Genomic DNA, 54,746 nt, shown 5'->3' with positions numbered 1-54,746 from the left:
CAGCGGGAATCGGCCGCATGGGATGCTCGCTATGGCGAGCGTTACGGCGCTTCTCAGCCGGGCTGGGTCGCGGTCCAGGCTGCTCGCCAATCTGGCAATTTCGGATCAACCCCGCCGCCCTCTGGCTTCGTGGCTGATCCGGGAACCAGCGGCAATGCGCAGGTGCCGATTGTGCCGGTGGACGAGGGCGTAGTCTCTCAACCAGTGACGCAGCCGATCCCGGATGCGGACCCAGCAGCGGCAGATCCCGGGACATAGCGCAGAGCTAGCGCTCCTCACTCCTCACCGTCGCAGGCATTGTCTTTGCGTGCCATAGCCACCCGCGCCCTCCACCCTTCCACCCGGAGCCTACCGGGATACCATCCGGGTGGACGGGTGGAGGGCGTGGGCGGCGCGGATGTCTGAGAGCTCAACGCGCTTGCGCCCCTTACAAAAGCTGACTAATCGCAATTCCACGCATTGGTAACGGGAATGCGGTGCAGGGCCTTTGGTCCTAAAGCCGCGGCTGTCCCTGCAACTGTAAGCGGTGAGTGATTGACCTCGCGCGGGCTCTGATACGAGCGCGTAGCCACTGGGAAGGCCGTGAATGGCCGCTTGGGAAGGTGAGAGGCAAGAGCGACGACCCGTGAGCCAGGAGACCGACCAGCGCGTGTCGCTTGTTGCCTGGTTCAGGGATTGATCCGGCGCGAAAGAATTTTCGTCTCGAGCGACGATTAACGGGGCTGCGTGGGGGTTTGACGCCGCGCGGTCCGTCGCTTTGGACGGAAGGAAATATCTTGAGAAATCTATTGTTGAGCAGTGTGGCTGCTGTGTTTGCGCTTAGTTTGAGCGGCCAAGCGGCTGCGCAGGATGAGGACGCGGCGGGTCAGTCCGGCGCACAGTCCGCCGATGATGATGGAGCGGATCCTGAATCTCTCTATCTCTCGGCCACTGTGCCGAACATTCTGGTCAGCGCCAGCAGGTCGCGGGACTCTGATGTCACCAAATACACCGGCTCTGCGACCGTCTTGACGCGCGATGATATCGCCGTGCGCCAGGTCCGCGATATTGCCGAGGTGCTGCGCGATGTACCGGGTGTGGCCGTCAGCGAAACCGCTGGGCAGACCCAAATTCGCCTGCGCGGCAGCGAGGCTAATCATGTCCTCGTGCTGGTCGATGGCATTGAAGTCTCCGATCCCTTCGCTGGTGAATTCGACATCAGCACTTTGCAGGCCGAAATCGGCTCGAGCCTAGAGGTGCTGCGCGGCGCGCAATCAGCGCTCTATGGCTCTGACGCGGTCGGCGGCGTAGTCGCTTACAACACCGCCAGTGGGAGCGATTTGGAAGGCTTCGCCGCGCGGGTAGAGGGCGGCACGCAGGACACGATCAACGCAGCGGCGCGTTATGGCGCATCGGGCAGCAATTGGAACGCCGCGCTTAGCGCCAATCTGGTCAGCACCGATGGTCAGCCCAACGCGCGCGGCGGCATTCGCGATATTGGCCGCGACAGCTATACGGTGTCGGGCAAAGGCGCGGTCGAGCTGAGCGAGAATTTCGAACTGCGCGCGGTGGCCCGCTACGTCCAGACCGAGGGTCAGTTCAACAATTCTGAGTTTGATACGACCAGCCCAAACTTCGGCTTGATCGTCGATTCCCCGGACACCCGCTTTGAAACCGAGGCGTTTTACGCGCTGGTTGGCGCGCGGCTAGAATTGCTCGATGGCGATTGGACCCACGACCTGTCCGGCCAGATTGCCGATGTCAGCCGCGACACCTTTGGCGCGTTTGGCCGCGCATCAGGCAGCGAGGGCGAGCGGCTGAAGGCCTCCTACGTCTCTGGCATTCAATTCGGCGGCGGCCCGGTCCTGCATCAGGTCACATTCGCGGCGGATTGGGAGCGTGAAAGCTTCCGCAACACCGATCCATCCGGCTTCGCCTTCACCGGAGAGCGGGACACCGAAAACACCGGCCTGGTCGGCGAATATCGCCTGTCAGTCCTACAGTTTGAGCTTAACGCCGCGCTGCGCCACGATATCAATGACCGGTTCGCCGATGCGACCACTTTACGCATCGGTGCGGGCTATGACTTCCTGCAGGGCACGCGCATTCGCGCCGCCGCTGGATCAGGCATCAAGAACCCCGGCTTTTTTGAGCTGTTCGGATTTGTCGATGGCCAGTTCATCGGCAATCCGGATCTTGAGCCTGAACAATCCACCGGCTGGGAAGTGGGCGTGGACCAGGATATTGCGGACGGCGCTGTCCGCTTGTCGGCAACCTATTTCGAAAGCGAGCTGGAGAACGAGATCTTTACAGCGTTCCCGCCGCCTAGCTTCACCGCCACGCCGGGCAACCGCGAAACCGACAGCGAACGTCAAGGGATTGAGCTGTCCGCGCGAGCACGCTTGGGGCCGCAGTTCGCGCTCGACGCGGCGTATACGTATCTCGATTCTGAGGAAGACGGGGTCGAGGAAGTGCGCCGGCCTGGCAATATCGCCTCTGCCGCGCTGACATGGACCGCGCCGAATGACGCCGCCTCTGCCACACTGATCGTGCGCCACAATGGCAGCACTGATGATGTGGCCTTCACCGACCCCAGCTTCGTGCCGGTCCGGGTGCGGCTGGATGATTACACGCTCGTCAATCTGGCGGGCGAGGTGAAGCTGTCGGAGAATATCCGCGCCTTTGGCCGGATCGAGAACCTGCTGGGCGACCGCTATGAGCAGGTGTTCAGCTTTGTCAGCCCGGGCCGCTCAGCTTTGATCGGAGTAGAAGCGAGGTTCTAAACTCTCGCTTTCTGATGAGGAAATGCATAGGAGCGCTCTATGCATTTCCTTGATCAAGCCAAGATATACCTAAAGTCGGGCGGCGGCGGGCCGGGAGCGGTCAGCTTTCGGCGCGAAAAGTACATCCAGTATGGCGGCCCGGACGGCGGCAAAGGCGGCAAAGGCGGCGATATCATCTTTGAGGCTGTTGGCGGCCTCAACACGCTGATTGACTTCCGCTATTCGCAGCATTTCAAGGCTCCGCGCGGCGGGCACGGCATGGGCCGTGACCGCACAGGGGCTGGTGCAAAAGACTTGGTCGTCAAAGTCCCGGTCGGCACACAGGTGCTGTCCGAGGACAAGGAAGAGGTGCTCGCTGATTTCACCGAAGTCGGTCAGCGGATCGTCTTTATGGAAGGCGGGCAGGGCGGACGCGGCAATGCCTCGTACAAAAGCTCCACCAATCGCGCCCCGCGCCAGCATCAGCCGGGCGAACCGGGCGAAGAGGCGTGGGTGTGGTTGCGGCTGAAATTGCTCGCTGATGTTGGTCTGGTTGGCCTGCCCAATGCGGGCAAATCGACCTTTATTAATGCGGTGTCCAACGCTCAGGCGAAGGTCGGGCATTACGCCTTTACTACCTTGGTGCCGAAGCTGGGCGTGGTTCGCCATAAGGCCCGCGAATTTGTGATCGCTGATATTCCCGGGCTGATTGCGGGCGCCGCTGAAGGCGCGGGGATCGGTGACCGGTTCCTGGGGCATATCGAGCGCTGCCGCGTGCTGATCCACCTGATCGATATTTCCGGCGATGATCCGGCGGAGGCGATGCGCGTGGTCGCCGAGGAACTCGAAGCCTACGGCGCCGCGCTGGAAGACAAGCCGCAGCCGATCGTGCTCAACAAGGTCGATCTGGCCGATGATGAGCTGGCCGAGGGTTTTACCGAGGAGCTGAAAGCTGCGGGCGCGGACGAGGTGTTTGTGATTTCTGGTGCGAGCGGGGCAGGAATTGAGCCATTGCTCGACGCGGTGCTCGGCTATCTGCCGGATCGCACCTCGACCGAGACGAAGGCCGCAGAGGTCGAAGAGCTTCCCGAAAGCGAGGATGGGGATGCAGGCGAATGGTCGCCGATTTAAGCGCATTTGCTGATCCTGCCGCTTGCCCGCGTTTAGTGGTCAAGATCGGCTCGGCCTTGCTGGTCCAAGACGGCGCGCCGCGCCGCGAATGGCTTGCGACACTGATCGCTGATGTGGCGCGGCTGCGTGCGAATGGCCAGCAGGTGATCTTGGTCAGCTCCGGTGCGATTGCACTGGGTGCGGCCCGGCTTGGCCTGCCCAAAGGCGGCCGGGCGAGCCTTGCCGATGCGCAGGCGGCGGCGAGTGTTGGCCAAGTCGCGCTGGCGCAGCTGTGGGCAGAGGCGCTGGGCGCGCATGATATTACAGCGGCGCAAATGCTGGTGACGATTGGCGATCTGGAGGACCGGCGGCGTTATCTCAATGCCTCCGCGACGCTCGAACGCTTACTGGAGGCGGGCGCGGTCCCGGTCGTCAATGAAAATGACAGCGTGGCGACCGAAGAAATTCGTTTTGGCGATAATGACCGGCTCGCCGCGCGCGTGGCGCAGGCGGCGGATGCGGATGCGGTGCTGCTGCTCTCCGATGTTGACGGGCTGTACGATAAGCCCCCTGGAGAAGACGGTGCGCGCCTGATTGAACGGGTCGACAGCGTCACGCCCGACGTGATCGCTATGGCCAGCGATGCCTCCTCATCGGGACTGGGGTCGGGCGGCATGACCGCCAAATTGCAGGCCGCGCAGATTGCCGAGCGCGCCGGGATTGCACTGGCGATTATCAATGGCACGCATGATGCGCCGATCACGCGGTTGCAGGATAAGGGCATTGGCACTTTGTTCGCGGCCAAGGATGTTGGCGATGCGCGCAAGACATGGCTCGGCGGGCGCTTGGCACCAAAGGGCAGCATCACGGTTGATGCAGGCTGCAAAAAGGCTCTGACCAAGGACGGGGCCAGCGTGCTTGCGGTCGGTATCACTGCGGTCGAAGGATCGTTTCAGCGCGGTGATTTGATCACTGTGTGCGCGGCAAACGGCACTGTGCTGGCTCAGGGCCTTTCAGAGTATGACGCCGTCAGTTGCCGCAGGATAGCGGGCCTGCGCCACGATCATCAGGCCAAAGTGCTCGGCTATGCCCCGCGTGCGGCGGTGGTTCACCGCGATCATCTGGTGCTGCTGTGAAGCTGGCCATCACCGGGTCCACCGGCTTTGTCGGCCAGGCGTTTTTGGACGCCACGACGGCAGCGGGCGAGCACGAAGTCCGCGCTCTGACCCGGCGCGAACAGGAACCTCGCGAGGGCGTCACCTGGGTTCAGGGCACGTTGAGCGATGTCGAAGCCCTTGCCAAACTGATCGAGGGCGCTGACGCAGTGGTCCATATTGCAGGGCTCACCAACACGCCTGATCTCACAGAATTCGAAGTCGCCAATGTGCTTGGCACCCAAAACATGATCGCGGCGACAAAGGCGGCCGGAGTAAAGCGGTTCGTGTTCGTCTCCTCGCTCTCCGCGCGCGAGCCGGATTTGTCGGCGTATGGCGCATCAAAAGCGCGGGCGGAGACCTTGGTGGAGGCCAGCGGCCTGGATTGGACGACGGTGCGCCCGCCTGCGGTTTATGGCCCGCGCGACACGGATATGTTTGAACTGTTCCGCAGCGCGAAATGGGGCCTCGTGCCGCTGCCGCCGCGCGGGGCAACCTCGATCATCCATGTGCAGGATTTGGCCGAGCTGCTGCTTGCGCTGACCGGGCCGGTCGCCCCCAGCCGCGTGCTGTTTGAGCCGGACGATGGCCGCGAGGGTGGCTGGAGCCATAAAGAGCTCGCCCATGCGATTGGCGCGGCGATAGGGCGCAAGGTGCTTGCCCCGAACCTGCCCGCCAGCGTGTTGAGCGCGGCGGCGCGCGCGGACAAGATTTTGCGCGGGGACAAGGCCAAGCTAACCGCCGACCGGGTCGGCTATATGTGCCACCCCAATTGGGTCGCGCGCTCGCTAAAAGCGGTGCCTGACCGGATTTGGAAACCCAAGATATCCGGCGAGGAAGGCCTCGCTCAGACGGCCAAATGGTACCGCGATAAAGGCTGGTTTTAAGGAATCGCGAATCCCCGCGAAGGCGGGGACCTCAATCAGGACAATGCGATACGGACAAAGGTTCCAGCCTTCGCGGGGACCCGCGCTAGCTTAGAGGAACGGTTCCTCGCCCGGCTTGTGGATGCCGCATTCGGTCTTGTCCCAGCCCTTCCAACGACCAGAGCGCGCATCTTCGCCTTCGGCAACCTTGTGCGTGCACGGTGCGCAGCCGATCGAAGGATAACCCTCCGCCACCAGCGGGTGACGCGGCAGATCATGTTCTTCAAAATAGGCTTTGATATCGTCAGCTGACCAATCGATCAGCGGATTGATTTTCAGCCGGCCTTGGGCATCGGAAGTGTCGACTTCGAAGCGCGGCAGGTTTGCCCGCGTGCTCGATTGGAACGCTTTGCGCCCGGTAAAGCTCGCATCGTAATTCGCCAAAGCTTTGGCCAACGGGATCACTTTGCGGATTTCGCAGCAGCCATCGGGATCGTATGACCAGCGCAGTCCAGTCTCATCCTTCTTGGCAAGCTCCGCCTCGTCCGGGGTCAGCACGATCAGATTGGTGAGGCCGATCTTCGCCGCCACCTCGTCGCGGTAGGCAATCGTCTCTTCAAAATGCTTGCCAGTGTCGAGAAACAGCACCGGGACGCTCGGATCAACTTGCGCGATCAAGTGCAGCAAAACCGCGCTTTCCGCGCCAAAGCTGGATACGGTGGCAACGTCGCCTGCGAGGCTGCCCTTGAGCACGCCTTCGAGCATTTCCAGCGTGCTGGAGCCGCGAAACATGCGGTTGAGGCGCACGGCATCGTGCTCGGTAAAGCGCGGTCCGGTCTCTAACCGGTCGACTGCGCGCTCGTGCGCTTCGCCAGTCGTGAGCGGGGCTTCGGGCTTACTCATGGCGCAGCTCCGCAATTGTGCGGCGCGCATCGGCCGCGCTTTGATAGACATTGCCGAAGCCTTCAAAGGCGCGGCGCGCATCGTCCTCGTCAAGCGGTTTGTCCGGCGCAAAGGCGTCAAACCCGCAGCGTCGCATGTGCGAAAGCTGATCGATCAGCACATCGCCAACCGCGCGAAGTTCGCCTTCATATCCAGCCTCACGGAGGATCCGGGCAGCGGAATAGCCGCGTCCATCGCCAAAGCTTGGAAAGTTCACCTCCACCAGCGCAAGCCGGTCCAAGACGGGCAGAAGCACGCGCGCATCATCGCCCGGTTCGATCCGAACGGCGGTGGCGTTGGTTTGATCGCAGCACGCATCGACGGTGACTGTGCCGTGGTCCGCGACTTCATCATCGCGAAAACGGAATTGCACGTCGTCCGGGCTGGTTCCAAGATCGGTCTTATCCATAGAGCGCCTCCTTAAACGGGGTCATGCCGATGCGGCGGTAGGTGTCGAGGAAGCGTTCGCCATCCTCGCGCGTCTCAAGATAGACATCAGTGACGGTCTCAACCGCTTTGATCACGCCGTCCTCGTCAAAGCCGGGGCCGGTGATTTTGGCGAGGCTCACGTCTTCCGCTTCACTGCCGCCGAGGGACAGTTGGTAGTTTTCAGTGCCCTTCTTATCGACGCCGAGAATGCCGATATGGCCCGCATGGTGATGCCCGCAGGCATTGATGCAGCCAGAGATTTTGAGCTTCAGTTGGCCAAGCTCTTCGGTCCGGCCATTCTTCGCAAAATTCTCCGAAATCCGCTGAGCCAGTGGGATCGAGCGGGCATTGGCGAGCGCGCAGTAATCTAGGCCGGGGCAAGCGATGATGTCCTCAATCGTGTCGAGGTTTGGCGCGCCGAGATCTGCCGCTTCCAGCTCGGTCCAAAGCGCATGCAAATCGGCGATTTTGACATGCGGCAGGACGATATTCTGCGTGTGCATCACGCGCAGCTCGTCAAAGCTGTATTGCTTCGCGAGCTTCGCCATCAGACGCATCTGATCGCCGGTCGCATCGCCGGGAATACCGCCAACCGGCTTCAGGCTGATGACTGCGCTCACATAGCTGTCGTGCTTGTGACGCACGGTGTTGCGGTCGACCCATAGCGCAAAGTCGGGGTCAGAGCGGTCAACGCTCTTGGGTCCGTCTTCAAACGCGGGATCGGCAAAGAACGGCTTGATCCGCTCCAGCTCGGCTAGAGGCGGCTCAACGCCTTGTTCCAGCAGATGCGCGAACTCTTCTTCGACCTGGCGGGTGTATTCCTCTGCGCCCATTTCATGGACTAGGATCTTGATGCGCGCCTTGTACTTATTGTCGCGGCGGCCATAGCGATTGTAGACTCGCAGGCACGCCTCGGCATAGGTAACCAGCTGATCCAGCGGCACAAATTCACGGATTTGCGGCGCGATCATCGGGGTGCGGCCCATGCCGCCGCCGGCATAGAAGCTAGCGCCGACCTCGCCCGCGTCGTTCTTCACAATCTGAATGCCAATGTCGTGCAGGCGCATGGCCGCACGGTCAGTCTCCGCCGCGATGACGGCGATTTTGAACTTGCGCGGCAGATAGGTGAATTCCGGGTGGAAGCTCGACCATTGGCGCAGCAGCTCCGCATAGGGGCGCGGATCGATCAGCTCGTCGTGAGCCGCGCCCGCAAAGTGATCGGAGCTGATGTTGCGGATGCAATTGCCGCTGGTCTGGATCGCGTGCATCTCAACCTTGGACAGGTCGGCGAGAATGTCGGCGGCATCCTCCAGCTTGATCCAATTGTATTGCAGGTTTTGCCGTGTGGTGAAATGGCCATAACCCCGGTCATATTTGTCCGCGATATCGCCCAGCGCGGCCATCTGCTGCGAATTGAGCGTGCCATAGGGGATTGCGACCCGCAGCATGTAGGCATGGAGTTGCAGGTACAGACCGTTCATCAGCCGCAGCGGCTTGAACTGGTCTTCGGTCAGCTTGCCGTTGAGCCGGCGCTGAGCTTGATCGCGGAATTCCTCAACGCGGGCGTCGACCATCGCTTGGTCATATGAATCGTATTTATACATGTCAGATTACCCAATCCAGAGCTTCAGGGTCTTTGGGTTTGAGGGTGAGGTCCGGGCGGACCGTCGGCCCCAGAGCGCGAATGCGGTCTTTGATATGCGCTGGGCGAACCGAGCCGCCTTCTTCGCGGGTGGCATCGATTATGTAAGGCACGTTGACGCGCCGGGCGGCTTCCTCGGCGGCAAGGATTTGCTCGGCTTGATCGCCCGTATCAGCGGCATCATCGACATGGATTGACCAGCCTTGGCCGGTCCACCAGACGACATCGCCGCTTTTCAGATCATTGCCTGTAAGGATTTTCATGTGCGTGCCTCCACCGCGAGTTTCGAGAGGGTTATGTCGTCCCGCGCGGTCACATCGCCGATCACGATGAGTGCGGGGCTTTTGACTTTGTGGCCTGTTACGAGCTGCGGCAGACCCGCGAGCAATCCGCGCACAACCCGCATTTCCGGGCGCGCGGCGTTCTCAATCACGGCGACGGGGACATCGGGCGCAAGGCCGTCTGCCATCAATTTTTCCGCGATCTGCGGGGCGGTTTTGACGCCCATATAGATCACCAAAGTACGCCCTTTACCCGCAAGGCCAGACCAGTTCTGATCCGACAGACCTTTGCATTGGCCAGCGACAAAGCTGACAATGCTGGAGGCGTCGCGGTGGGTTAGGGCGATTTGCGCCGCTGCGGCTGCGCCATTGGCGGCGCTGATGCCGGGCACGATCACGACGGGGACACCGGCGGCGCGGGCGTCTTCGGCCTCTTCACCGCCGCGTCCGAACACCAGCGGATCGCCGCCCTTAAGGCGGATCACATCGCGGCCCTTCTTCGCCTCGCGGATCAGCAGAGCGTTGATATCATCCTGAGGCAGCGTGTGCCGCGCGCGCTGTTTCGCAACCGAGATAAACTCCGCCGCGGCGGGAGCCAGTGCGAGTATTTCCCGGCTCACCAGCCCGTCATGCACCACCAGCTCAGCCGCCTCGAGCAGCCGCGCCGCGCGCAAGGTCAGCAGATCGGGATCACCCGGGCCTGCGCCAACCAGATAGATTGTGCCTGTCTTTTCCATGAGGGCGAAATGGGCCGCTCGCCGCGATCACGCCAGTGAGAATGGATTTGCGCACCTTTAGCAAAGCTATTGCGCGCTCGTTGTAACCCCAGACCACCGGGGTTTAGACGGAGTTTTTGGCCGACATCACCTCGATCAAGCGGTCCATTTGCTTACTGGAGCGAAGGTGCAAATCGCGCTGAGGGAACGGGATTTCGATGTCGTTTTCTTTGAAGAGTTGCCAGATGCGCTTGTAGACATCAGAGCGGATGTTCGCGAGGCCCTCTTCCGGGTCTTGGATCCAGAAACGGATTTCAAAGTCGACTGAGTTGTCGCCAAAGCCCATGATGTTCACGCGCGGCTTTGGCGCGGGCAAAATCCGTTTCGTTTCGCTAACGGCTTGATAGAGCAGCTTTGAAACGAGATCCAAATCGCTGCCATAGGACACGCCAACCGGGGCTTTAACCCGCACATCGCGCGAGCTGTAAGACCAGTTCACCACCTGATTGACCATCAGGTTTTCGTTCGGGATCAAGTGCTCAGTTTGATCGCGGGTGATGACAGAAATTGCGCGGATGCCGATCTTGCGAATTTGGCCGATCGCTTCGTTTCCAGCCTGATCGGTGACGGAGATCACGTCGCCCGGTTTGATCGACTTATCCATCAGCAGCAAAATGCCAGATATCAGGTTGCCGAAGGTTTTTTGCAGACCGAAACCGATTGCGAGACCGAATGCGCCGCCGAAAAATGCGAGCGCTGTGAGGTCAATGCCGAGCATGTCGATCCCGATCAGGAACGCCAGCGCCCAGATCAGCACCGTGCTGAGCTTTTCAGCGAGCAGTTTTTGTGTGCTGTCGAACTTAGTGATGCGGCCGATCAGATTGCGGCTCATCCGGGTCGCAACCCACGCCAATGTGATCACAAACAGGATGACGCCAATCACCAGCAGCACATCAAGCAGGGAAATCCTGAAATTGCCCAGTTGGATCGCTGCGTCCTGAAGTGTTTGCAGCAAGGCGCCCGCCGTTTCGCTTTTCTCGCCGACGCCTTCGACAATGTTCTGTGATGCCTCAATCGCCTCTACTGGTTCTTCCGGCGTCGGCTCTGGCGTTGGAGCAGCTTCAGCGCCTTCTTCAACCGCTTCGCCGGTTTCGTTTTCCGGGCTGCTTCCTTCACCTTCTGCAGAAGGATCGGTGGTTTCGGTCACATCAACTGGTAGTGCGGCAGGTGCGGTCATAAATCTCTCATCACGGCAAAGCCTGTCTCAAGGTCTGCGATTAAGTCTGCTGGGTCTTCGAGACCAATCGATAGGCGGATACTCATAGCAGCGCTAGCGCTGTCATCGCCGTTCATCGCGGCTCCAGGCACAGCCATCTCGTCACGAATTGGCGCGGCGTCATAGGGCAGGGCGAGGCTCTCATATCCGCCCCAGGAATAGCCGATACCGAACAGTCTGAGATTGTCGACCAAGGCGGCGCGGCTTTCCGGAGTTGCATCGGCCAAAGTGAAGCTGAACAGGCCGCAGCCGCCGGTAAAATCGCGGCTCCACAATTCATAACCCGCATCGCCTTCCAGCACGGGGCAATGCACGGCGGCAACTTCTGGCCGCTCGCGCAGCCAAGCGGCGATCACGCGCGCGCTTTGAACGCCGCGATCCAGTCTGATCTCCATGGTGCGCAGACCGCGCATAGCCAGCGCAGCGTCATCGGGTGAGACGACATTGCCCATTTGCTGGCTTGTCTGTCGCAGACGGCGATAATAGCGCTCGCCCGCGCTCGCTGCGCCCATCATGAGGTCAGAATGCCCGCCGACATGCTTGGTCAAGCTCATCACGGAAATATCGCATCCGCGCTCAAGCGCTGGAAAACCAATCGCGCTCGCCCAGGTGTTGTCGATCAGGCTCACCGCGCCCCCCTCCCGTGCGATCCGGGTCAGCTCGGGCACATCGCAGACTTCCATCGTCAGGCTGCCCGGGCTTTCGAGCCACACGGCCTTGGTCCGTTCGCAAAACAGCGCCTGATAAGCGGCAATATCAAGCGGGTCGAAAAACCGCGCCTCCACCCCCCAACGCTTAAGAAAGCCCATCGCCATGATGCGTGAGGGCTCATAAGAATTGTCGCTGATCAGCAGGACATCGCCGGGTTTCAGGACGCTCAGCAGCGCGCCATTGATGGCTGCGACGCCGCTGGGATAGAGCATAGTGCCCGCCGCACCCGGCTCCAACTGGGTCAGCGCCTCGGCCAGCGCCCATTGCGTTGGTGCGCCCTGCCGGCCGTAGTAAAACTTGCCGTCTTTGGGTTGCGATCCGCCAGCTTTGCGGTCTGCTTCGCTGGCGTAAAGATGCGTGCTACCGCGCCAGACCGGCGGATTGACGACCGGGCCGGTCCATTCTTTTCGCCGCCCCGCGCCGACGATTTTCGTGCCGGTCTTCTTGCCTGATAGGTCGCCTGCCATGCCTAGTCCCTTGGCCCGGTGGACTTCGGCGTGGCCGGATCGCTGCCCCAATCGGACCGGCTGCCATCGTACAGCGCCCAGTCGGTCTTGCCGATCTGCGCCAGCGCAAGCAGCAAGACGCTGGCGGTGACGCCGCTGCCGCAGCTTGTGGTGATCGGCTTGTCCAGATCAATTCCGGTGTTCTTAAAGGCACTGCGCAATTCGTCAGCCGGTTTGAAGGTGCCGTCTTCATTAAAAAGCTCGCTAAACGGCAGGTTGTAAGAGCCGGGAATACGACCACCTTCTACGCCATGCACGGGGTCTGCGCCTGCGCCCTCGAACCGGTCGGTGCTGCGCGCGTCCAATACTTGCTCTACCTGTGTTTCCAGGTTGGCGAGCATATCAGCCTTTATCCGCAAGCGTTTTGGCTGGCTCAGCTCAGGCATGCCGCTGGCTTCGGCATCCGTCTCTCCAGCCTCGAGCGGGCGGCCTTCCGCGCGCCATTTGGCAAGGCCGCCATCAAGCACCGCGACCGGCGCGATCCATAAGGATGTGAGCAGATACCAAGCGCGCGCGGAGGTTTTCACCGCGCTGTCGTCATAGATCACAATGCGATTGCCCAGCTGAATGCCCAGCTCTGCAATGCGCGTCGCCAATTGCTCTGGTCGAGGCAGGGCAGAGGGCACGTCGCTGGTCTGATCGACCAGGCTGGCCAGATCGAGGAACCGCGCGCCGGGAATATGCGCGGCGGCGAATTCAGCGCGGGCGTCGCGGCCCGCCGCTGGCAGGTGGAGCGAGGCGTCGAGAACCACCAAATCCTGATCGCTGAGTGCGTCAGCCAGCCACTCGGTGCTGACGAGATTTTCGGTCATTTGGTCCATGCGGCAAAGCGGTAGCGCGCTGGGCCGCCGCCGCCAAGTGCCCGCTTATGCCGGTTGAATATCCAGTTCCCGCACCCGCAGGCCAGGAATGCCGCCCGGCGGTGTGTTAAGCGGGATCGGCTGGAGCCGCGCGGCGCTCGCTGTGCTGGGCTGGCCGACGACATAATGGCGCGTCACCGGTTCGCCATTGCCCTGTGTGACAGTGATCTGCAGCAGCGGCACGAACAGCGGGACATTGCCCTGACGCATCACCTGCAATTTGCTGGTCGGCAATTGCACCTGCCCGCTCTCGGAATGAGTCTTGTTTGGGCCGATGCGTGGGATAACCACCGGCGCTGGGCGGTCAAAGCCCAGGGCGGCGCTGCCCGGCGCAGCTCCGCTTTGAGCGCTGGTGAGGATTGCGGAGATGGACACGTCGCGCACCGCATTGGGGGTGCGATTGGCGAGGTTCAGGCGGTAGTCGAGCGTGAAGTTCATGACGCTGCGGGTTGCGCGCACGATCTCAATATCAATGTCGATCCGCGCGGGCGCGCTGGGAATTGGCGCGGCCTCCTCTGTTGGCTCGCTGGCCATGGCCATGGCCGTAGCGGGAGCGGGGATTGTGCTTGCTGTTACATTATTGCTGGCGGTTGCGGGTGCTGGCTCGCTTGGAGCAGGATTAAGCTCTGGCTCGTGGCGCCCCGCTACCTTTGGTCGCTCGATTTCGGGAACAGCGACGGCGGCTGTTCCGCGCCTGAGGAACAAGGCCCCACCGATCATCAAGGCGAGCAATGTCAGCCCGCCAGCAATCCATGCCCATAGCGGTATCGTGCCGCTCGCTTCTTCGGCTGCGGTGCCTGTTGCTTCCGTATCTGGGATCGAAGCATCGGGCAGCGGGACGTTGGTGTCAAAACCGGGGGTTGTCGAACCGGGGGTTCCCGCATCCGTCGGTGCTGTCACTGAAGGCGATGCGGCGCCGGGAACGGTAGTGCCCGCATTGCCCGGTGTGCCTTCCGGCCCTGTCGCCGGACGCCTCGTTGGAATGGCTGAACTCGGGGCCGAACCTGCCGCTCCGGTTGCCTCGGGAGACACAGTGTCGCTTGGGCTGAGGACCGGCGTTATTGTTGGCGTAGGGGTCGGTAGGGCGCTAGGCGGCGCGGCCTGCGTTGGCGTAGGCGCTGGCGTATCCGTTGGAATGACGCGCGGCGGCAAAGCGGCTGGACCGGTGTCATCTGCTGGGCCTTCCACCTCTGGCCGGGGCGTGGGCGTGCTGGTCGGCAGGGTGAAGCCGCCCGGTGAGGACTGGGCCACGGTCGGCGCAGCCGCAGCAAGGCCCAGCACAACTAGGGCGCATATCATCGCCGCTTTGTGCGCGGACAAAATCCGAAAAGAAGAAACAGCAAGCATGATCTTTGGCGTAGCGGGTCTTTTCAAAATGGCTGTGTGCACGGGCGCACTGGCCATAGCACTTTGTAGGGGCGGCCGGGCAGCGCGATGACAACATATCAGCGCAGCACTGCCACCGCATGTCTGACATAGATATTAACGCCGCTCCGTCCAGCTTGTCGCTTGCATGGAGCGCGCTTTCGCGGCAACAGCGCGGCATGGAAACCACACCTAACGATCCCGCTGCGCCTGCATTTTTGGGCAAAGACACGCCGCTGCCGACCTCTCCAGAAGAGGCGGTGCTCGATTATGTGCCGAACCCGCGCAAGGGATCGCTGTTTCTGGTGCGCTTTGCGGCGCCAGAGTTCACGTCGCTATGCCCGGTCACCGATCAGCCCGATTTTGCGCATTTGGTGATCGATTATGCGCCGGGCGACACGATTGTGGAGTCCAAAAGCCTCAAGCTGTTTCTGGGCAGTTTTCGCAATCACAACGGCTTTCACGAGGATGTGACGGTCGGCATTGGCCAGCGGCTGGTCGAGGAAATGAAGCCCCAATGGCTGCGCATTGGCGGCTATTGGTATCCGCGCGGCGGCATTCCGATTGATGTGTTCTGGCAAACAGGCGCCGCGCCAGAGGGCCTGTGGGTGCCCGATCAAGGCGTTCAGCCCTATCGCGGGCGGGGGTAGGCAAAGTCGATCTGTTGCATCGCGTGACATGTCGACTTTGTACAATAATTGTCTTTAGGAACCAGCTAAACTCATTCGGGGAATACTTTGGGGCGGGTGAAGTTTGCCAATTTCAACGGCTTGGCTCAATGGGCTCAACTTGCCTGTAATGGCCGCCGTTAATTCTCGGATCGCATTTAGCCGCCCCTTTCACTGTGTTGGAAGGGAAATACGCATGAAAAATACGCTTTTGGTCTCGACGATTTTGTCGCTCGGCTGCGCGGCCGCATTAGTCCTGGCTCCGCAGGAGGTCCTTGCAGAGGCGTGTCTGCTGGACACAAATGAAGACGGTAATGCCGACTCCAACGTTGATACAACGGGCGGCGCGATTTCTGATGACGGTAATAATGAGCTGGCTTGCGGAGTGGGATCAGATGCCTCTGGCGCCAGCAGTACGGCCATTGGCGGGAACTCGGCTGCTACCGGCGCGAACACTTTAGCTGCCGGATCTCGATGCAAACTCAGAGGGTGACAACAGCACCGCAATTGGCGTCGATGCTGGCGCGACCGATATCAGCGCGACCGCTTTGGGGTATCAGTCCCTGGCTGGGAATGGCGATACAACGGCAATTGGCCGATCCGCTCAGGCGCTGGGAATAGGCACCACCGCGCTCGGGCGCAGCTCGTCTGCTGGCGGAGCGAACTCTATCGCGATTGGTACGGATGCAGGCGATGCTGATAGTTTGGGGGCTAACTCGAGCGGGGATTCCTCGATCGCAATTGGTGCGGATACGGCTGCAGGTGGTCCATCCGCTATTGCGATTGGTGGGCGCAGCAATGCTACGCAGACAGGAACAATTGCCATCGGCGGTGATGGCAATGATTTCGGCACCATGGGTGCGCAGGCAACAGGTGTTTTGGCAATAGCTATTGGCGCTGATGCAACGGCAAGCAGCAATGGCAGCATGGCTTTGGGCGTTGATGCTAGTGCAAGTGGCTTTAGCAGCACAGCCTTAGGTGTATTGTCAAACGCCACAATGACCGGCGCGATCGCTGTAGGTGGTGATGTGGATGGAGACTTTTTCGGCGCGCAGGCGTCCGGCATTGCGGCCATTGCGTTAGGAGCGGATGCGAATGCTCAGCAGGATAACGGGATTGCAATTGGTGCAGGCGCGAGTGCGACGCGGGTGAGCGCTTTGGCTGTGGGTGCAGACGCTTTGGCTGAATCGGCTCGGGCAACCGCGCTTGGCGAGGATGCTGTGGCCCGCGGTGATGATGCCTTTGCATTGGGGAACAGAACCTTTGCTCGCGGTGCGAATGCAACCGCGATTGGCGGCTCGGCCCGTGCAACGATTGCCGGCGCGACAGCGATTGGCGCTGGCGCACGCGGGCAGGCCGCGAATGCTCTGGCGCTGGGTAACGGCGCGCTGGTCAATCAAGAAGGCTCGACCGCGATTGGGGCTGGCGCTGCAACCACGGCAGCCAATCAGGTAACGCTGGGCGGGACAGGTTCATCGGTGCGGATTGGCGATATCGATGCGAGCACGGCGGCTCAGGTTGGCCCTGTTGATGCGGTGACAGTGGATGCCAATGGCACTTTGGGCCGACAGAGCGTGGCCACAGCCGCCTCGGTCGACAATGTGCGGGTGGCGCTTAATGCGGTCGCGCAGGTCTCCACCGCGCAGTTCGATGCGCTCAGCGGGCGGGTGCAGGCCATCGATTTCCAGCCGGATCAACTCGACAATGATGTCCGCAGCGGTGTGGCGGCGGCGATGGCGCTGACTGATGCGCCAATGCCGTCACGTCCTGGTGGAACGAGCTATATCGGGAAGGGCGCGACGTTTCGGGGTGAGTTTGGCTTTAGCTTGGGCCTGACCCACCGGCTCAGCAGCGATCAGCCGTTCGCGATTTCGGCCAGCGTCAGCCACGCGGGCGGCAACAACACCGGGGCAAGCGTCGCGTTTTCTGGTGAGTTTTGAGGAGAGGCGCAGCCTGCCAGCTCGATCGTTGCCCGAGCCAACGCTTGCCGCGCCATCAATGCTGAAAAAGTGGGAAGTGGTGCCGGCTGCAAGATTCGAACTCGCGGCCCCCTGATTACAAATCAGGTGCTCTACCAACTGAGCTAAGCCGGCCCATTGCCATCCGCTTCTTGAGCGGAAACGCCCGCTAGCCGCAAAACACCCTCAATGTCTAGACCTTCATTGCTGCGAGTTTGCAGAACAGGCTTTGCAGTTCGTAGAAAAAACGGCCTGAATAGGTCATTCCTCCCTTGTCTTACGCTTTGCTAAGATACATCGTAGGTGGGCATAAGAGGACTGAATGGTGGATCACGAGCAGCATATAGATGAGGCGTTTGAGGCCAATAGCAAATCGGTATTGGCCGCGTATTTGCTATGGTTCTTTTTCGGAATGTTCAACGTTCACCGCTTCTACGCGGGCAAGACCAAATCTGCTGTTATCCGCCTGATTATGGCCTGCACCGTCATTCTGTTGCCCATAGTGGCGCTGTTATGGGTCATCGATCTGTTTCTGATCCCCTCGATGATCGGTGAGCAAAATCTCAAAACGATCAATTTGATCAAAGCCGGCGCAGGTGGGGCAGCTCCAGATCGGAATAATAGGGATAAGCCTCGCCCTGTTCTGACCGAAGCGGACAAGCGCCGAGAGGCGATGATCGAAGATCTGCGCGCCACCGGATACCGCAAAGAGCGGCGCGATATTTTCAGCCCTTATAACTAGGCTGGTCAACAGGGCCTAGAACGCGCCGAAGGTCCAGCCTTCGACGCGGGCGATCTCTGCCGTCAGTGTGCGCGGCTCCCAGCGCTCAGGCTCCTTATGCACTTTGCGCAGCCAGGCCGCGGTCAGCAAAGCGTCAGAGGAATGGTCATCAATCTCGCCAATTTGCGCAACCGGCGGGCTGTCCAATCCCTCCAGCGCCGCGTTTAGATCGGCATAGGTCAGCAATTTGGTGCGCCCGCCGCGCCCGCCCATGCTGGCGGCGGCCTCTTTGGCGGCAAGCCCGGTGTAAATCTCCACCAGCATCGACCCGCGCGTCGGGTGCTTGGGCGGGATAGGCTGCACTGGCCAGACCGGCAGATGCCCTTTGAGGTGATGCAGCATACGCATGCCGGTCAGCGAGCTTTTGCCAACTTGCGCCGCGCCGACGAGGTTGAAATTGCTGACCGGGCGGCATTTTTGCGCGCGCTGAGCGGTCTCTGCCTGCCGAAAGCGGCCCTCGCGAGAAATGGCATCGGGCAGATGAAAGCGGTCGCCGACATTGTCCTTGCTGTGCCGAAAATAGCGCGCGGCCTCTGGGTGGCTGAGGAAGCTGTGCGCGCCCAAATGCGGGTCATTGGCGCAGATCCGGTCGATCAATTCCCACAGGCCATTGGCGTGGCGCGGGCTTTCTTTCCAGCCCGGAAAATACGCGCCCGCATCCACAAACGGCAGGCTGATGCCAAGATCAATCCCGACGAGCGTGTTGGAAGGCAGCTCGTCGCGCAGCAATGAAAGCACTTCGGTGCGCGCCCAGCCGCGCGGTGGGGCTTCAACCAGCACGGGTGGGCCGCCTTTGGCATCGGCGAGCGCTAAGGCAATGCCCTTGTGCCGCTCTCCCTTCGCGCCCGACCAATCGATCGCCAGAAAGTGATCAAAATCGCGCATCAATAGCTGGGGCAGATGTCGCCCAGCGTCAGCGCCCAGCCGCCAGCCGCGCCTGCGACATAGCGGTCGCGCTTGTATTTTGAGAGATCGTTCCAGCCAGTCACACGTTCGATCGGAATGGCTGATAGGTGCAGGCAATCCTCGCCCTCCCAGCGGTCAATCCGCCAATCGGCGAGGAAAGGCGTGTTGGTTTCGACCCGCAGCGGCGTCCAGCCAGCGGGATAGATGCGCCACACGGCAAAGCCTTCAAACCCGCCCCATCCGGTTTCGCTGTGTTGCATCACGGCGAAGCTGCTGTTTGAAGGTGAGAAATTGGGCTTGGTTCCGATCTCCATGGATTGCCCGGCGCCAGCGGTATCAATCAAGACGTACCCCCAGGCCTCATATCCCTGCCAATCAAAGCCGAGGAAGCGATCATTAAAGCGTTGGTAGTTGTCAGCGACATAGAACCAAGCGGTCTCAACGCAGTGAACCGCGCCCATTTGGGTTCGAACTGCAATCCAATTCATGGATGAACTGGCGTGTTTGGCCCAATCACTTGGGAGCTTTAGCGGCGCTTCGCGGCTAGGATAGTCGCCTTCCAAGATGGGTTTGGCGGGGCATTGCTTTTGCGCATCGGGCGGCGATGCGGCGGCGGCGTTTGATTGCGCTGAGGCGGGAGCGGCGCAGGTGAGGGCCGCCAGCGCTGCGCCCATTATTCCCCGCGCAATTCGGCCCGTCTGTTTGCCCACCATTCCATTCGCTCCTTCACCTTGCGCTCAAACCCGCGTTCGACCGGCGCGTAATAGTCCTGAGGCTCCATCCCCTCCGGCCAGTAATTGTCGCCGGAAAAGCCATCTTCTGCATTGTGATCGTAGGCGTAGCCTTTGCCATAGCCAATGTCTTTCATCAGCTTAGTCGGCGCGTTTAAGATGTTTTGTGGCGGCATCAGACTGCCCGTTTCGCGCGCGGATTTGAACGCGGCCTTTTGCGCCCCGTAGGCAGCGTTCGATTTGGGCGCAGTGGCGAGATAGAGGCAGGCCTGAACAATCGCGAGCTCACCTTCCGGGCTGCCGAGAAACTCATAGGCGTCCTTGGCCGCCAGACATTGGGTGAGCGCATTTGGGTCAGCCAGGCCAATGTCTTCGCTAGCAAAGCGGACCAGGCGGCGCAGGACATACATCGGCTCTTCACCGGCCGTCAGCATCCGCGCCATGTAATAGAGTGCCGCCTGCGGATCGGAGCCGCGCAAGCTCTTGTGCAGCGCGCTGATGAGGTTGTAATGCCCCTCGCGGTCCTTGTCATAGACCGCGACGCGCCGCTGCAGGAATTGGCCGAGGGCGGCGGGATCGAGCGGTTCGGATAGCGCTGCGTTGTAGAGCGTTTCCGCTTGACCCAGCAGGAACCGGCCATCGCCATCCGCGCTTGCGATGAGCGCCGCACGCGCATCCTCAGAGAGGGGAGGGGGCCTTCGAGCGCCTCTGCGCGGGCCAGCAATGCCTCCAGTGCTTCATGGCTGAGACGCTCCAGGATCAGCACTTGGCTGCGGCTGAGCAGCGCGGCGTTGAGTTCAAAGCTGGGGTTCTCAGTGGTCGCGCCAACGAGCGTCACCGTCCCGCGCTCTACGAACGGCAGAAAGCCGTCCTGCTGCGCGCGGTTGAAGCGGTGGATCTCGTCCACGAACAGCAGCGTGCGCTGGCCCGCACCGGCCATTTTATCGGCCTCTGCAAAGGCTTTCTTGAGGTCCGCCACGCCGGAAAACACCGCGCTGATTGAGACGAAGCGCATGCCCACACTGTCGGCCAGCAGGCGCGCTATGCTGGTCTTGCCCGTGCCCGGCGGCCCCCACAGGATCATGCTGGAAAGCTTACCCGCCGCGACCATTCGCCCAATCGCGCCGGTCGGCCCGGTCAGGTGTTCTTGGCCGATAATTTCGCCAAGATCGCGCGGGCGCAGCCGGTCGGCCAGCGGCGCGTCATCACGCGGCTGGTCAGGCCCTCCAGACGGCCCCGAGGCAGGCGGCGGCGCATCATTTCCAAACAAGTCAGTCATTCGTCTGGTCTGATAAGGCGCTGGTCGGAAAATGCCATCCACCTCTTGTATTGATAGCTCTGCGATATATCTTAAGCCTATCAAGAGTTATCGAATTGAATTTAGGAGAGTGAATATGACTTGGCAGAAAAGACGCCGCGGCAATTGGAATGGCGGCTGGAATAACCTCGGCCCGTTGGTCGCGATGATGGCGTCCTCTGCGGGCGATTGGGAAGAGATCGGCGAGAAAATGCGGGGTGGCGGTTCGTGGCAAGACGGCCCCAAACGGCGCAAGCGGCGTGGGCGTATGTTTGGTCAAGGCGAACTGCGCCTCGCACTGCTGGCGCTGATCAATGAAGAACCGCGCCACGGCTATGAGCTGATTAAGGCGATCGAAGACATGACGGCGGGCGGCTATGCGCCGAGCCCGGGCGCGGTCTATCCGACGCTGCAAATGCTCGAGGAAGAGGGCAAGATCAAACCGGCGAAGTCCAAAGCGAAGGCAGAAGATGGCGAAACGAGCGGCAAGAAGCCGTTCAAGGCGACCAAAACTGGCAAGGCAGAGCTGAAAGAGCGCGCTGAAGAGGTCGATCAGCTGATGGGCCGGATTAACGAGCACGGCGACCGGGCCGAAAAGGTCAAAGAACGCTCGCCCGATCTGTTCCGCGCGATGGGCAATCTCGGCTCTGTGTTGAAAAACCGGGCCCGCGCCGGAAAGCTCGATCAAAACGCGATGAATGAAATTGTCGACATTATCGATGAGGTCGCCAAGCGTATTGAGAGAATGTGAAATTAGGAACAGCGCGGGCAATCAACCCCCGGTTTGCCCGCTCTGCGCCTTTGATATAACCTCACCCTTCTGAGACTGGGTCGCGTCCATTCTTGGGAGGGAACACAATGGAACAATCTGTCAAAACGCCTTGGCACCTGTGGGTCGTCGGGGTTCTAACGCTGCTGTGGAATTCGGTTGGCGGCTTTAGCTACACGATGACTCGGCTGGGCAAGCTCGCCGATCTAGGCATGGGCGCTGAGGAGATCGCCTATTTCGCTAGCCACCCGGTGTGGGCCAACACCTTTTGGGCGCTCGGCGTTTGGGGCGCGATAGCGGGATCGCTGCTGATCTTGCTAAGATCACGCCACGCAGTGATCGCAATCCTCATCGCGATTGTCGGCCTTATCGGCTCGAACATCTACCAATATACAATGTCGGAAATTCCAGAGAGCCTGCAAAGCCCGATGCTTACAGGTCTAATCTGGGTGACCACTTTGTTTATGCTGTGGTACGCGCTCCGCATGAAGTCGGCGGGTGTGCTGAGATAAAGGAATGGGCGCGGGCGGCTAAAGGCGGCCAGCCCACTAAGCCACCGCTTGCTCCACGCTTTCCTTCGCGATCAGTGCTGCGCGCTCTTCAACCAGGCGCACATACAAGTCGGCGACCACGCGGTTGATCGCCTCCCAGCTGTATTCGCGAGAATTCATCTCGCCCGCGGCGCCGTGGCGCGCGCGCAGGTCGTGATTGGTGCAATAGGGTGCCAGCGCGTCGGCATAGGCCTTGGTATCGCCTGGGGGCACCAGCCGGCCAGTTTCCCAATCATCGACCAGGCTGGATGCGCCGGTGGCTCCGGCTGCCACCACTGGCAGACCGCTCGCCATCGCCTCCAGCGTCACATTGCCGAACGTCTCAGTGATGGACGGGTTGAAAAAGATATCGCCGCTGGCCAGCGCCTTGCCCAGATCAGCGCCGGTTTGAAAGCCTGCGAAAATCCCGCCGGGTAGGGCATCTTCGAACCAGCCGCGTGCGGGGCCATCGCCGATCACCAGCACCTTGTGCGGGGCCTGAAGTTTGCGCAGTTCGATAATGCTGTCGGCAAAGACGTCGAGGCCTTTCTCCATGACCAACCGGCCCAGGAAGACGATCGCGATGTCGTCATCCGCCAGGCCCAGGCTGCGGCGCCATTCCATATCACGCTTTGATGGATCGAAGACGGTGCGATCCACGCCGCGCGTCCACAAGCCAATGTCATCATGCATGCCCTGCGCGATCAGCTCGTCAATCATGCTTTGCGATGGCGCGACTAGCGCATCGCAGCGATTGTAAAACCGCCGCAGCATCCAAAGCACGGCAGGCTCTAAAAAGCCCATTTTGTAATAGCGCGGATAGGTCTCAAACCGGGTGTGAACCGAGGACAGCACCGGAATATCGTGTTCCTGCGCCCATTTCAGCGCCGCATGGCCCGATGGGTCGGGCGAGGACAGATGCACAATATTGGGCTGGAACTTCTCAAGATCGCGCCGGACCTTGGTATTAAAGCCGGTTGGCAGGCGATACTCGCTCCTTCCCTTCACCGGCATGCGCCAGCCGGGCAGGCTCACCAAATCGCCGGTTGGCTCAAAATCGGGCTCTTCCACCGTGGGCGAATAGACCCGCACCGCCGCGCCCAGACCCAGCAGCGAACCGACGAGGCGATTGAGCGCCTGGTTCGCGCCGTCGCGGGTGTAGTTATAATTGCCGCTAAACAGGGCGATGCGAAGATCGGAAATTTCCATGTTGAGCGCGGCATAGAATGTTGCGCGAGGATTTGCGAGTTTGTTTTGCGCATCGCATCGGCGCCGCGATATGTTGGATTTTTGTGTACGCCCTCAAACGCCGGGCGGCGGACATCCGTCCGCCTTGGCTTTCCTCGCATAAGCTCGGGCGGCCGGTCGGCCTTGCGACGCCTTCGGCGCCGAACCATTCCAAGCCAGCCGCTTTACGCCAAGGTTTTTGGGGCCAAGACACCGAATGAGCGCCAAGACGCTTGGTCCCACATCGATGGCCTGAAATGGCTCGGCGAGCGTCTAGCGAGCCGCAAGGCCCTTGCGGCCGCCCGCAGCGATGCGACCGTCAGGTCGCGTGAGCGAGGAGATCGCGTGCCGGATGGCATGCGTAAAACATAGACTCCTTCGTTGACATGCGGCGAGACGCCACTACACGCGGCTCCGGGCCACGCGGTCCCAACGCCGCGCGAGCTCTCTGTAAGGAGAGAATACATGACTGAACTACCTGCCGAGCCGGTGCTGAAGCCTGCTCGTCCGCAATTTTCATCCGGTCCGACCGTTAAGTTTCCCGGATGGTCCCTCGACAAATTGAAAACCGAATCGCTCGGGCGCTCGCATCGCTCGGCCGTCGGAAAGTCGCGTCTTAAATACGCGATTGATCTATCAAAAGAGATGCTGGGCGTGCCCGAGGATTACCTCGTTGGCATCATGCCCGCCTCTGACACTGGCGCGCTGGAATGCGCGATGTGGACCATGCTGGGCCAAGGTCCAGCGACCGTTGCGGCTTGGGAAAGCTTCGGCAATGTCTGGATCCAGGATGCAGTGAAGCAGCCGAAACTGCCGAACCTGCAAGTGCTAGATGCCGATTATGGCGAGATCCCTGATCTTCACTCGATCCCGCAAGACAACGACGTTGTCTTCACCTGGAACGGCACGACCTCGGGCGCGAAGATCCCCAACACGGATTGGCTGGAGCCAGGCCGTAAGGGCGTGACCATCAACGATGCCACCAGCGCGATCTTCGCCCAGGAAATGGACTGGGCGAAGCTCGATGCGACGACCTATTCCTGGCAGAAGGTGATGGGATCAGAGGCGCAGCACGGCATGCTGATCCTCTCGCCCAAAGCAATTGAGCGGATCGAGAGCTATGATCCTGAATGGCCGCTGCCCAAGCTTTTCCGCCTGAAGAAGGGCGACAAGATCAATCGCGGCATTTTTGAAGGCGCGACGATCAACACGCCATCTTTGCTGGCGGCCGAGGATTACATCGCGGCGCTCGAATGGGCGCAGGCGCTGGGTGGGCGCAAGGCGATGTTTGAACGCGCCGATGCCAATGCGAAAATCGTGGGTGATTGGATTGAGGCGACGCCTTGGCTGAAAAACATGGTCAGCGATCCGGCCAAACGCACCAACACTGGCGTGTGCATGAAGTTCACCGGCGATTGGTACGAAAACCTATCCGCCGAAGATCAGGCCGCCGTGCCGAAGAAGATCGTCAAAATGCTGGAAGAACAGCATGTTGGCTATGACTTCAACGGCTATCGCGACGCCCCGCCGAGCTTGCGCATCTGGTGCGGCGGCACGGTTGAGCAAGAGGATCTGAAACGCCTTTTGCCGTGGATCGAGTGGGCCTACGCGCACGTCAAAGCTGGCTGATTTCGAGCCAACAATTCCACCGTTCGTGCTGAGCTTGTCGAAGCACTGTTTTTCTTGAAGCAATGGGCGCACTCTCAACAGAAGTGCAGCCCTCGGGCAGGCTCAGGGCGAACGGATTTCTGCAGATTCTGGAGTAAATTCCAATGACCAAACCTAAAGTACTCATCTCTGACAAGATGGATCCGAATGCAGCGCGTATCTTTGAAGAGCGCGGCTGCGATGTTGATGTGATCACGGGTGAAACCCCGGAAGAGCTGATCGCGCGGATCGGCGATTATGATGGCCTCGCAATCCGGTCTTCCACCACGGTCACCCCCGCCGTTCTCGACGCCGCGACCAATCTGAAGGTCATCGGCCGCGCGGGCATTGGCGTCGACAATGTCGATATCCCCTATGCCAGCGGCAAGGGCGTGGTCGTGATGAACACCCCGTTCGGCAATTCGATCACCACCGCAGAGCACGCGATCGCGATGATCATGGCGCTCGCCCGGCAAATCCCGGCGGCAAACACTCGCACGCAAGCGGGCGAGTGGCCGAAGAAGGACTTCATGGGCGTCGAGGTGACTGGCAAGACGCTCGGCCTGATCGGTGCGGGCAATATTGGCGGGATCGTCGCCAGCCGCGCGCTTGGCCTGAAGATGAAAGTGATCGCTTACGATCCCTTCTTGACTGAAGAACGCGCCGTCGAAATGGGCGCGGAGAAGGTCGATCTGGACACGCTACTGAGCCGCGCAGACTTTGTCTCGCTGCATACGCCGCTGACCGATCAGACGCGCAATATCCTCAGCCGCGAACGGCTGGAAAATGCGAAGCCCGGCATCCGCATCGTCAATTGCGCCCGCGGCGGATTGATTGACGAGGCCGCGTTGAAAGATTGCCTTGAAAGCGGGCAAGTGGCCGCGGCCGCGCTCGATGTGTTTGCGGAGGAGCCAGCTAAGGAAAACCCGCTGTTCGGCGCGCCAAACTTCATCTGCACACCGCACCTTGGCGCCTCCACCACCGAGGCTCAGGTCAATGTTGCGCTGCAAGTGGCCGAGCAAATGGCCGATTATCTGGTCAATGGCGGCGTTACGAACGCGCTCAACATGCCATCGCTGTCGGCTGAAGAGGCGCCGAAGCTGAAACCGTACATGGCGCTGGCTGAGAAGCTCGGCAGCCTTGTGGGTCAGCTGGCCCACGGTAATCTCACCAAGATCAGCATTGAGCGTGAAGGTGCAGCCGCCGCGCTCAATGGAAAGCCGATCAGCGGCGCTGTTCTGGCCGGTCTGATGCGCCGCTATTCCGACACGGTGAACATGGTCAACGCGCCGTACCTCGCCAAGGAACGCGGTCTCAACGTCAGCGAAGTGCGCCACGAGCGCGAAGGCGCGTATAACACGCTCGTCCGCGTCACGGTGGAGACAGAACAAGGCCCGCGCTCCGTCGCAGGCACTTTGTTTGGCAACACCGCGCCGCGTCTGGTGGAGATTTTCGGGATCGGTATCGAAGCCGATCTGGATGGTCACATGATGTATGTCGTCAACGAGGACGCGCCGGGCTTTATTGGCCGCATCGGTACGCTGCTGGGCAATCACGGCGTCAACATTGGCACCTTCCACCTGGGCCGGCGCGATGCGGGCGGCGAGGCGGTGCTGCTGCTCTCGCTCGATCAGCCGGTGACGGCCGAAGTCATCGCCGATGCTGAAAAGGTCGAAGGCGTGAAGCTGGTCAAAGCGCTGGAATTCTAAGATTTTCTCTCTCACGGCAATCCGGCCCGCTATTCAGCGGGCCGGTGCCTCCGAGGGGCGGCCTAACCGGCCGGCGGGCAGTCGCCCTTGCGGTTCGCAGTGCGAACCGATGCAATATTCCGTTCGCCCTGAGCTTGTCGAAGGGCTGCTCTTATTCTAGCGCGCACCTGTATGACCAATACCGACAATCTCCTGCCCGTTGGGCTGGCCGACCGTTTGCCCGCCATGGCAAGCCGCATCACCCGCGCCATGCGCGCCAGTCTGGATGCGCTGCAAGCCCACGGTTATGACCGGGTGCGCCCGCCGCTGCTCGAATTTGAGCAATCCCTGGCCGCGCGCATGGAGGGGGTGAAGACCCGCAATGCGTTTCGCTTTGTCGACCCGGACAGTCTGCGCACGCTTGCCCTGCGCAGCGACATTACCCCGCAAATCGGGCGCATCGCGGCGACCAGCATGGCCGATAGCCCGCGTCCGCTGCGCCTCGCCTATTGCGGTGACACGGCGCTGATCCAGGCGGACCAGCTCGATCCAGCACGCGAACGCCTGCAATTGGGCGCGGAACTGATCGGGGCAGATACGGCGGAGGCAGCAGGCGAGATCGTTGCGCTGGCGGTGGAGGCCCTGCGCGCAGCGGGTCTCACCGGGATTTCGGTTGATTTCACTCTGCCTGATTTGGTCGATACTCTCGCAGAGAAGGCCATGCCGCTGACCGCTGAGCAAGCCGAAGATGTCCGGCGCGAGCTTGATACCAAGGATGCTGGCGGGCTGAAGCAGGCGGGCGGCGAGGCCTATTTGCCGCTGCTCTATGCAACCGGCGATTTTGCCGAGGCGCGCGATAAGCTCCGCGCGATTGACGCAGGCGGCGCCTTGTCCAGCCGGATTAAGGGGCTGGAGGCGATTGCCGCGCGGGTGGGAGATGCAGCGCGCATCACGCTCGACCCGACCGAACGCCACGGTTTTGAATACCAAAGCTGGTTCGGCTTCACGATCTATGCAGATGGCGTGCGCGGGGCCGCCGGGCGCGGCGGCACATACCGCATTGGCGGCAGCGACGAGGCCGCAACCGGCTTCACGCTCTATGTCGACGCCGTGGCCGAGGCGGCACCAGAGGCGGAGGCGGCAAGCACGCTCTACCTGCCCAAGGGTTATGACGAAGACGCGGCCGCGCGCCTACGCGCAATTGGCTGGCGCACGATTGCGCAACTCGGCGAAGACGAAGACGCCAAGGCTCTTGGTTGCACACATATCGTTCATGGAGACGACATCACCGCGCTTTAGAAACCTATACGATCACGGCCTGAATTGGTGGAAGGGGTAGCAATGTTAAAGCTTATAGTCGCCGCAGCCAGCTTGGCGTTCGCAAGTCCAGTTGCCGCGCAATGGAATTATGAAATCAATGAAGGCGGCCATTACGCCTGGATCACCGATGGCGGCTTTGTCGAGAATTCCTACGATAACGGCATGCACGTGGTTTGCCCCGATGCGGCTCCGTCCGACTTCGACCCATCCGACACCCGGCCCCGCCAAGTGCTCTGCACATTCCGCGTCGCGCTTGACGGCGAGTATCCACGCCCGCCTGCTGTTGTGACCTTCACCTTCGACGACGGCACGGTGATATCGCGCTTGTCGGAACGTGTGGGCGGCAAACCCCAAATCGGGCTGGAAGGGGACTTGCTGCGGGCGATGGTGTCAAAGTCGAGCGTCACGGTCTCGACAGCCAACGGAGCGAGCCACACATTCTCGCTGACCGGATCGGCTGCCGCCTTGCGCAGCGCGATGGGGCTGTCTTCCTGAGCGCTTAGCCCAAAACCCGTTCCAAAAACGCATCGACCATTGCGGTCGCCGGATCCCCGCTGGCCCCCAATTCCCGATTGATCCGCCGGTGATTGGTGTTTTGCACGGGCAGTGCGGCGCTATCGGCTCCGGCGGCGGCCAATTTGCTGCTGAGCATTTGTGATTGCTCGGCTGATTCTGCGCGCGTCGCAACGTGCAGGATCAGCCAATTGGGCGCATCTGGTCCGCCGACATGGGCGGCCGGTGACAAGGCGCTTTGCCGCGCGGCATCGATGCCGAACACTTTGGTGTAAAGCGCCTTTTCCCGCGTACCTGCGCCCGCAATGCTGGCGGCAATGTCATAGCCTGCGCCATCAAGCAGAACTGCGCCTTTGATCGCCCCGAACGCATCGCCTGCATATTGCGGATCGGTGCTGACCAATGCGGCCAGATGCGCCCCGGCGCTGTGCCCCATCATTATGATCGTGTTGGGGTCAAAGCCCAATTCGCCGCCTTGCGCACGCAAAGCATTGATCGCGCTGGCGATATCCATTGCCTGCTCTTCAACCGTCGCATCCGGGACCAAGCGATAGCCGGTCGAGGCAAAGGCATAGCCAGCGCCGGTGAAATGCGCGGCCTTTTGCCCGATGGAGTTCTTGCGATCGCCAATCGTCCAGCCGCCGCCATGCACAAACAGGATCAACGGCGGAAGATCATTCCAGCGATCCGTTTGCGGCCCATCTTTGGGGGCATAGAAATCCGCTGCTTGGTTTGGATGCGCGCCATAAAAGACCGCAGCATCCACCTTCATCCCTGCCTGAGCCGCCGCGCGGCGCTCCCTCTTTCCCCGCGCCTTTCTCCGCGCTCGCCCCCACGGCGGCCACCGCGTTCGCCGCGCTCACCGCGGCGTTGCTGGGCGCGTTCGCGGAATTCTGCCGTGCATGTGCTGCTGAATTCGGACAGGTTGTCGCGCAGGCAAGCCCTGATCTCGGAGCGGTCACGGCCGCACAGCTGGACGACTTCTTGACGGCATTCGCTCGAGACGCGGCTACTTTGTTGGGCGAGAATTGGTACAGCGATCATTGCTGTCGCCAGTGTGCCAAGGGGGAGAGCGTAGCGTAATTTCATGCCGGGTTCCTGTGTTTCAACTGAGGCCGCATGGTTTGCGCAAATGCACAGCTGAGGTTCAAGTCGCGAATTGTCGCAGAGTGTCGCGCTGCCGATTAATGCTGGCTGGATGGTGGCGAACTGGCGCTGCTTTTTGGGCGGGTGTGCGGGGCTGGTTGGGACGCGTTGGTCGTGAGGCTGACCTTGGTTGGGCGTTGGCTTATAGCGCCACCGTTATCCTGAACTAGGTTGGCCTGTGGCCGGCTGCGCTTCCAGGATAACCGTCACAATGAGCGCGAGACCTAGGGGGTTATCCCGGATCAGGTCTGCTTTGCAGAGCTACGCTTCCGGAATGACGAATAAGCTGAGCCTCGACGACCGAGAAACCCCGCTTCTTTCAACCACGTCACCCTGAACTCGTTTGACCTTCGGCCAGCTACGCTTCCAGGGTCCATGCCTTGGCGCGACATACTTGGGTTTGAACTGGCGATGGATGTTGGAAGCGAAGCTGTGCACGGCACAACTGAATTCAGCATGACGAGCCTTGTCTCGGCCACCGTCACCCCAGCGTAGGCTGGGGTCTAGGGCCGCTCAGCACGCGACCACACCGATTGAGATTCCAGCCCTTCGACAGGCTCAGGAGAATGCCTTTCGCTGGGATGACGGTGGGTGTTGAAGCGCCCCAACGAAACAGTAAGGAAGCGGGGTTACTGCGTTTTGCAACGTAGCGCTGCGTTTGGCGTTGGCGCCATGTTGAGGAAGAATTGATGGCTTGGTGGATCAAAAAAGACATGTCCTATGCTGGACCGGATTTTGATTGGGTTGATCCTGATGCCGTCGAAGAGAAGCGTGGTCTTGTCGGCAGCGGGCTCTCTTTGAGCAGGCCGCTCAGCGAAAGAAACCTGCCCAAAGCCGCGCACAGTCGCAGGGTGGCGAAGGCTCCGCCCAAGCAGGATGTCTTTATTGTCGATTATGCGGTTGCTTGCAATCGGCGTTTCAAAGACCTGGTTGAACAGTTTGAGCCGGGATTGCACCTATTTGCGCCGATTGAGCTGCAATACCACGATGGCAAAGTGATGGAAGGCGAATTCTACTTCTTCAATTGCAATGCCGATGTCGATTGTTTGCTAACCGACAACAAGGAAGAGTGGTTTTACAAGAACCGCAGGGGCGAAATCTCGCCTATGTTGAAGCACATTGTAAAGCTCACCCCGCTCGAAATCTCGCTTTCCAAACCGCAGATCGAAGGTCGGCATCTTTGGACCGGCGGGCCGCTGGGTTGGGACCAATTGTTCGTCTCGGACGAATTCTGCGCAGCGCTGCGAAAAGGGCGCTTCAGGGCGTTGCAAATCTGGCGCGAATGCCACGAAGTGGACCGCGAATGGGTCGCTGAGGAGCATATGGGGCCGCTGCTGGATAGATGGCGCGAATACGTTGCTGCTGACCGAAATTGCGAAGTGGGGTATATCTAATGGCCACAGAAAACAGCGTGCGGTAATTCTCACGTCTGTATGCCAATTTGAAGCTTTAAAGCGTGAACGGATTTAGCACAGCGACGCGGCGCTCACTGAGGTTCACCAGTTTTCCTACATAGCACTGACCCGCTAAGGATGGCGCATGCTTTTGTTCCCTGTCCTCCAGCTTCCCACTAATCGACTAAATCGATCAATCGGCGCATCTGTGATCGATTGGTCTTTTTGGCCCTGCACTGTGTTCCAGCCGCTCCAAGCGTGCTTCAGTAGCGATGAGTGGAGTGGGGTGGGAAGAGGAGTCGTTTGTGGTTCCGCACGCTATCCAGCGTGCGATGTCCTCGGTTGGCTTGTTGGGCCTCAAGCGCCGGCGTTCGCATCCGCTCACTTGGCTATCCTCGCTCATGCGATCTGGCGATCGCGTCGCTGCGGGCGGGCGTGCGCCCTTGCGAGACCTCCGGTCTCGAGCCATTCCAAGCCAGCGACCCAGCACCAAGCGTCTTGGAGCTTTGCATCTGGCTTGGTCGCGGAGCACGGTCGGCGTCCAGCCTACCGCAAGGCCCTTGTGGCCGCACGCAGGCCCGACAGGGCCGAGGAGATCGCACACCGGATGGTGTGCGAAACACAAACACCACCTTGCTCTTGCCCGCGCGACGCCCTAGGCCCGCGCGGTTTGTCGGGTCACACCTTCCCTACCGAATCAGCATGAAAGTAGAGCATGGCTAACGTCACCGTAATCGGCGCCCAGTGGGGCGATGAAGGCAAAGGCAAGATCGTCGATTGGCTCGCCAGCCGCGCCGACGCCGTTGTCCGCTTCCAGGGCGGGCATAATGCCGGCCATACGCTGGTGATCGATGGCGAGGTCTATAAGCTCAGCCTGCTGCCATCGGGCATCGTCAGCGGCACGATGAGCATGATCGGCAATGGCGTGGTGCTGGACCCGTGGGCTTTGCGGGAGGAAGTGCAGAAGCTGGAAGGCCAGGGCGTTGCGATCAATGACGACAATCTGGCGATTGCGGACAATTGCCCGCTGATCCTGTCGGTGCACCGCGATCTTGACGCGCTGCGCGAGACCGCGGCGGGCAAGGGCAAGATCGGCACGACCGGGCGCGGCATTGGCCCGGCCTATGAAGACAAGGTCGGACGCCGCGCGATCCGCGTGTGCGATCTGGCGCATCTCGACCGGCTGGAGCCGCAGCTCGACCGGCTGTGCGCGCACCATGACGCGCTGCGCGCGGGCTTTGACCAGCCGCCTGTCGATCGTGAGGCGATCCTGGCGGAGCTGGCCGATGTTGCCGACTTCGTCCTGCGCTTTGCTCAGCCTGTGTGGAAGCGCCTCAAGAAGGTGCGAAAGGCGGGCGCGAAGATCCTGTTCGAGGGCGCGCAGGGCGTGCTGCTCGATGTCGATCACGGCACCTATCCCTTCGTCACCAGCTCCAACACCGTCAGCGGCACGGCCGCCAGCGGCAGTGGGCTGGGCCCGAATGCCACCGGCTTTGTGCTGGGCATTGTGAAGGCGTACACGACGCGGGTTGGCAGCGGCCCGTTCCCCACAGAGCTTGATGATGAGATCGGCCAGGGCATTGGCGAACGCGGACATGAGTTCGGCACCGTCACCGGGCGCCAGCGGCGCGTCGGCTGGTTCGATGCGGTGCTGGTGCGGCAAACCTGCGCGATCAGCGGTGTGACCGGGATTGCGCTCACCAAGATCGACGTGCTCGACGGGCTGGAAACGGTTAGGATCTGCACCGGATACCGGCTGCGCGGCAATGTGCTCGACTACTTCCCGAGCCATTCGGCGGATCAGGCCGAGGTGGAGCCGATCTATGAGGAGATGGAGGGGTGGAGCGAGAGCACCGTGGGTGCGCGCTCCTATGCCGACCTGCCAGCGAATGCGATCAAGTACATCCAGCGCGTGCAGGAGCTGATCGAGACGCCGGTGTCGCTGGTGTCGACCAGCCCAGAGCGCGACGATACGATCCTGATGAAGGACCCGTTTGAGGACTATGGTTAGGGCTGCGTAAGTCCCTGCTTGGGACATAGGGGCCGATGCGCAATTGCGCGTGCGCCGACCTCGCGTTAGTTTGAAGCTATATGAAGCGCCTGTTTGCCTTGATTGCTCTGCTCTTGACTGCGTCCTGCGTGGGTCCGGGCAGCGAGACCATTGTGGATGCGGCGCCGGATGCTCGGGTGCATACCGGCGCCTATCCGGTGCCGCCTGCGGGCGCATCGCGCAGTGTGCCAAGGCGCGGCGCGCGCTTGGCCGACTACCTGATCGTCGACAAGTCAAAGCGCATGCTGGTCGCTTACAACAACGGCCGCCCGATCCGCGCTTACTATGGCTTGCAGTTCGGCGATGCGCCGATGGGGCACAAGCGCTTTGAGGGCGATGAGCGCACGCCGGAGGGCCTTTACACCATCGACACGCGCAACCCGCAAAGCAGCTATCACCTGAGCCTGCGGATCAACTACCCGAATGTGAACGACCGCCGCTTTGCAGCGCAATATGGCCGTTCGGCGGGCGGTGACATCTTCATCCATGGTCAGCCCAATGGTGCGGGACGGCGAATGCGCGGGGACTGGACCGATGGGTGCATCGCGCTCTCTAATGCAGAGATTGAGGAGCTGTGGCGCCTCGTGCCCGATGGCACCCCGATCGAGATCCGTCCCTAAACGGCATTAGCTCTCGCGCTCTTCAGACAGCAGCGCGACCTGCACCTGCAGTTTCTTCACTTCGCGCAGGATTGTCAGCATGTTCATGCGAGCAAACATCCACTCCTTCGCAAACCCAATCACCACCAGCAATGCAACACCGGCTATCGCCCATAGCGCGTGGATCATGGGGTGATCTGTGGAGTGAGCGACCTGCCAGATCACGAACAGGAACAGCACGCCCAGCGCGGCTGTGAAGGCGAAGATCAGCTTCGCCCATCCGCCAAGCGGCCCCTTCCAGCTGTCGCCAATCTGCTGGAACAGCCCGCGGTCGCCTTCCAGGTCTTTGAGGAATTCAAAATCGTCATCATCGAGCGCGTCTTTGATGCGGTCATCAGTGCTGGTCATCATATGTCTCCTTCAGTGTGTTCAGATAAGGCCGCCTTCAATTTGCGGCGTGCGTGAAACAGGCGGCTTTTGGCCGTGCCTGCCGGGATCGATTGCACCGCAGCGATTTCGTTGAGCGTAAGCCCCTCGGCAAAGTGCAAATGCGCCGCGAGGCGCTGATCAGGCGGTAGGCTGGCAAAGGCCTGCTGCAATGCGAGTGCATCGTCCTGCGCGGGTGCTTGCGCTTCTTCTGCCTCCGCCTTCGCAGCTTTACCTCGCTCGCGAATGCGCTTGCTCAGATGCGTCGCCCCGCGCCGGTGCAGGATCGCAAAGGCAAAGCTGCGAAACCGTGCCGGATCGCGCAGACTACCAATGCCCTTCCAAATCCCGATCCAGCATTCTTGCGCCAGATCTCGCGCCAATTCGCGGTCGCCGGTGTAGCGATAGGCCGCACGGATCAGCCGAGCATCCCAGCGCTTATGCAGTCGTACGAGCGCTTTTTGGTCGCCTTGCTGCACCATCACGACGAGCAATTCGTCGAACAGAACGCCGGGGTTCGGCGGGGCAGGGCAGGTTTGCTTGGTCATTACTGGAGTAGTCGCGCATTCCGCGCAAAAGGTTCAATGCCTTCGGTAAAATTGCCTTAGATTTACACGAATTCTTGACTTGAACACGTTTTGTTCTACTTGTGTTTCATTCTATCAAGGGGGCGATTCGATGGCTCAAGTAGATTTTTCGTACGATGTGGCGTGTGATCCGGCCGGAGAACCTGCTAGTATTGCGGTGTTTGCTGATCGGCCCGCAATGCGCGGCCAGATTGCCGAGGATTTGGTCGGCGCTGGGTTTCGCGCGGCTGATGGCGGCCCGATCGCTGACCTGCTGGAGGGGCCCGTCCGGGTGCTGGGCGATGTTGTCTTAATCGATTGCCCATCGGTAGACGCGCAGACATTGGCGGCGCTCTCGCGGCTCGATATGCGGGTCGCGCGCTCGGGTTCGCAATTGATCGTTTCCACCTCGCTCGATGCGCTGGATGATGTGTTTGCCGCCATGGATCAGTCTGATCCTCAGTTTCTGGTTAACCCCACGCGGGCGGATCGTATTGTCGCTGCGGGCCGAGTGATCGCCAGCGTTTCCAATTCGCGCGTGTGCGAAATGACCGAGGAAGATCGGCTCACCTTGCTAAGGCTGTCTCAGCAGGTTGATGCCATCGCTAGCAAGCTGGAGGGGCTGTCCGACACACCGCTTAAGCCTCAGGGCTCAGGCCAGGTGGCTGCGGGCGATTTTACGGCCAAGCAGACCGCAAGAAACGCCTCGGACCGGACTGATGCGGCTTTGGGCGATAGCAGCCCGACGCCGCTGCACACTGCACGCCCGCCTTTGCCCGATCCCCGGTTGGTGCGTCAGATTATCGCCAATCGTCAGACCAGGGCGAGGTTCTTTGACGCGGAGCTGTTTGCTGATCCGGCCTGGGATATGCTGCTCGATCTGACGGCGGCTCATGCTGAGCACCGCCGTGTCTCAGTCACCTCGCTGTGTATTGCGGCCGGGGTTCCGGCAACAACGGCGCTGCGTTGGGTGCGGCAGATGGTTGATAGCGGCATTTTTGTGCGGATCGCCGATTCCACTGACAAACGCCGGGCCTTCGTCGCGCTGAGCGAGGCGAGCGCCGATGGCATGGCGAGCTATTTTGCGGCGATTGATGCACCGCTCAACCTGGCGGCTTAAGCTGGCTGGCTAGTCGGCGCTTTGCCAGCGCAGGATCACGGTAAGAGTGTTGTGGCTCTCACTGAGCGCAAACTGGTCAGTAGCGAGCGGACAGTGAGGGGGAGAGCTATCACCGTCGCTGCCAGCGTTACCTCGCTGCGCATTGGGGCAAGTGCTCACATCGCAGCCAATGCGAATGGCATCGGCCCGTGCTCGGGCTAGGATGGCGGCGGGAATATTGCCAATCGCGCAAACTGCATCGGCTTCGCCCAGCATGCGTGACTGCCGGACGGTCAAGTCTTCCGGATCTGCGCTGGAAATGACGAATTCTGCCGTTTCGCTGCTTTGCGCCTCAAGCGCGCTGTCGAGCCATTCACCCACGCGCTCAGGCGATTCGGCGACCAGGGCGTCCAATGCACCGCCCTCTCGCAAGGCCTCATCCAAGGCTCGCCGTCTGTCGCCGCCATCGGGAAACTGCTCGCGCAGCTTGGCGCGCGCCGCGAACAGGGCCTCGGCCAATTTCCCGAGGCCCTGCGGCAAGGTCCGCTCCAGTCTCAGCCTGATGTGTTTTGCAAGACCCGCGGATGCGCCGCCGGTTCCGACCGCAATCAAGACCGGGTTGCGGTCGAGTATGCTCGGCGTGGTGAAATCGCACAGATCAGGCTTGTCGACCACATTCACGATCATCCCGGCACAGCGCAGGTTGATGGCGGCCACTTCGCACGCCTTCGCATCATCGTACGCGACAAAGGCGATACGCACGCCTTCATCCACCGCTTGGGCCATATCATCAATGATGATCCCGCCTGCCCGTTCGACCAGGCGGCGCTTGGGCTCCGCCGCATCGCCTTCGCCCAGAACCAACACCTTTTGTCCGGCAATGCGGTGAAATAGGGGAAGGCTCTGAAGTTCGCTCATCGGGCTTGGCTACTCAAGCAAGCCAGTCGGGAACGCGCTCGGCATCCATAATCGCGCCCGCATCGATCCGGTCGGCGACGACGGCGAACTTGTCGCCATCGACCAAAACCTCAGCCACAAAGCCGCGCGAATTGTAGCTTGAGGCCATGGTTGCGCCATAGGCACCGGCTGTGCGGAACACAGCGAGTTCGCCGCTTGCCATTTCATCGCACTCGCGGCCCATGGCAAAGGTGTCGCCGGTTTCGCAGATCGGGCCAACGATATTGGCGGTCATTTGTGATCCGCCCGGCTCAACCGCTTCGAAGTGGTGATATGCACCGTATAGCGCAGGGCGCGCGAGGTCATTCATCGCCGCATCGACGATGACGAACGGATTGTTGAGCCCGCGCTTCACGCGCACCACTCGGGTCAGCAAGACGCCTGCATTGCCCGCGATCACACGGCCCGGTTCAAAGATCAGCTTCACGCCCCAGTCCTTCGTCACCCTGGCAACCATTGCGCCATATTCGGCAGGAGGGGGCAGTTCTTCACCCTTTCGGTATGGCACGCCCAGGCCGCCGCCGAGGTCGACATGGGTGATGTTGTGGCCCGCACCGCGCAGCGCTTTGACCAGCTCGCCCAGCTTCTCAAAGGCGCGCTCCAGCGGGGCGATATCTGCTAGCTGGCTGCCAATGTGGACGGCAACACTGCGCATGTTCACGCCGGGCGAATGGGCAAGTTTGCCAAAGATTTGGCCAGCCTGATCGATCGGCACGCCAAATTTGTTATCCGCTTTGCCGGTGGAGATCTTGTCATGCGTACCGGCATCGACATCCGGGTTGATGCGCAGCGCGCAATCGGCCGTCATCCCCATGCTTTCAGCGACTTCGGCGAGCTCGACGCCTTCTTCTTCGCTTTCAATGTTGAACTGGCCAATGCCCAGTTTGAGCCCAGCAGCCAGCTCGGCGCGGGTCTTTCCTACTCCTGAGAAGACGATCATCTCGGGCGCCATACCGGCGGCAAGTGCGCGCCGGACCTCGCCAATCGAAACACAATCCGCGCCGTAGCCCTGACGCTGCAACACTTTGAGCACGGCAAGGTTGGGATTGGCTTTGACCGCGAAGGCGATCAGCTTGTCTGGTACGCCGCCTAGCGCCTCGCGAAAGACGCGGGCATGGCGCTCTAACGTAGCGCGTGAATAGACATAGACGGGTGTGCCAACCTCATCCGCGATCCGCGGCAAGGGTACGTCTTCGGCATGCATCACGCCGTCTTTGAGGGCAAAATGGTCCATATTTCGTGTGCTTTATTCAGGGGGAGATCAAACGGGTCGTCTTCGCGCTCTTCCGAGCGGCGGCGCAGCTCCACGCTGCGTTCTGGCGCAGCGAGGGCATCGCGTTCCAGCAATTCTTCTGCGTTCGGCGGGGTTTCAGCGCCGCGCGGGGCAACCGGTAGGCTCGCACCTTGCGGAGGGTTCAGGTCTCCGCGGGCGCCGCATGCACCGAGCGCGATCAGCAATGGGATCATGATCAATTTTTGCATTATTCATCCATCCCTAGCTCGGCGCGGGCGCGTTTCACTTGCGTTCTTACCTGCTCTGGCGCGGTCCCGCCATAGGAAGCGCGCGCTGCAACCGATGCGTCTACCGAGAGGGCCGTAAACACGCGCTCATCGATCCGCGTATCGATTTCGCGCAGATCCTCTAGGGGCAATTCATCAAGCGCGCAGCCGCGCGTCTCCGCCAGCTTTACGGCTGCGCCGGTGATATGATGCGCCTCGCGGAACGGAATGTCGGCCTCTGTCACCAGCCAGTCTGCCAGATCGGTCGCCGTGGCATAGCCAAGCTCTGCGGCCTGGCGCATGCGCTCCGTCTTGAACGTGCTGCCCGCGACCATGCCGGTCATCGCCGCGATGCTGAGCGCCATCAGGCTGGCGGCCTCGAACACGGGCGGTTTGTCGTCCTGCATATCCTTGGAATAGGCAAGCGGTAGGCCCTTCATCGTCACCATCAGGGCCGTGGTGCAGCCGATCACACGGCCTGCATGGCCGCGCACCAGCTCTGCGGCATCGGGGTTCTTCTTCTGCGGCATGATCGAGCTGCCCGTGGATAGCGCATCGGCCATGGTGACGAAGCCAAAGGGCTGGCTCGCCCACAGTATAAACTCCTCGGCGAGGCGCGAGAGATGCACTGCGCAGGTTGATGCAGCGAACAGGAAATCCATCGCAAAATCCCGGTCCGACACGGCATCAAGGGAATTCGCGGTTGGACGGTCAAAGCCCAGCGCATTCGCGGTCATATCGCGGTCGAGCGGAAAGCCTGTTCCCGCCAGTGCGGCCGAGCCAAGCGGGCTTTCATTGAGGCGCACACGGGCATCCGCGAGGCGCGAGCGATCGCGCCGCAGCATCTCGTAATAGGCCATCAGATGGTGGCCAAGCGTCACAGGCTGCGCGGTTTGCAGATGGGTAAAGCCGGGCATCACACTGCCTGCGTGCTCATCAGCGCGGTTCACCAGAGCGCGCTGCAACTCCGCGAGCCCTGCGTCCATTTGGTCAAACGCCTCACGCACCCACAGTTTGAAATCGGTCGCGACCTGATCATTGCGGCTGCGCGCGGTGTGGAGGCGGCCGGCGACTGGCCCGATCAGCTCGGTCAGGCGCGCCTCCACCGTCATGTGGATGTCTTCTAGGCTCCAGTCTTCCGGAACCCCGTCGCGCTCATATTCCGCTGCGATGGTTTGGAGGCCGCCGTCAATGGCCTCTGCGTCTTCGGCGCTCACGATCCCCTGCGCCGCTAGCATGGCGACATGGGCGCGGCTGCCAGCAATATCTTGCCGCCACAGCGCTTTGTCGAACGGGATCGAGGCATTGATTTCGCGCATGATCGCACTAGGTCCATCTGAGAACCTGCCGCCCCACATCGTGTTGGATTTGCTCATGTCGCTTCGTTCGCCGTTCTTTGCTTTGGCTGCACTGATGCCTTTGGTGCTGCCTCTTGCCGCCTGCGATAGTGCGCAGAGCGATGGCGCGCAACAACAGGGTGAATTGACGGGTGAAAAGCAGAGCTTGCCCGACGGTGAAGTAGGCGAGATTGACCGTACGCAAGCGGGCACTCAGCCGCCCGCTTTGTCGTTCAGCGATGCGGAGGGGAACACGCTCGATCTCGGCGCGCTCGATGGTCAGCCGGTGATTGTGAACCTGTGGGCAACGTGGTGCGCCCCGTGCGTCACCGAAATGCCCTCGCTCGACAATCTGGCGAGCGAGGTGGGCGATGACTTGCGGGTGATCACGATCAGCCAGGATATACGCGGGGCCGATTTGGTAACGCCGTTCTTCGCCAAATATGACTTCGCCAATCTGGAGCCTTGGCTGGATACGCAGGGCACGCTGGACCGTGCGCTCGATAATGGCGGGGTCTTGCCGCTAACGATTCTGTTTGACGGAGAGGGACGCGAAATATTGCGCGTGAAGGGCGGCTATCATTGGGACAGCGAAGATGCGCTGGCGCTGATCTCTGAGGAAATTGCCGAGTAATCGGGCGCGGAGAGGCCAAGCGAGGCCAGTGGCCAGCCAAACAGTCCCGACATCAGCAGTGATTGGATACGCGAGATCGGCCAAATCTGAGAAATCGGCGCAAGCACCCGGTCCCGCAGCAGCGGCTTATACTTGCCATCCGATTGATAAAGCGGGGTGAAGAAGGCTGTGACCCATTGATAGAGGTCAACATGATCCCGCCGCCATGACACGGCAAGCCGCAGTTTTTCATCAAGCGTGCGGCCCTCGGCCAGCCCGCGTTTAAGCGACCAGGCATCGAGCAGCGCCATATTCGCGCCTTGGCCCAATTGCGGGCTAGCGGAATGCCATGCATCGCCAATCATGATCATGCGCTCACCAACCGGACGCTTGGCCGTGCGATGGGCGTAGCGCGCAAAGGTCAGCTGATCGCGCGAGGTAATGCGGGCAAGCAGCGCCTTTGTTTCGGGCCAAAGCGCGCGCACCTCGGCCTTCCATTCGTCCAGCGGAGTCTCGCGCCATTTCGGGTAATCAGAGACCTTGAGCGACCAGAAAAAGGCCGCCTCTGGCGAGGTATCGGCGCTGCGCGCGCCAATCGGGAGTACGCCAACCATTTGCGCCGCCCGGCGATAGCGCTGCTCGAGTAGGCCCATATCAAACGGATCACCCGGCTCCAGCGGCAGGCTCGCCCATAGAGCACCAAACTCTAGGATATTCTTGAGAGCTGGATCAAACACGCTCGACCAACCGCTGGCATCGACGACAAGATCAAATTCTTCCGATTCGCTGCCATCGTCAAAGGTCAGGCGCCGCCCGCTATTGCTAAGCGTGCTGCCAGTGATTGCGCGGCCGGTTTTGATTGCGATGCCATCACTCTGGACGGCGCGGTAAAGCACATCGAACAGGCTAGCGCGGTGAATCCCAATGCCAAAGGCACCGGGAAGGCCCAATTGATCGTAATGCGCATCGAGCGCGGTGCGGCCATGCTCTACCAGACCCTTCAGTGCATGAATCCGCGAGCCGCGCGCCGCGACTTGGCCGGCCAGTCCTAGCTGCGACAGCACGGCCAGCCCCGTGGGTTGGATCATCAGGCCAGAGCCAACCGGGCCGGGCTCGTCAAATTGATCAAACAGGCAGACGCGGTGCCCGTCGCGGTGCAGCATCAGCGCAGCTGCCAGGCCCGCCGGTCCGCATCCCGCAATAGCAATTGTGTGCCCCATCATGGGAACACGCCTTGCCGCTAATCGGCGTTCACGTCGAGAATTTTTGGCGTGAGAATTTTGGATGGGTCCGCATCATTTTGAGCCGCAAAATGATGGTGGGCGATGACAGGCTCGAACTGCCGACCCTCTCGGTGTAAACGAGATGCTCTACCAACTGAGCTAATCGCCCGTTCCGTTGAACGGAAGAGGCGCTTCTAGCGGGCATTTCTTGAAAATCAATTGCTATGTGGTGTGAAAATGCATTGAGCGCTATTTGCCCTCGGTATGAGCACCCCAAATATCACTGTTTTGGCCACCGGCGGCACGATCGCTGGCGAGGCAGATAGCGCGACTCGGCACGATTATCGTCCCGGTCAGATCGGAATCGGCGATTTTCTGGCCCGAGTCGAAACTTTGGGCATTGATGCGCATCTGACCGGCCAGCAGGTCGCCAATATCGGCTCTGAGGATATGAGCCCGGCGATCTGGGCGCAGCTGCATAATGCATGTGTGGCCGCGATGGACGATCCTGATTGCACCGGAGTGATCATCACCCATGGCACCGACACGGTCGAGGAAACCGCCTTTCTGCTCGACCTGACATTGCCGACGCATAAACCGGTGGTTCTGGTCGGCGCGATGCGGCCTGCCAATGCGGTCGGTTATGACGGCCTGCGCAATTTCGCCAATGCGATGCGGGTGGCGGCCGATCTTGATGCGGCTGGGCGCGGTGTCCTGGTGGTGATGGGCGACCGAGTGTTTGCCGCGCGTGATATCCGCAAGAGCCGTACGCGCGGCACCGACGCGTTTCAGGGCTTTCCGCGCGGATCGATTGCGCTCGTCACTCCAAGTGCGCTTGATTGGTTTGGCGCGCCTTGGCGCGTGGGTGCGAACGCTCGCTTTGTGTTCACCACCGATCTGCCGGATGTGCCAATCCTGTTTGTCCATGCTGCCATGACGCCGGATTATGTCGAGCGATTGGTGACCGCCGAAACGCGCGGCTTGGTCGTGGCTGGGCTGGGTGAGGGCAATATGCCGGATGCGGTGCGCAGCGCTTTGGTCGATCTTGCAGCGAGAGGCATGCCGATCGTCCGCGCGAGCCGTCTGGATGAAGGTCTCGTCGACCGCGAGCCAGAAGATGATGAGAACAAATTTATCGCTGCGCGCGCGCTCAATCCGCAAAAGGCGCGGATCCTGCTGCAAATGCTAATCGCGGCAGGAACGACTGAACCCGCCGCGATTCAAGCTGAGTACGATAATCCCTAACAATCCCGTTCGCCCTGAGCCGGCCTAAGGGCTGCACTTCTTTCTCTGAGCAGTTACCCGAAGAAAATGCAGTGCTTCGACAAGCTCAGCGCAAACGACTCTTTGATTTGGTTCCTACCCCTGCGGCGTAACCAGATACTTCTCGCCAGTTTTCATCTGGCGATAATCAAGGATCGCGTCCTTGGTCAGCATCTCTTCCAAAGACACTTTTTCCTTATAGTGGCTGGAGAAAGTCGTGGTGAGGTTCTGCAAAACGCGCGTGCGCATTTTGACCACTGTTTCCATGCCAGCCTGTTGCAAGAACGGCGTCAGCAGCCAACCCGACAATGTCCAGCCAAAGCCATAGCTAGGCGTCAGGATCGTGGGACCAAAATCCAACCGGCCATAGATAAACATGCGTTTTGCCTGTTCAGAGCCATAACGCGAAAATTCGGTCATTTTCGAAACCGCAACTTGTTCCATCGCCTTAAAGACAGTGTCGGTTGCCTGACCCCCGCCGATGGGGTCAAATCCATAGAACGCATCGGCTGCGTCAATCGCTGCGCGCAATTGTGCCATGAAATCATCATCCGATGAATTCACGACATGCTTTGCACCTTGGTCTTTTAGCATCGCGACATTGTCTGAACTGCGCACGATATTGACCAACTCGATCCCATCTTCGATGCAAATCCGATTGAGCATTTGGCCAAGGTTGGATGCCGCCGCTGTGTGAATGATCGCCTTTTGACCGTCCTTTTTTGCATTTTCGACAAAGCCCAATGCAGTCATTGGATTTACAAAGCTGGAGGCCCCTTGTTCGCACGTGTGATCGCCCAGCGGCAGACACATCATCGCATCGGCAATTGCATATTGGCTAAAAGCATTGCCGGGAACGCAGGCCACTCGCTGGCCCATCAGACCCTTCGCCATGTCGCCATCACCAGTTGCAATTACGGTGCCCGCGCCTTCATTGCCCGCAGGCAGGCGCTGGCCATGGCGCCCGCGCTGACCCGACAGGAATGGCTCTGGCATTTGCGCCACAACTTTACCGTGAGAATATTCTGCATTCTCAAAATCAGCCGCGCTGGTCAAGATCGCGAGGTCCGATGGGTTGATCGGGGCCGCTTCCATCTTGACCAGCACTTGGTTGCCGGTCGGCTCTGGGAAGCTCGCTTCCGCGATTTCGACGGTCAGTGCGCCTCCCGCATCGAGCGTTGTGAAAAGCTGTTTACCAGTGGTCGTCATGGGGGTCTCTCCTTGATTGCTTTGAAGGCTTGGCTAGGCCAGCGATGCGCGCTTGGCTAGGGTGACGTTGCGTAAGGCAGCGCAAGAGAGTTCAATCGCCGGTGGGATAGATCGCCTCAACGAAATAGAGCCCATGCGGCGGCGCGTTATAGCCCAATCTCTGGCGGTCCCGTGCGGCCAATGCCTCGGCGACTTCGTCCTCTGCCCAGGTTCCCATACCGACCAGCTTGAGACAGCCGACCATGGAGCGGACCTGATGATGGAGGAAGCTGCGCGCGGCCGCATGCACATGAATTTCCGGGCCCAATTCTGTCGTGGCCCGCTTCACTTCGAGCAGGTCGAGCGTTTTTACCGGATCTTTCGCTTGGCACCTGACGGAGCGGAATGTGGTGAAGTCATGCTTACCGATCAGAGCTTGGGCCGCGCGCTGCATCGCCTCCACATCAAGCTCAGGGCCAACCTGCCAGGCGCGGTTGCGGCCAAAGGTCAGCGGCGCCCGGCGGTTGATGATGCGGTAAAGATAGCGCCGCCCGGTGCAGGAAAAGCGCGCATGCCAATCCTCGTCCACTTCTTCGCAGGCAGTGACGGCAATCGGATGAGGGCGCAATTGCCCGTTCAGCGCCTCCATGAAGCGGAAGGGGGTGAAGTCCTTCTCAATATCTATATGGCTGCGCATGGCGAGCGCATGGACGCCCGTGTCTGTCCGCCCGGCGCTGAGCAATTGTGCGTCTTCGCCGGTTATCCGGTGCGCGGCCTCTTCGACGGCCTGCTGCACGCTCGGCCCATGCTTTTGCCGCTGCAGCCCTTGGTAAGGCGAGCCATCAAATTCTAGAGTCAGCGCAAACCGGGTCACGTCAGGAGTGTGCCCTTTGCTACCGTGCGACCGCGCAAGAAGTCTTCGCGATCCATCGCTGGTTTGCCAGCGCGCTGAAGCCGGACAGGGCGCAATGCGCCATTTCCGCATGCGACTGCGAGATCGTCGTCGAGTACCTCGCCCGCTGTTCCCGAACCTTCGCACGCCTCGGCTCGCAGCAGCTTCACGCGCTCGCCGGTCAATTCGAACCAAGCACCGGGGAAGGGGGCCAGACCGTGAACATGGTTCACTAAGTCAGCGGCAGGCCTCGACCAATCGATCCGCGCCTCTGCCTTGTCGATCTTGGGCGCATAGATCGCCGCGTCATCATCCTGCACTTGCGGTGTGATGTTCGGCAGGTCAGCGAGCACTTCGATCATCGCATTGGCCCCAAGCTCGGCCAGCTCCTCGGTCAATTCGCCGGTTGTCTTGTCCGAAACAGGCGTGGTCACTTTGGAAAGCATCGGGCCGGTGTCTAGCCCAGCCTCCATCTGCATGATTGTGACCCCGGTCTGCTCATCCCCCGCCATAACCGCGCGGTGGATCGGCGCGGCCCCGCGCCAACGCGGCAGCAGCGAGGCATGGATATTGAGGCAGCCATGCGTCGGCGCATTCAGCACGATTTGCGGCAGGATCAGACCGTAAGCCGCCACCACGGCTACCTCTGCGCCGATTGCTGCAAACTCCGCGCGCGCCTCGTCCGATTTCAGTGATTTGGGATGGCGCACTGTAAGGCCCAATGCCTCCGCCTTCTGCTGCACCGGCGATGGGCGCAGCTTTTTGCCGCGGCCAGCTGGGCGGGGCGGCTGAGTGTAAACACATGCCACTTGATGCCCGGCTTCATGCAGAGCGGCCAAGGCTGGCACCGCAAAATCGGGCGTTCCCATAAAAATTATGCGCATGGACACGTGCCCCGGCCTTTCTCAAACTTCGCCAAGCCCCTATCTCTCTGCCCATGGCATCGCAAGAGATCGAAGCGCTCTCCAGCACATTGGCCCGGCTTCCCGGGCTTGGGCCGCGTTCTGCACGCCGCGCTGTGCTGTGGCTGGTGAAGAACCGGGAACAGGCGCTGCCTGCTCTGCTCGATGCGCTCGGCGCAGTTAGCGAGACATTGGTCGAATGCGCGACCTGCGGCAATGTCGACACGAGCGACCCTTGCGGCATTTGCGCAGATTATCGGCGCGATGCAAAATCTCTTTGCGTGGTGGAGGACGTCGCCGATGTCTGGGCGCTCGACCGGGCGCGGCTGTTTTCAGGGCGCTATCATGTGCTGGGCGGGCGCTTATCTGCGCTTGATGGTATCGGCCCAGAAGACCTCAACATAACCGATCTGCTCACCCGCCTGGAGGGCGGCGAGGTTGACGAGGTTGTGCTGGCGATGAATGCCACGCTGGAGGGGCAAACCACCGCGCATTACATTGCGGAGCGGCTGGAGCCCTTTGGTCTACGGATCACGCAGCTGGCGCATGGCCTGCCCGTGGGCGGAGAGCTGGATTATCTCGACGAAGGGACGCTGGCTCAGGCGCTTCGTGCAAGGCGCCCTGTAGACTAGGCTTGCGAGCGGCGCGCGCGGACACTAAATCACCCTCATGGCTATTCGTGAAATCCTAGAAGTGCCGGATCCCCGGCTCAAAATCGTGTCTGAACCTGTCACAGAGTTCGATGACGAATTGAAAACCCTCGTCGCTGACATGTTTGAGACGATGTATGATGCGCCGGGCATTGGCCTGGCCGCGATCCAAGTCGGCGTGCCTAAACGCCTGCTGGTGATTGATCTGCAAGAGCCAGATATGGATGCAGAACCGGAAGAATGCGGCCACGATCACGGCGATGGCCAGGGCTCTCACAAGTATTATCCAGTAAAGAAAGAACCGCGCGTTTTCGTGAACCCGGAAATTCTCGATCCGGCAGAAGAGCTGGCCACCTATCAGGAAGGTTGTCTTTCCGTTCCAGAGATTTACGCCGATGTAGATCGTCCCGCGACATGCCGCGTGCGCTATCAGGATGTCGAGGGTAACACCCACGAGGAATCGCTCGAAGGCATGATGGCGACCTGCATCCAGCACGAAATGGACCACCTCGAAGGCATCCTGTTTATCGACCACCTCTCACGCCTGAAGCGCAGCATGGCGCTGAAGAAGCTGAAGAAGATCAGGCAGGCGGCTTAGAAGATCGGCCTGATGGGGATGTTTGAAGATATCGCCAGTGGGTTCGTGATCCTCATGATTGGGTCACTTTTGTGGATTGCGGCTGGCTTTCTGCTCGACTCTGCAACTAAGTCGCGAGCGGATGATGATGAGCCACGTTCTAGAGTATCTTACCTAGCCATCGGAATTGGTTGGCTGCTGCTGGTCGGGGCATGGGCGTACGAGTCCTGGACTGCCTATAATGACGAGCCTCGCGATTGGTTATGGATTGCCCTCGCAGCGGCTGCCTCCCTAGTGGCCCTTGTGGTAAGCATTCGTTCCTTTCGCGAGGCAAAGCAGATTGCATAACCCCCAAGTTTCGTAAAAGTTCGGCTGGCGTTCCCCGTCCGTTCCGCATAAGGTTACACGATGGATACGACCCTTCTCGCCATTATCACTCTTATTCTCGGCCTGCTGGTCGGCGGCGGCGCGGCGTGGTTTTTTGCCTCGCGTCCGGCAACAGAGTTGCGTGAGCGGCTGAGCGAGAAAGAGGGCGAGTTTAAGCAGGCAATCGCGGAATTGGGCGAGGCGCGCATTGAGGTCTCGGCGCTTGGGGAGAGGGCTGCGCGAGCAAACGGCCTCGCGAGCGATCTGGACAGGCTGCGCGAGGAAAACTCGGGGCTAAAGGCGCAAGCCGCGACCTTTGCCGAGCAGAAACGTTTGCTGGAGGAATCGCGCGGGGCGCTGCTGAAAGAATTTGAGAACACCGGTGCTGCTGTGCTGGGCAAGGCGCAAGAGGCATTTCTGCGCCGGGCAGAAGAGCGCTTCAAGCAATCGGAAGAAACCGGCGAGGCCAAGATCAAATCGCTGTTGCAACCGGTTGGCGAGCGGCTCGAAAAATACGAACGCCAGGTGGAGACGCTGGAGAAGCAGCGGGTTGACGCCTTTGGGCAGTTAAACGGCCTGATCCAATCCATGCGCGAAGGGCAGGAAGAGGTCCGGCGCGAGGCGCAGCGGCTCGGCAATTCATTGACCAACGCCCCGAAAGCTCGCGGGCGCTGGGGTGAGCGGGCGCTGCAGAATGTGCTGGAGCAATGCGGGCTCGCGGAGCACACCGACTTTCACCTTGAGCAATCGATGGAGACCGACAGCGGCCGCCTGCGTCCCGACGCGATCATCAATGTGCCAGGGCAAAAGAAGCTGGTGATCGATGCAAAAGTGTCGCTCAATGCTTATCAGGCCGCATTTGAGGCCGAGGACGACAGCGAACGCGCGCGGCACCTCGATCTGCACACTAAGAGCATGCGCAATCACGTGCAGACGCTCGGTTCGAAAAGCTATCAGAGCCAGTTCGAGGACGCGCCCGATTATGTCGTGATGTTCGTGCCGGGCGAGCACTTCGTTGCCGCCGCGTTAGAGCACGATCCAGAGCTGTGGGATTTTGCGTTCAGCAACAAGGTGCTGCTTGCCACCCCGACCAATTTAGTGGCGATTGCTCGCACTGTCGCGCAGGTATGGCGGCAGGACAAGATGGCAGGCGAAGCGCAGGAAATCGGCAAGCTGGGCGCGGAGTTGTATGACCGGCTGCGGGTTGCGGCAGAGCATATGAAGCGTGTTGGCGGAGGCCTTGAAACGGCAGTTGCGAATTACAACAAGTTTGTCGGCAGTTTTGAGCGCAATGTGCTCACATCGGGCAAGCGCTTGGCCGATAAAGGCATTGAGATCGGCAAGCGCGAGATTGAAGAAGTGCCGCTGGTTGAAAGCGCGCCGCGTTATAACGCGCAGGATGCAGCAAATGTGCCTGATGATCTCGGTACGCTCGATGACAAACGCGATGCGGCGGAATAGCTGAGCCTTCCAAATCAAGGCCATCCATCCCGTTCGTGGACACTTGCTTCAAAAGCAACACAGGATGTTGCCAAACCCCAAACACCTGCCTAGGCCTCTCGGCGCCCAAAGACGGGATATGAAGGGGATTAATAGATGAAAAAGACAAATCTTTTCGCGGTAGCAACCGCAGCAGCTCTGACACTTTCAGCATGTGGCGGCGAAGCAACCGACGCACCTGCAGAAGGCGCAGCGGAAGAAACCACAGAAGCCACTGAAACCGCAGCCGCTGAAGAGTGCAACGAAGAGACCCTGGTCGCTAAGGCAACCGAAGTTGGCGAGAAAATGAAAGAGCTCGCTAACGATCCAGAAGCAATGCAAGCCATGGCTGCCAAGCTTCAAGAAGTTCAAGCGCAAGCTCAGGAAGAAGGCTACGACGTAGCTGCTGCATGTGCAGTTTATGATGAGATGCTTGCTGAAGGCTAAGCGCTCATCACATTGAGTATCGCATCGGCGAGGCAGAGCTAGGTTCTGTCTCGCCGATTTGCTTTGGGGAAGGGCGCGTGTGCGGCGTCCTCTTATTCGGTTCTAATCTTCCAGCCCGGCCAGCACCTCATAGGCCAGCACTGCGCCCGCGACCGCTGCATTGAGCGAATCGGCGCGGCCTCGCATGGGCATGGTCACCCGCAAATCGCACTCCGCCTCATAAGCCTCCGGCAAGCCTTGGGATTCGTTGCCCACCAGGATGAAGCAGGGATTGCAGTAGTCAGCACTGCGATAAGGCACGGCATCTCTCAAGGATGCTGCCACCAATTGGCCCTCTCTGCCTCTCAGCCATGGAAGAAACTCCTCCCACCGCGCCTGGGCGATTCCTTGCGTGAACACGGCGCCCATGCTGGCGCGCACGGCCTCCGCGCTGAACGGGTCGGCGCAATCGTCAATCAGGATCAAGCCGCCCGCGCCAACCGCATCACAAGTCCTCAGCATGGTACCCAAATTGCCGGGATCGCGCAGGTCCTGCGCCACCATCCAAATTGGCGCAGCGGCGCGGTCTAATGCGCTCAAGGATGTGTCGAACTGGGCAAACATGCCGACGACGCTCTGCGCGTTGGATTTGCCGGTGATCTTGGTCAGGATGTCGGGCGTGGTAGTGATGATCTCACCGCCCGCGGCGAGCACGTCATTTTCCAGCGCATCGAGCAAGCTATGCTGATCGCGCGCCTCCGCCATCACCAAAGTGCGCGGAATATGGCCGCATTCGCGCGCGTCGGTCAGCAGGCGCAGACCCTCCGCCAAGAATTGCCCGGAGCGTTTGCGATGCTTCTTATCGCGCAGTGAACGTATATATTTGACCGTGGCATTGGAGAACCCGGTGATGTGCTTGCGACCGGGTTCGAATGTGTCATTTGCGGTGTCAGGCATTGGCCCGCTCACTCCTCGCCAAAGCCGTCTCCGACGAGCGCGCACAATTCCTCAAGCACGGCTTCGGCGCTGTCGCCTTCGACGATTAGGTCGACGCTGTCGCCTTTGGCCGCGCCCAGCATCATCAGGCCGAGGATAGAACCGCCAGCAGCTTCGTTGCCGTCTTTGGCAACGCGCACTTTGACGCCTTCAGGAAGCGCAGCGACTGCTCCTACAAACTTAGCGCTAGCCCGCGCATGCAGGCCGCGCTGATTGACAATTTCCATGGTGCGGCGAGTTTCGGTCATGCTTGCGCCTTACTCGGCTTAGCGTCGTCTCCAAGCAGCTCACTGGCGACGGTTATATAATTGCGGCCAGCCTCTTGCGCTGCATGGACGGCCTCGCGCACGTCCATTTTGCCGCGTGCCCCAGCGAGACGGATCAGCATGGGCAAATTGATCCCTGCGATCACTTCCACCTTGCCGCTATCGAGCAGCGAAATGGCAAGATTTGACGGCGTGCCACCGAACAAGTCGGTCAGGATGATAACGCCGCTGCCGCTTTCAACGGTTGTGATTGCTTCGGCGATATCCTGACGCCTCTGCTCCATATCGTCATTGGGACCAATGCAAACCGTCGCGATGCTTTCCTGAGGACCAACAACGTGCTCCATCGCATCGACAAATTGCTCCGCAAGACGGCCGTGGGTGACCAGAATCAAACCAATCATGTGTGAAGTCCGGGTCCGTTCGTTACCTGCGGCGCGGGGCATTGAGACAGCAATGCCGAGGCCCAATCGTTGCGAAAAGGCTCAAATGCGTCACCCACGTTCAATTTCGTCGGCGGCGCGAGAGCCCAAATTGCGGTGCCGGACAGTGGGCGAAAAGCCTGCCTCGCGCAAGCCTTTGGCCATCTCTTCAGCGGTGAAAACTGAGCGGTGTCTCCCTCCGGTGCAACCAAAGGCGACGTGGACATAGGCTTTGCCCTGCGACTGATAGCGCGGCAGCAAGGTCAGCAAGAGATCGCGAATCTGCGTAAAGGCCTGGCCAAATGCGGGATCGCTGGCGACATGTTTGGCGACCGGTTCATCTTGCCCGGTCAGTTCGCGCAGTCCCTCTACCCAATGCGGATTGTCGAGGAAGCGCATGTCGAACACCAGATCGGCGAGCGGCGGCATTCCGCGGGCAAAGCCAAAGCTTGAGATGGTCAGCGTGGTCGGCTGCCCGGTTTCTTCGCGGAAAAGATCGCGCACGTGGTTTTGCAGTTGATTGCTGGCGAGCTCGCTGGTGTCGATCACGATATCGGCCCAGCGCCGCAGCGGATCGAGCAGTTCGCGTTCGGCCTTAATCCCTTCTTGCAAAGGGCGGCCTTGTGCCATTGGGTGACGGCGGCGGGTTTCGTTGTAACGCCGTTCCAACTCTCCGCTGGTGCAATCAATGAACATGAAGGTGATCGAGATATCCGGGCGTTTCGCCAGCTCTTTGACCAGCTCAATGATGTTGCCAGGCACAAATCCGCGTGTCCGCGAGTCGAATCCGATTGCCAATGGCGCGCCCTGTTGGTCGGGATTGGAAATGAGCCGCTTCAGCAGGCGAACCGGGAAGTTATCAATCGTTTCCCAGCCCATATCCTCCAGCACATCGAGCGTGGTTGATTTGCCCGCGCCGGATAGGCCCGTGACAAGCAGGATTTGCTGGCGTTGATCGCTGGATGGGCTGGGCTGGTTCATGCGCGAATAGATGCCTTTGCGTGTTCGACCCTTGGCCGCGTTCTTCGCGCTCGTCTTACCGGATTGCAAGCCCGCTGTGCTGTCCGTGGAGTTTTAGTGCCCACAGTGCGCGCTCTGCTGGCGCGATTGTGCCGGGCACAAAAGGCAGGGAGGGCACTGCGCAGCCGAGCAATTCGCGGGCGTCGGTGACCTCGCGATAGCGCGGTGCGTCATCGGCTAGGGTGAGGATCAGCGCGAGCGGTGCGCTAACCGTTGGAAGATCGACGATTCCCAGGCCTCTTATCTCCAGCTTGCCGGTGATGTTGGGCGGGGGTGAAGCGATGAGTTGCTCGCCCTCCCGGGTCAGCGTGATACCGTCGTCGCCGATCAGCTTCGCACCGCGTTCGATCAGGGCGAGAGCGAGTGAGGATTTTCCGCTGCCCGGCTCGCCTTCGATCAACAGTGCTTGCCCATTAATGGCGATCGCGCTGGCCTGGACAAGCAACGGTTCCATTTTGGTCAGACCGCCGCTGGAAGTTGCAGCCTAAGGCAGGCGCCACTTAGCCCGTCGGCTCGGCTTTCTGCCACAAGAGAGCCGTCATGCGCCTCAGCAATGGCGCGCGCGATGGCGAGTCCGAGGCCGGAGTGGTTGCCGAAATCTTCATTGTCCGGGCGGATCGAATGGAAGCGGGTGAACACTTTCTCGCGCGCGTCCTCTGGAATGCCGGGGCCTTCATCGCAGACGGTCAGCGCGACGCATTCCCCGTCGTTCTCAATCTCGACCAGGATCGGCGCCTTGGGAGGCGAGAACGACACGGCATTGTCGAGCAGGTTTTCGACCACCCGCTCCAAACGCGGGCCAACACCGATGACATTGGCGGCGAATCCGCGCGCCTTAAGAATGATCTCTCGGTTGCGATTTTCAGCACGGTCTTCGCGGCTGCCAATGATGGCCCGGACCAGATCGGACAGGTCGATCTCGCTCCAGCGTGGCGCGCGACATTTCAGAATCGATCCGGCTTGCGTCGGAAATCTCGGTGACGAGCCGGTCGATGCGGCGCACATCATGGGTCGCAATATCCGTGAGTTTCTTGCGCGTCTCTTCGTCTTCGACGCGCGGCAATGCTTCGATCGCACTGCGCAGGCTCGCTAGCGGGTTCTTAATCTCGTGCGCCACATCAGCGGCAAAGCTGTCGACCGCATCAATCCGGTGACGCAGCGCGCCCGTCATGTCGGAAACAGCTCGGGCGAGCAGACCGATCTCATCTCCGCGTTCCGGCAGACGAGGAACTTCGACTTCGCGTTCGCGGCCTTGGCGCACCCTCACTGCCGCTTTGGACAGTAAGCGCAGCGGGGTGACGATTGTACGGGCGAGGAACAGAGACAAAAGGAATGAGGCGAATAAGACGATCAGAACTGCAATCACCAAGGTCGACCGCGCCGCGCGCACCGCCTCTGTAATGTCGACCGCATTGCGCGTGGTCAGCAGGGTCGCGCCATTCAACCCGACAGGAGCGGCAGCGGTGATCACTGGGGTGCCATCACGCCAATCGTATAGGGTGATTTGGCTGATGCCCTGCTCGCGTGCCGCCACCAATTCTGGCCAATCATCGGCCTGATCCGATTCCTTCTCGACATAATCTGTGACCGGCTTGGCGCTGACGACGGTGTCGACTGCGCGGTCGAGCCAGCGGGCAAAGCGGAGGTTCCAATCATCATCGCTGATATCGTCAAATTCAAACGCTGGGCCGTCTTCGTCGAGCGCGAAGCTGTCGGCCCAAAGCAGCCCTTCTGCGTCGAACATGCGCATCCGCATCCGCTGCTCTTTGCCGATCTGCACCAGCAGCGCTTCTTGGCGCTCGCGGGTGACGCCGGCCAGAGCTTCTGCCGCAATCTGAGCCTCGATCCGGGCAAGCTTAAAACGCTCATCAAGCGGCTGTGTGCGGTAGCTGTCGATGTAGAACAGCCCGCCGCCCAAGAACAGCAGCGGCAAGAGGTTCACGATGAGTATGCGCGCGGTGAGCGAAAATCGCCCCGTTAGACTGAGGCGTTCCACTCCTTGATCAAGCGTTGGAGCATCATCTTCAACCATCAGTGAAGCTGTAGCCTGCCCCGTAGAGCGTATCGATCGCACCGAATTGCGGATCGACGACGCGGAATTTGCGCCGCATGCGCTTGATGTGGCTGTCCACAGTGCGGTCATCGACGAAAATATCGTCTGGATAGGCCGCATCCATCAATTGGTTGCGGCTTTTGATCACGCCGGGACGCGCAGCCAGCGCTTCCAAGATAAGGAACTCTGTTACCGTCAGACTGACCGGCTTTTCATCCCAAGTCACATGATGGCGCGCGGGGTCCATATACAGCCGCCCGGTCGAAATGCTGGGATTGACTGGCTCAATTTCTTGGGTCTCAATCCCTATGGCTTTGCTCGGGTCAGCACGGCGCAGAATCGCGCGAATACGGGCGATTAGCAGGCGTAGGCTGAACGGCTTGGCGATGTAATCATCCGCGCCCAATTCCAGCCCCACTTCTTCGTCCAGCTCATCGTCTTTGGAGGTGAGAAAGATAACTGGCAGCGCGGTGTGCTCGCGCACTTTGCTGAGCAATTCCAGGCCGTCCATCTTCGGCATTTTGATGTCGAACACGGCGAGATCAGGGGGATTGTCGAGCAGCGCCTTAAGCGCCGTTTCGCCGTCGGAATAGAGCCGGGTCACGAACCCTTCCGCCTGCAACGCGATCGAAACGGTGGTGAGGATATTGCGATCATCATCGACCAGCGCGATAGTCACTTCATCGCCTTTGGCAGGCTCTG

Annotated in this window: 55 protein-coding genes, 2 tRNA genes, 3 pseudogenes and 1 riboswitch (2 of these 61 running past the window's edge); of the genes and pseudogenes, 27 read left to right on the top strand and 33 right to left on the bottom strand. The window is 60.5% G+C overall.

Annotated elements, in window-relative coordinates:
* The 5 genes from AC0V6M_RS01710 to AC0V6M_RS01690 form a co-directional block, all read left to right on the top strand.
* Positions 1 to 258: the 3' portion of a hypothetical protein gene (locus AC0V6M_RS01710; protein ID WP_486137136.1), read on the top strand. The gene continues 453 nt to the left of window position 1, outside the view; 258 of the gene's 711 nt are visible here — the last part of the coding sequence; its start codon lies beyond the left edge, outside the window; its stop codon occupies positions 256 to 258.
* Positions 259 to 443: 185 nt separating this feature from the next.
* Positions 444 to 661, top strand: a riboswitch (cobalamin riboswitch).
* A 115-nt stretch (positions 662 to 776) separates the two neighbouring features.
* Complete coding sequence (locus tag AC0V6M_RS01705) at positions 777 to 2,762, top strand: TonB-dependent receptor plug domain-containing protein (protein ID WP_486137135.1); 1,986 nt, start codon at positions 777 to 779, stop codon at positions 2,760 to 2,762.
* Positions 2,763 to 2,801: 39 nt separating this feature from the next.
* Positions 2,802 to 3,872, top strand: coding sequence for an Obg family GTPase CgtA (gene cgtA / locus AC0V6M_RS01700; RefSeq protein ID WP_486137134.1), 1,071 nt, complete (start codon positions 2,802 to 2,804; stop codon positions 3,870 to 3,872).
* Positions 3,857 to 4,987, top strand: coding sequence for a glutamate 5-kinase (gene proB / locus AC0V6M_RS01695; RefSeq protein ID WP_486137133.1), 1,131 nt, complete (start codon positions 3,857 to 3,859; stop codon positions 4,985 to 4,987). The genes cgtA and proB overlap by 16 nt, the downstream gene beginning before the upstream one ends.
* Positions 4,984 to 5,892: an NAD-dependent epimerase/dehydratase family protein gene (locus tag AC0V6M_RS01690; RefSeq protein WP_486137132.1), complete on the top strand. Its 909-nt coding sequence runs from the start codon at positions 4,984 to 4,986 to the stop codon at positions 5,890 to 5,892. The genes proB and AC0V6M_RS01690 overlap by 4 nt, the downstream gene beginning before the upstream one ends.
* A gap of 90 nt (positions 5,893 to 5,982) precedes the next feature.
* Here AC0V6M_RS01690 and AC0V6M_RS01685 read toward each other — a convergent pair whose 3' ends face one another.
* The 9 genes from AC0V6M_RS01685 to AC0V6M_RS01645 all read right to left on the bottom strand — a co-directional run bounded on the left by AC0V6M_RS01685 (position 5,983) and on the right by AC0V6M_RS01645 (position 14,533).
* Positions 5,983 to 6,774, bottom strand: a complete 792-nt coding sequence (locus tag AC0V6M_RS01685; protein WP_486137131.1) for a phosphoadenylyl-sulfate reductase — start codon at positions 6,772 to 6,774, stop codon at positions 5,983 to 5,985.
* Positions 6,767 to 7,222 (bottom strand): DUF934 domain-containing protein, encoded by a 456-nt coding sequence (locus AC0V6M_RS01680; RefSeq protein ID WP_486137130.1) that lies wholly within the window; start codon positions 7,220 to 7,222, stop codon positions 6,767 to 6,769. Before AC0V6M_RS01680 ends, AC0V6M_RS01685 begins: the two co-directional genes overlap by 8 nt.
* Positions 7,215 to 8,846, bottom strand: coding sequence for a nitrite/sulfite reductase (locus AC0V6M_RS01675; protein WP_486137129.1), 1,632 nt, complete (start codon positions 8,844 to 8,846; stop codon positions 7,215 to 7,217). The genes AC0V6M_RS01680 and AC0V6M_RS01675 overlap by 8 nt, the downstream gene beginning before the upstream one ends.
* A gap of 1 nt (position 8,847) precedes the next feature.
* Positions 8,848 to 9,147, bottom strand: a complete 300-nt coding sequence (locus tag AC0V6M_RS01670; RefSeq protein ID WP_486137128.1) for a DUF2849 domain-containing protein — start codon at positions 9,145 to 9,147, stop codon at positions 8,848 to 8,850.
* Complete coding sequence (gene cobA, locus AC0V6M_RS01665; protein ID WP_486137127.1) at positions 9,144 to 9,902, bottom strand: uroporphyrinogen-III C-methyltransferase; 759 nt, start codon at positions 9,900 to 9,902, stop codon at positions 9,144 to 9,146. Before cobA ends, AC0V6M_RS01670 begins: the two co-directional genes overlap by 4 nt.
* Positions 9,903 to 10,005: 103 nt before the next feature.
* Positions 10,006 to 11,118, bottom strand: a complete 1,113-nt coding sequence (locus AC0V6M_RS01660) for a mechanosensitive ion channel family protein (protein WP_486137126.1) — start codon at positions 11,116 to 11,118, stop codon at positions 10,006 to 10,008.
* Positions 11,115 to 12,335 carry a cystathionine beta-lyase gene (gene metC / locus AC0V6M_RS01655; protein WP_486137125.1) on the bottom strand — a complete coding sequence of 407 codons (1,221 nt, stop codon included), beginning with the start codon at positions 12,333 to 12,335 and terminating at the stop codon, positions 11,115 to 11,117. The genes AC0V6M_RS01660 and metC overlap by 4 nt, the downstream gene beginning before the upstream one ends.
* A gap of 2 nt (positions 12,336 to 12,337) precedes the next feature.
* Entirely contained in the window at positions 12,338 to 13,186 is an 849-nt protein-coding gene (locus tag AC0V6M_RS01650; RefSeq protein WP_486137124.1) for a sulfurtransferase, read from the bottom strand.
* A gap of 54 nt (positions 13,187 to 13,240) precedes the next feature.
* Entirely contained in the window at positions 13,241 to 14,533 is a 1,293-nt protein-coding gene (locus AC0V6M_RS01645) for a hypothetical protein (protein ID WP_486137123.1), read from the bottom strand.
* 245 nt (positions 14,534 to 14,778) lie between these two features.
* On the opposite strand from AC0V6M_RS01645, the gene queF reads away from it, so the two are divergent.
* The 4 genes and pseudogenes from queF (at position 14,779) to AC0V6M_RS01625 (ending at position 17,207) form a co-directional block, all read left to right on the top strand.
* Positions 14,779 to 15,249 (top strand): preQ(1) synthase, encoded by a 471-nt coding sequence (queF, locus tag AC0V6M_RS01640; RefSeq protein ID WP_486139552.1) that lies wholly within the window; start codon positions 14,779 to 14,781, stop codon positions 15,247 to 15,249.
* Positions 15,250 to 15,463: 214 nt separating this feature from the next.
* Positions 15,464 to 15,760, top strand: a complete 297-nt coding sequence (locus AC0V6M_RS01635) for a hypothetical protein (protein WP_486137122.1) — start codon at positions 15,464 to 15,466, stop codon at positions 15,758 to 15,760.
* A pseudogene (locus AC0V6M_RS01630) lies at positions 15,729 to 15,794 on the top strand (hypothetical protein); the annotation flags it as partial. The gene AC0V6M_RS01635 and the pseudogene AC0V6M_RS01630, both read left to right, overlap by 32 nt.
* A gap of 21 nt (positions 15,795 to 15,815) precedes the next feature.
* A complete protein-coding gene (locus tag AC0V6M_RS01625) occupies positions 15,816 to 17,207 on the top strand; it encodes a hypothetical protein (RefSeq protein ID WP_486137121.1) in 1,392 nt (463 codons plus the stop codon).
* A 77-nt stretch (positions 17,208 to 17,284) separates the two neighbouring features.
* Here the strand turns inward: AC0V6M_RS01625 and AC0V6M_RS01620 are convergent.
* Positions 17,285 to 17,360 (bottom strand) — tRNA-Thr (locus AC0V6M_RS01620).
* Between the two features lie 187 nt (positions 17,361 to 17,547).
* On the opposite strand from AC0V6M_RS01620, the gene AC0V6M_RS01615 reads away from it, so the two are divergent.
* Entirely contained in the window at positions 17,548 to 17,967 is a 420-nt protein-coding gene (locus AC0V6M_RS01615; RefSeq protein ID WP_486137120.1) for a TM2 domain-containing protein, read from the top strand.
* Between the two features lie 15 nt (positions 17,968 to 17,982).
* On the opposite strand, the gene AC0V6M_RS01610 is transcribed toward AC0V6M_RS01615, so the two are convergent.
* From AC0V6M_RS01610 to AC0V6M_RS01600, 3 genes and pseudogenes are all read right to left on the bottom strand, one after another.
* Complete coding sequence (locus AC0V6M_RS01610) at positions 17,983 to 18,891, bottom strand: hypothetical protein (protein WP_486137119.1); 909 nt, start codon at positions 18,889 to 18,891, stop codon at positions 17,983 to 17,985.
* Complete coding sequence (locus AC0V6M_RS01605; protein ID WP_486137117.1) at positions 18,891 to 19,625, bottom strand: hypothetical protein; 735 nt, start codon at positions 19,623 to 19,625, stop codon at positions 18,891 to 18,893. The genes AC0V6M_RS01610 and AC0V6M_RS01605 overlap by 1 nt, the downstream gene beginning before the upstream one ends.
* Positions 19,586 to 20,922 (bottom strand): annotated as a pseudogene (locus AC0V6M_RS01600) (replication-associated recombination protein A). The gene AC0V6M_RS01605 and the pseudogene AC0V6M_RS01600 overlap by 40 nt, the downstream one beginning before the upstream one ends.
* Before the next feature lie 115 nt (positions 20,923 to 21,037).
* Here AC0V6M_RS01600 and AC0V6M_RS01595 point away from each other — a divergent pair.
* Positions 21,038 to 21,691: a PadR family transcriptional regulator gene (locus tag AC0V6M_RS01595; RefSeq protein ID WP_486137116.1), complete on the top strand. Its 654-nt coding sequence runs from the start codon at positions 21,038 to 21,040 to the stop codon at positions 21,689 to 21,691.
* 107 nt (positions 21,692 to 21,798) lie between these two features.
* A complete protein-coding gene (locus tag AC0V6M_RS01590; RefSeq protein WP_486137115.1) occupies positions 21,799 to 22,221 on the top strand; it encodes a hypothetical protein in 423 nt (140 codons plus the stop codon).
* 36 nt (positions 22,222 to 22,257) lie between these two features.
* Here the strand turns inward: AC0V6M_RS01590 and AC0V6M_RS01585 are convergent, their stop codons facing one another.
* The gene (locus tag AC0V6M_RS01585; protein ID WP_486137114.1) at positions 22,258 to 23,448 is read right to left on the bottom strand and encodes a glycosyltransferase family 4 protein; all 1,191 of its coding nucleotides are present in this window, start codon (positions 23,446 to 23,448) and stop codon (positions 22,258 to 22,260) included.
* Positions 23,449 to 23,931: 483 nt separating this feature from the next.
* Between AC0V6M_RS01585 and AC0V6M_RS01580 the strand changes: the two genes are divergently transcribed.
* The 4 genes from AC0V6M_RS01580 (at position 23,932) to AC0V6M_RS01565 (ending at position 28,616) form a co-directional block, all read left to right on the top strand.
* Positions 23,932 to 25,095 (top strand): phosphoserine transaminase, encoded by a 1,164-nt coding sequence (locus AC0V6M_RS01580; RefSeq protein WP_486137113.1) that lies wholly within the window; start codon positions 23,932 to 23,934, stop codon positions 25,093 to 25,095.
* Between the two features lie 143 nt (positions 25,096 to 25,238).
* Positions 25,239 to 26,822 carry a phosphoglycerate dehydrogenase gene (gene serA, locus AC0V6M_RS01575; protein ID WP_486137112.1) on the top strand — a complete coding sequence of 528 codons (1,584 nt, stop codon included), beginning with the start codon at positions 25,239 to 25,241 and terminating at the stop codon, positions 26,820 to 26,822.
* 171 nt (positions 26,823 to 26,993) lie between these two features.
* Positions 26,994 to 28,100 carry an ATP phosphoribosyltransferase regulatory subunit gene (locus tag AC0V6M_RS01570; protein WP_486137111.1) on the top strand — a complete coding sequence of 369 codons (1,107 nt, stop codon included), beginning with the start codon at positions 26,994 to 26,996 and terminating at the stop codon, positions 28,098 to 28,100.
* A 42-nt stretch (positions 28,101 to 28,142) separates the two neighbouring features.
* A complete protein-coding gene (locus AC0V6M_RS01565; protein ID WP_486137110.1) occupies positions 28,143 to 28,616 on the top strand; it encodes a hypothetical protein in 474 nt (157 codons plus the stop codon).
* 4 nt (positions 28,617 to 28,620) lie between these two features.
* On the opposite strand, the gene AC0V6M_RS01560 is transcribed toward AC0V6M_RS01565, so the two are convergent.
* Complete coding sequence (locus AC0V6M_RS01560) at positions 28,621 to 29,406, bottom strand: alpha/beta hydrolase (protein ID WP_486137109.1); 786 nt, start codon at positions 29,404 to 29,406, stop codon at positions 28,621 to 28,623.
* Between the two features lie 1,063 nt (positions 29,407 to 30,469).
* Here AC0V6M_RS01560 and AC0V6M_RS01555 point away from each other — a divergent pair.
* The 3 genes from AC0V6M_RS01555 (at position 30,470) to AC0V6M_RS01545 (ending at position 33,844) form a co-directional block, all read left to right on the top strand.
* Positions 30,470 to 31,174: an imm11 family protein gene (locus AC0V6M_RS01555; protein ID WP_486137108.1), complete on the top strand. Its 705-nt coding sequence runs from the start codon at positions 30,470 to 30,472 to the stop codon at positions 31,172 to 31,174.
* A 715-nt stretch (positions 31,175 to 31,889) separates the two neighbouring features.
* On the top strand, positions 31,890 to 33,185 hold the full coding sequence (locus AC0V6M_RS01550; RefSeq protein WP_486137107.1) for an adenylosuccinate synthase: 1,296 nt from the start codon (positions 31,890 to 31,892) through the stop codon (positions 33,183 to 33,185).
* Positions 33,186 to 33,265: 80 nt separating this feature from the next.
* Entirely contained in the window at positions 33,266 to 33,844 is a 579-nt protein-coding gene (locus tag AC0V6M_RS01545; protein ID WP_486137106.1) for a L,D-transpeptidase family protein, read from the top strand.
* Between the two features lie 6 nt (positions 33,845 to 33,850).
* Here the strand turns inward: AC0V6M_RS01545 and AC0V6M_RS01540 are convergent, their stop codons facing one another.
* On the bottom strand, positions 33,851 to 34,231 hold the full coding sequence (locus AC0V6M_RS01540) for a DUF6768 family protein (RefSeq protein ID WP_486137105.1): 381 nt from the start codon (positions 34,229 to 34,231) through the stop codon (positions 33,851 to 33,853).
* Positions 34,231 to 34,797: an RNA polymerase sigma factor gene (locus AC0V6M_RS01535; RefSeq protein WP_486137104.1), complete on the bottom strand. Its 567-nt coding sequence runs from the start codon at positions 34,795 to 34,797 to the stop codon at positions 34,231 to 34,233. Before AC0V6M_RS01535 ends, AC0V6M_RS01540 begins: the two co-directional genes overlap by 1 nt.
* A 130-nt stretch (positions 34,798 to 34,927) precedes the next feature.
* On the opposite strand from AC0V6M_RS01535, the gene AC0V6M_RS01530 reads away from it, so the two are divergent.
* A complete protein-coding gene (locus AC0V6M_RS01530; protein ID WP_486137103.1) occupies positions 34,928 to 35,935 on the top strand; it encodes a MarR family transcriptional regulator in 1,008 nt (335 codons plus the stop codon).
* 9 nt (positions 35,936 to 35,944) lie between these two features.
* Here the strand turns inward: AC0V6M_RS01530 and AC0V6M_RS01525 are convergent, their stop codons facing one another.
* Genes AC0V6M_RS01525 through argH form a run of 4 tightly spaced genes read right to left on the bottom strand, consistent with a single transcriptional unit; the run spans position 35,945 to position 39,729 of the window.
* Positions 35,945 to 36,832, bottom strand: coding sequence for a precorrin-2 dehydrogenase/sirohydrochlorin ferrochelatase family protein (locus AC0V6M_RS01525; protein WP_486137102.1), 888 nt, complete (start codon positions 36,830 to 36,832; stop codon positions 35,945 to 35,947).
* 13 nt (positions 36,833 to 36,845) lie between these two features.
* Positions 36,846 to 38,105, bottom strand: a complete 1,260-nt coding sequence (lysA, locus tag AC0V6M_RS01520; protein WP_486137101.1) for a diaminopimelate decarboxylase — start codon at positions 38,103 to 38,105, stop codon at positions 36,846 to 36,848.
* Positions 38,075 to 38,353: a hypothetical protein gene (locus AC0V6M_RS01515; RefSeq protein WP_486137100.1), complete on the bottom strand. Its 279-nt coding sequence runs from the start codon at positions 38,351 to 38,353 to the stop codon at positions 38,075 to 38,077. Before AC0V6M_RS01515 ends, lysA begins: the two co-directional genes overlap by 31 nt.
* Complete coding sequence (gene argH / locus AC0V6M_RS01510) at positions 38,353 to 39,729, bottom strand: argininosuccinate lyase (protein ID WP_486139551.1); 1,377 nt, start codon at positions 39,727 to 39,729, stop codon at positions 38,353 to 38,355. The genes AC0V6M_RS01515 and argH overlap by 1 nt, the downstream gene beginning before the upstream one ends.
* 16 nt (positions 39,730 to 39,745) lie before the next feature.
* Between argH and AC0V6M_RS01505 the strand changes: the two genes are divergently transcribed.
* A complete protein-coding gene (locus AC0V6M_RS01505) occupies positions 39,746 to 40,342 on the top strand; it encodes a TlpA family protein disulfide reductase (RefSeq protein WP_486137099.1) in 597 nt (198 codons plus the stop codon).
* On the opposite strand, the gene AC0V6M_RS01500 is transcribed toward AC0V6M_RS01505, so the two are convergent.
* Together AC0V6M_RS01500 and AC0V6M_RS01495 are read right to left on the bottom strand one after the other, a co-directional pair.
* Positions 40,288 to 41,544, bottom strand: coding sequence for an FAD-dependent oxidoreductase (locus AC0V6M_RS01500; RefSeq protein WP_486137098.1), 1,257 nt, complete (start codon positions 41,542 to 41,544; stop codon positions 40,288 to 40,290). The two genes, AC0V6M_RS01505 and AC0V6M_RS01500, sit on opposite strands and share 55 nt — an antisense overlap.
* A 93-nt stretch (positions 41,545 to 41,637) precedes the next feature.
* A tRNA-Val gene (locus tag AC0V6M_RS01495) sits at positions 41,638 to 41,713 on the bottom strand.
* 95 nt (positions 41,714 to 41,808) lie between these two features.
* On the opposite strand from AC0V6M_RS01495, the gene AC0V6M_RS01490 reads away from it, so the two are divergent.
* The gene (locus AC0V6M_RS01490) at positions 41,809 to 42,789 is read left to right on the top strand and encodes an asparaginase (protein WP_486137097.1); all 981 of its coding nucleotides are present in this window, start codon (positions 41,809 to 41,811) and stop codon (positions 42,787 to 42,789) included.
* A gap of 114 nt (positions 42,790 to 42,903) precedes the next feature.
* On the opposite strand, the gene AC0V6M_RS01485 is transcribed toward AC0V6M_RS01490, so the two are convergent.
* From AC0V6M_RS01485 to fmt, 3 genes are all read right to left on the bottom strand, one after another.
* Complete coding sequence (locus tag AC0V6M_RS01485; protein ID WP_486137096.1) at positions 42,904 to 44,016, bottom strand: zinc-binding dehydrogenase; 1,113 nt, start codon at positions 44,014 to 44,016, stop codon at positions 42,904 to 42,906.
* 91 nt (positions 44,017 to 44,107) lie between these two features.
* Positions 44,108 to 44,869: a tRNA pseudouridine(38-40) synthase TruA gene (truA, locus tag AC0V6M_RS01480; protein ID WP_486137095.1), complete on the bottom strand. Its 762-nt coding sequence runs from the start codon at positions 44,867 to 44,869 to the stop codon at positions 44,108 to 44,110.
* Complete coding sequence (gene fmt, locus AC0V6M_RS01475; protein WP_486137094.1) at positions 44,866 to 45,771, bottom strand: methionyl-tRNA formyltransferase; 906 nt, start codon at positions 45,769 to 45,771, stop codon at positions 44,866 to 44,868. The genes truA and fmt overlap by 4 nt, the downstream gene beginning before the upstream one ends.
* 53 nt (positions 45,772 to 45,824) lie before the next feature.
* Between fmt and recR the strand changes: the two genes are divergently transcribed.
* The 5 genes from recR to AC0V6M_RS01450 all read left to right on the top strand — a co-directional run bounded on the left by recR (position 45,825) and on the right by AC0V6M_RS01450 (position 49,308).
* Entirely contained in the window at positions 45,825 to 46,421 is a 597-nt protein-coding gene (gene recR, locus AC0V6M_RS01470; protein ID WP_486137093.1) for a recombination mediator RecR, read from the top strand.
* A 37-nt stretch (positions 46,422 to 46,458) separates the two neighbouring features.
* On the top strand, positions 46,459 to 47,037 hold the full coding sequence (locus tag AC0V6M_RS01465; protein WP_486137092.1) for a peptide deformylase: 579 nt from the start codon (positions 46,459 to 46,461) through the stop codon (positions 47,035 to 47,037).
* Positions 47,038 to 47,055: 18 nt separating this feature from the next.
* Complete coding sequence (locus AC0V6M_RS01460) at positions 47,056 to 47,364, top strand: hypothetical protein (protein ID WP_486137091.1); 309 nt, start codon at positions 47,056 to 47,058, stop codon at positions 47,362 to 47,364.
* A 60-nt stretch (positions 47,365 to 47,424) separates the two neighbouring features.
* Complete coding sequence (locus AC0V6M_RS01455) at positions 47,425 to 48,843, top strand: DNA recombination protein RmuC (RefSeq protein ID WP_486137090.1); 1,419 nt, start codon at positions 47,425 to 47,427, stop codon at positions 48,841 to 48,843.
* Between the two features lie 135 nt (positions 48,844 to 48,978).
* A complete protein-coding gene (locus AC0V6M_RS01450; RefSeq protein WP_486137089.1) occupies positions 48,979 to 49,308 on the top strand; it encodes a hypothetical protein in 330 nt (109 codons plus the stop codon).
* Positions 49,309 to 49,410: 102 nt separating this feature from the next.
* Here the strand turns inward: AC0V6M_RS01450 and AC0V6M_RS01445 are convergent, their stop codons facing one another.
* From AC0V6M_RS01445 to AC0V6M_RS01415, 7 genes and pseudogenes are all read right to left on the bottom strand, one after another.
* Complete coding sequence (locus AC0V6M_RS01445; RefSeq protein WP_486137088.1) at positions 49,411 to 50,244, bottom strand: TrmH family RNA methyltransferase; 834 nt, start codon at positions 50,242 to 50,244, stop codon at positions 49,411 to 49,413.
* An 8-nt stretch (positions 50,245 to 50,252) separates the two neighbouring features.
* Positions 50,253 to 50,531, bottom strand: a complete 279-nt coding sequence (locus tag AC0V6M_RS01440; protein ID WP_486137087.1) for an HPr family phosphocarrier protein — start codon at positions 50,529 to 50,531, stop codon at positions 50,253 to 50,255.
* Positions 50,528 to 50,953, bottom strand: coding sequence for a PTS sugar transporter subunit IIA (locus AC0V6M_RS01435; RefSeq protein WP_486137086.1), 426 nt, complete (start codon positions 50,951 to 50,953; stop codon positions 50,528 to 50,530). The genes AC0V6M_RS01440 and AC0V6M_RS01435 overlap by 4 nt, the downstream gene beginning before the upstream one ends.
* Positions 50,954 to 51,043: 90 nt before the next feature.
* A complete protein-coding gene (rapZ, locus tag AC0V6M_RS01430) occupies positions 51,044 to 51,952 on the bottom strand; it encodes an RNase adapter RapZ (RefSeq protein WP_486137085.1) in 909 nt (302 codons plus the stop codon).
* Between the two features lie 55 nt (positions 51,953 to 52,007).
* Entirely contained in the window at positions 52,008 to 52,445 is a 438-nt protein-coding gene (locus tag AC0V6M_RS01425; RefSeq protein WP_486137083.1) for an HPr kinase/phosphorylase, read from the bottom strand.
* Positions 52,446 to 52,450: 5 nt separating this feature from the next.
* Positions 52,451 to 54,023: pseudogene (locus AC0V6M_RS01420) on the bottom strand (sensor histidine kinase).
* Positions 54,016 to 54,746, bottom strand: partial view of a response regulator gene (locus AC0V6M_RS01415; protein WP_486137082.1) — the 3' portion only. The gene runs 34 nt beyond the window's last position; 731 of the gene's 765 nt are visible here — the last part of the coding sequence; its start codon lies beyond the right edge, outside the window — the gene reads right to left on this strand; the stop codon is at positions 54,016 to 54,018. Before AC0V6M_RS01415 ends, AC0V6M_RS01420 begins: the two are co-directional and overlap by 8 nt.

This window comes from Erythrobacter sp. JB3-1 (assembly GCF_057364995.1).
This window is presented reverse-complemented; position numbering and strand designations above follow the sequence as displayed.

Excerpts from the sequence above, each read along its gene's own strand:
- AC0V6M_RS01685 (WP_486137131.1), bottom strand. The coding sequence starts at position 6,774 with ATGAGTAAGCCCGAAGCCCCGCTCACGACTGGCGAAGCGCACGAGCGC.
- AC0V6M_RS01595 (WP_486137116.1), top strand. The coding sequence starts at position 21,038 with ATGACTTGGCAGAAAAGACGCCGCGGCAATTGGAATGGCGGCTGGAAT.
- AC0V6M_RS01540 (WP_486137105.1), bottom strand. The coding sequence starts at position 34,231 with ATGACCAGCACTGATGACCGCATCAAAGACGCGCTCGATGATGACGAT.
- AC0V6M_RS01515 (WP_486137100.1), bottom strand. The coding sequence starts at position 38,353 with ATGCAAAAATTGATCATGATCCCATTGCTGATCGCGCTCGGTGCATGC.
- AC0V6M_RS01500 (WP_486137098.1), bottom strand. The coding sequence starts at position 41,544 with ATGATGGGGCACACAATTGCTATTGCGGGATGCGGACCGGCGGGCCTG.
- AC0V6M_RS01660 (WP_486137126.1), bottom strand. The coding sequence starts at position 11,118 with ATGACCGCACCTGCCGCACTACCAGTTGATGTGACCGAAACCACCGAT.
- AC0V6M_RS01570 (WP_486137111.1), top strand. The coding sequence starts at position 26,994 with ATGACCAATACCGACAATCTCCTGCCCGTTGGGCTGGCCGACCGTTTG.
- AC0V6M_RS01445 (WP_486137088.1), bottom strand. The coding sequence starts at position 50,244 with ATGCCTGACACCGCAAATGACACATTCGAACCCGGTCGCAAGCACATC.
- AC0V6M_RS01530 (WP_486137103.1), top strand. The coding sequence starts at position 34,928 with ATGGCTCAAGTAGATTTTTCGTACGATGTGGCGTGTGATCCGGCCGGA.
- AC0V6M_RS01555 (WP_486137108.1), top strand. The coding sequence starts at position 30,470 with ATGGCTTGGTGGATCAAAAAAGACATGTCCTATGCTGGACCGGATTTT.
- AC0V6M_RS01440 (WP_486137087.1), bottom strand. The coding sequence starts at position 50,531 with ATGACCGAAACTCGCCGCACCATGGAAATTGTCAATCAGCGCGGCCTG.
- AC0V6M_RS01610 (WP_486137119.1), bottom strand. The coding sequence starts at position 18,891 with ATGCGCGATTTTGATCACTTTCTGGCGATCGATTGGTCGGGCGCGAAG.
- AC0V6M_RS01535 (WP_486137104.1), bottom strand. The coding sequence starts at position 34,797 with ATGACCAAGCAAACCTGCCCTGCCCCGCCGAACCCCGGCGTTCTGTTC.
- AC0V6M_RS01565 (WP_486137110.1), top strand. The coding sequence starts at position 28,143 with ATGTTAAAGCTTATAGTCGCCGCAGCCAGCTTGGCGTTCGCAAGTCCA.
- AC0V6M_RS01505 (WP_486137099.1), top strand. The coding sequence starts at position 39,746 with ATGTCGCTTCGTTCGCCGTTCTTTGCTTTGGCTGCACTGATGCCTTTG.
- AC0V6M_RS01425 (WP_486137083.1), bottom strand. The coding sequence starts at position 52,445 with ATGGAACCGTTGCTTGTCCAGGCCAGCGCGATCGCCATTAATGGGCAA.
- recR (WP_486137093.1), top strand. The coding sequence starts at position 45,825 with ATGGCATCGCAAGAGATCGAAGCGCTCTCCAGCACATTGGCCCGGCTT.
- AC0V6M_RS01605 (WP_486137117.1), bottom strand. The coding sequence starts at position 19,625 with ATGGTGGGCAAACAGACGGGCCGAATTGCGCGGGGAATAATGGGCGCA.
- AC0V6M_RS01560 (WP_486137109.1), bottom strand. The coding sequence starts at position 29,406 with ATGAAGGTGGATGCTGCGGTCTTTTATGGCGCGCATCCAAACCAAGCA.
- AC0V6M_RS01465 (WP_486137092.1), top strand. The coding sequence starts at position 46,459 with ATGGCTATTCGTGAAATCCTAGAAGTGCCGGATCCCCGGCTCAAAATC.
- AC0V6M_RS01485 (WP_486137096.1), bottom strand. The coding sequence starts at position 44,016 with ATGACGACCACTGGTAAACAGCTTTTCACAACGCTCGATGCGGGAGGC.
- AC0V6M_RS01585 (WP_486137114.1), bottom strand. The coding sequence starts at position 23,448 with ATGGAAATTTCCGATCTTCGCATCGCCCTGTTTAGCGGCAATTATAAC.
- rapZ (WP_486137085.1), bottom strand. The coding sequence starts at position 51,952 with ATGAACCAGCCCAGCCCATCCAGCGATCAACGCCAGCAAATCCTGCTT.
- AC0V6M_RS01615 (WP_486137120.1), top strand. The coding sequence starts at position 17,548 with ATGGTGGATCACGAGCAGCATATAGATGAGGCGTTTGAGGCCAATAGC.
- AC0V6M_RS01635 (WP_486137122.1), top strand. The coding sequence starts at position 15,464 with ATGAAAAATACGCTTTTGGTCTCGACGATTTTGTCGCTCGGCTGCGCG.
- serA (WP_486137112.1), top strand. The coding sequence starts at position 25,239 with ATGACCAAACCTAAAGTACTCATCTCTGACAAGATGGATCCGAATGCA.
- AC0V6M_RS01435 (WP_486137086.1), bottom strand. The coding sequence starts at position 50,953 with ATGATTGGTTTGATTCTGGTCACCCACGGCCGTCTTGCGGAGCAATTT.
- AC0V6M_RS01590 (WP_486137115.1), top strand. The coding sequence starts at position 21,799 with ATGGAACAATCTGTCAAAACGCCTTGGCACCTGTGGGTCGTCGGGGTT.
- AC0V6M_RS01550 (WP_486137107.1), top strand. The coding sequence starts at position 31,890 with ATGGCTAACGTCACCGTAATCGGCGCCCAGTGGGGCGATGAAGGCAAA.
- fmt (WP_486137094.1), bottom strand. The coding sequence starts at position 45,771 with ATGCGCATAATTTTTATGGGAACGCCCGATTTTGCGGTGCCAGCCTTG.
- AC0V6M_RS01450 (WP_486137089.1), top strand. The coding sequence starts at position 48,979 with ATGAAAAAGACAAATCTTTTCGCGGTAGCAACCGCAGCAGCTCTGACA.
- AC0V6M_RS01645 (WP_486137123.1), bottom strand. The coding sequence starts at position 14,533 with ATGATATGCGCCCTAGTTGTGCTGGGCCTTGCTGCGGCTGCGCCGACC.
- AC0V6M_RS01580 (WP_486137113.1), top strand. The coding sequence starts at position 23,932 with ATGACTGAACTACCTGCCGAGCCGGTGCTGAAGCCTGCTCGTCCGCAA.
- proB (WP_486137133.1), top strand. The coding sequence starts at position 3,857 with ATGGTCGCCGATTTAAGCGCATTTGCTGATCCTGCCGCTTGCCCGCGT.
- argH (WP_486139551.1), bottom strand. The coding sequence starts at position 39,729 with ATGTGGGGCGGCAGGTTCTCAGATGGACCTAGTGCGATCATGCGCGAA.
- AC0V6M_RS01670 (WP_486137128.1), bottom strand. The coding sequence starts at position 9,147 with ATGAAAATCCTTACAGGCAATGATCTGAAAAGCGGCGATGTCGTCTGG.
- cgtA (WP_486137134.1), top strand. The coding sequence starts at position 2,802 with ATGCATTTCCTTGATCAAGCCAAGATATACCTAAAGTCGGGCGGCGGC.
- metC (WP_486137125.1), bottom strand. The coding sequence starts at position 12,335 with ATGGCAGGCGACCTATCAGGCAAGAAGACCGGCACGAAAATCGTCGGC.
- AC0V6M_RS01525 (WP_486137102.1), bottom strand. The coding sequence starts at position 36,832 with ATGAGCGAACTTCAGAGCCTTCCCCTATTTCACCGCATTGCCGGACAA.
- cobA (WP_486137127.1), bottom strand. The coding sequence starts at position 9,902 with ATGGAAAAGACAGGCACAATCTATCTGGTTGGCGCAGGCCCGGGTGAT.
- AC0V6M_RS01460 (WP_486137091.1), top strand. The coding sequence starts at position 47,056 with ATGTTTGAAGATATCGCCAGTGGGTTCGTGATCCTCATGATTGGGTCA.
- AC0V6M_RS01490 (WP_486137097.1), top strand. The coding sequence starts at position 41,809 with ATGAGCACCCCAAATATCACTGTTTTGGCCACCGGCGGCACGATCGCT.
- AC0V6M_RS01680 (WP_486137130.1), bottom strand. The coding sequence starts at position 7,222 with ATGGATAAGACCGATCTTGGAACCAGCCCGGACGACGTGCAATTCCGT.
- AC0V6M_RS01650 (WP_486137124.1), bottom strand. The coding sequence starts at position 13,186 with ATGACCGAAAATCTCGTCAGCACCGAGTGGCTGGCTGACGCACTCAGC.
- AC0V6M_RS01675 (WP_486137129.1), bottom strand. The coding sequence starts at position 8,846 with ATGTATAAATACGATTCATATGACCAAGCGATGGTCGACGCCCGCGTT.
- AC0V6M_RS01455 (WP_486137090.1), top strand. The coding sequence starts at position 47,425 with ATGGATACGACCCTTCTCGCCATTATCACTCTTATTCTCGGCCTGCTG.
- queF (WP_486139552.1), top strand. The coding sequence starts at position 14,779 with ATGGAAACCACACCTAACGATCCCGCTGCGCCTGCATTTTTGGGCAAA.
- lysA (WP_486137101.1), bottom strand. The coding sequence starts at position 38,105 with ATGGACCATTTTGCCCTCAAAGACGGCGTGATGCATGCCGAAGACGTA.
- AC0V6M_RS01545 (WP_486137106.1), top strand. The coding sequence starts at position 33,266 with ATGAAGCGCCTGTTTGCCTTGATTGCTCTGCTCTTGACTGCGTCCTGC.